The sequence below is a fragment of the Vreelandella aquamarina genome, assembly GCF_044805175.1.
Taxonomy (GTDB): domain Bacteria; phylum Pseudomonadota; class Gammaproteobacteria; order Pseudomonadales; family Halomonadaceae; genus Vreelandella; species Vreelandella aquamarina_B.
Genome location: NZ_CP085232.1, coordinates 2123483 through 2181153, shown reverse-complemented (window position 1 = coordinate 2181153; position 57671 = coordinate 2123483). Strand labels below are relative to the sequence as shown.

The following is a 57671-nucleotide window of genomic DNA, read 5'->3' as shown; positions in this document are numbered from 1 at the left end:
ATGCGAGATGAAGCCGAGATCAAGGGCCACCGGCGCACCTATGTGGGCGCGATGCCTGGCAAGCTTGTCCAGGCTTTCAAAGAGGTCGAGGTGGAAAATCCGGTCATTATGCTGGATGAAATCGATAAGCTTGGCCAATCCTTCCAGGGCGACCCTGCCTCGGCACTGCTGGAAGTACTCGACCCCGAGCAGAACGTTGACTTCCTGGATCACTACCTCGATGTGCGAATGGACCTTTCCAAGGTGCTCTTCGTCTGTACCGCCAATACGCTAGACAGCATCCCCGGCCCGCTGCTGGACCGCATGGAGCAGATTCGCCTGTCGGGCTATATCGCTGAAGAGAAAGTGCAGATTGCCAAGCATCACCTGTGGCCCAAGCTGCTCAAGCGCGACAACCTGCCGAAAAAGCGGATTAACCTGACCGATGCTGCCCTCAAGCAGGTCATTGAAGGCTATGCGCGGGAAGCGGGCGTGCGCCAGCTGGAAAAGCAGCTCCATCGTATCGTTCGCAAGGCGGCTGTGAAGCTGCTGGAAGAAGAGGTTGAAACCGTTAAGATCTCGGTTAAGAACCTGGAGGAGTTCCTGGGCGCGCCGCTCTTCCGCAAAGAGAAAGTGCTGAAAGGCGAAGGGGTGGTGACAGGGCTCGCCTGGACCTCCATGGGCGGCGCGACCCTGCCTATCGAAGCAGGTAAAGTGCACTCTCTGGATCGCGGTTTCAAGCTGACCGGCAAGCTGGGCGATGTCATGAAAGAGTCGGCCAATATTGCCTATAGCTACACCCTTGGCCATTTGGCTGAGTACGGGGCCGATGCCGACTTCTTTGACTCTGCCTTTGTGCACCTGCATGTACCAGAGGGGGCAACACCCAAGGATGGCCCTTCGGCAGGCGTGACGATGACCACCGCGCTGCTGTCGCTGGCGAAGCACCAAGCAATTAACCGCCCGCTTGCCATGACCGGTGAGTTAACCCTCACGGGCCAAGTGCTACCGGTAGGGGGCATTCGGGAAAAAATCATTGCCGCACGGCGCAGCGATATTTTCGAAGTGATCCTGCCCGAAGCTAACCGCCGTGACTATGAAGAGCTGCCCGAGTACCTGAAAGAGGGGATGACGGTTCATTTTGCTAACCGCTATCGAGATGTTGCTAATGTAGTGTTTGTTTAACTCTCCTCACTCTCTAGCCGTATTCCAGCGTCGCCTTAAAAAGCGGCGCTTTTTTATAGCTATTCATGGGTGAAATATACTGGCTAACCTGGATAATGGCGAAAAATCAAAATATTAAAAAAATACTACCCTGGGGAGTCCATTATGCGTAACAACCAGCCTGTTACCCAACGCGAATATGTGCTTGATGACGAGGCCGTTCTTATTTCACGGACGGACCTGAAAGGCAATATTACCTACATCAATGCAACCTTTGAGGAGGTAAGCGGTTTCTCAAGGGATGAGCTGATTGGTGCTCCCCATAACCTGATTCGCCACCCGGATATGCCGGAAGCTGCTTATGCAGACTTTTGGAAAACTATCCAAGCGGGTAAAACCTGGCAAGGTACGGTCAAAAACCGGCGTAAAAATGGCGACCACTACTGGGTGTATGCCACAGTGGCACCGCTGCGCGACGGTGATCGTATCGTGGGTTACACCTCGCTGCGCCGTAAGGCAGGAGCGAAACGCGCTGCGTTGGCTGAGCAGGTCTATGCCGAGATTCGTCAGAAAGGGAAATCCCGCCGCTACGCGCTTCATCAAGGCGCGTTGAAGCGCCGAGGCCTTGGTGGCTTTGTTGCACGTTTTCAGTTCACCAGCCTGAAGGCTAAGTTGACCGGTATGGTAGTGGCCGCTTTGCTGCTACTGGGATTAGCAGGCAGTTTGGGTGTATATGGCCTAATGGTGTCGGGGGAGCGCCTCGATACGCTTAATCGATCAGGGCTTGAGTCGGTTGCGGAGCTGCAGCGTTTAGAGCGTCAGTTAGGGAAATCTGTTGAGTTACTAGAGCCTGCCGTGCGCAACCCAAGGCGGGTTGATAAGGAGACTTTATCGGCCTCCTTAGAGAGTGGCAGCCAGTCCATACACGATTTATGGAACTCATATCGTGCCACCAGTCAAGCAGCCCCCGATGCGCTACAAACGTTCAATGAGACGTTAACGCGTTGGGATGAGGGTGTCACTGCCGCTGCCACGGCGGTTCAGCAGGCGCAAGGGTTCGCTGCGTTTGAAGCGTTTAACGATGTGGTAAAGCCCACTACCGAGCAGCTGCGTGAACTGAGTAGCCAATTGGTGAGTGAAGAGCGGGCTGGTGCCCATGCGCTAGTCGCTAAAGCCCAGCAGGGACGTCAATACATGTTGATTGCCCAACTGGTGCTCATGCTGATTGGTCTGCTCATTATGGTCGGGCTGAGCGTAGTGATCTTTAAATCCGTTCTGCGTGGCTTGGAGGGTGCACGGCATATGACCTTCCAAATCGCCGCAGGCAACTTAGCTGCTCGGGAACGCCGTCAAAGCAACGACGAGCTAGGCGAGCTGCTCTACTCGTTAGACACCATGCGCTTTAGTTTATCCAGTATCGTCAGTGATGTGGAAAATCGTGTTTCCGTGGTAACACCTGCTATTCAGCGCATTGCCGCTGAAAATGAAGAGTTGGCCTCACGTACTGAACAGCAGGCTTCCTCGCTGCAGCAAACCGCCTCCAGCATGGAGGAGATGACCTCCACCGTGCAGCAAAATACTGATAATGCTCGCCAAGCTACCGAGCTTGCCCAGCAAAATGCTGCTAGCACCCGGGATACCCGCCAGCAAATGGAGCAGCTGGTTGAGCGTATGCAGCGCATCGCTAAAAGTGCTGAGAAGATGACCGAAATGATCGGCGTGATCGATAGCATTGCTTTTCAAACCAATATCCTGGCGCTTAATGCATCAGTTGAAGCGGCCAGGGCCGGTGAGCACGGCCGTGGTTTTGCCGTAGTGGCTAGCGAAGTACGCACGTTGGCAAGCCGAAGTGCCAATGCTGCGCAAGAAATTCGTAAAATGATCGACAGCACCACGCAAGAGGTGAGTGGTGGCCACAGCGCTGTCGAACAGGCCGAACGTGCCATTGAGAAGGTAGTGAAACAGGTGAATCGGGTGAGCGAGCTGATGGAGTCGATTAGCACTGCCTCAAGCGAGCAGAGCAGTGGTATTGGCCAGATTAACGCAGCCATTGCCGAGATGGATGGCGTTACTCAGCAAAACGCCTCCAAAGTGCAGTCTATCGCCGCGTCAGCAGACAACCTTGCCCTGGAAGCCTTTGAACTGGCTAACGTGGTTGATGCTTTCCGCTTGGAGGGAGCGCAAGCAGAGAGCATTAGTGCTGCCCGTGAGAAGCTTAGCAACGTTCAAAAGGCGGCCAAGCAAGCAGCGCCTCGCCTGTCGAGCAGCAAACCTTCTAAGCAGCAGGCCAGTAGGCAGAGCACCAGCACGAGTGCTGATGAGTGGGATGAGTTTTAACCCTTGCGTTTAATTAACGCTTAGCTCAACCAAAATACGGACCCAGAGTTGACGGTTTGAATATGCCACCCACGCGGTGGCATATTTTTTGCCTATTTTTAATTTAAGTTGTAAAACGTACCAAGTTGGCTTAGTAAAAGGGATGGCGCTAGGCTTCAGGCAAAACATGCCTTTCTTAGAAAAACATGTCTTTTAAAAAAAGATATATAAACAATAAGGGTTCTACATGAGCACATTCAGCCAAGCAGCGTTTGAGCTTGCAGACGATCAAGTGTTGATTTCACGCTCTGATCGCCAGGGGAAGATCACCTACGTCAACCAGACCTTTATAGAGGTGAGCGGCTTCTCCCAGGCGGAGCTAATAGGCGAAGCCCATAGCATCTTTCGCGATCCGGAAATGCCATCCTTGGTGTTCAAAAATATGTGGGACACCATTGAAAAAGGTAAAACTTGGCAAGGGATAGTCAAAAATCGCTGTAAAAATGGCGATACCTACTGGGTGCATATCACTGTAGCACCGCTGCTGGATAGTGAACGTGTAGTTGGCTATACCGCCATTCGCCGTAGAGCACCTCAAAAAGCGATTGATCGTGCGGTAAAGGGGTATAGCGCGATGCAGCAGGGGCGTGGCCGAGGTTTCAAGCTCTATGATGGTGCATTACGTCGCACGGGGCTGCGTGGCTGGGTGCAACGCTTTAGCTTTAGCAGTATGCAGGCTAAGTTAATTGGTATGGTGATTGCCTCTATCCTGCTGTTAGCTACAGCCGGAGCGGCAGGTGTTTATGGATTAACCAGCTCAGCCGAGCGGCTGCGTACGCTCAATCAAACTGGGCTGGAAGGTGTGGCCGACCTACAACAAATTGAGCAGAGCACAGCGCAGCTATTGCAAGCGCTAGAACCAGCGGTACGTAATCCGCGCCGGGCTGATTTAGATCTGTTAGAAGAGCAGTTAGCTTCGCTCCAAGTCGACATTGGCCAAGCATGGCAAACCTTTACTGCTCAGCGCAGTGAGGTTACGGGTGTTCAGCAAGGCCTAGCGGCACATCTTGATACGTTCTTAGGCAGTGCCAATAACACCTTTACGGCAATACGCAATGGCAGTGGGTTTGCCGCCTTTGAAGCCTTTAATGATGTTGTAAAGCCAACCTCCGACAGCATTAGTGCCACGATTAATCTACTGGTGGATAATGAGCGCGCTGCAGCACAAGCGCTCATGGCCAATGCCGAACGCCAGCAGCGCTGGCTGCTATGGGGGCAATTGGGCGTTCTGCTATTTGGTATTGTCTTGATGGTTTGGTTAAGTGTGGCCGTGCTGAACTCACTGCTTAAATCGCTCAATGAAGCTCGACGCGTCACCTTTCAGATTGCGGCAGGCAACCTCGCTAAACGCGTTACCCTCAAGCGGGATGATGAGTTGGGGGAGTTGCTGGCATCCCTAGAAACCATGCGTGCCAGCTTATCCGGGCTGATTACGGAGGTGGGCAATAAAGTTGAAGTGGTCACGCCTGCCTCTGAGCATATTAAGCAGCAGAATGAGGAGTTAGCTTCCCGTACTGAACAGCAGGCCTCCTCACTGCAGCAAACCGCCTCCAGCATGGATCAAATGACCGCGACGGTTCATCAAAATACTGAAAATGCCCGCCAGGCCAATCAGCTTGCCATGCAGAATGCCACCACCAGCCGTGAAACCGGCGAACGAATGCAAGCTCTGGTAGAGCGTATGGAGCGTATTGCCGAAAGCGCCGATAAGATGAACGACATCATCACGGTGATTGACGGCATCGCCTTCCAAACCAATATTCTGGCGCTGAATGCCTCGGTGGAGGCGGCTAGAGCGGGTGAACAGGGCCGCGGTTTTGCTGTGGTAGCCAATGAAGTGCGCAATTTGGCTGGCCGCAGTGCCGACGCGGCTGGAGAAATTCGCCGCCTGATCGATACCTCATCCCAAGAAATTGCGGGTGGTGCAGCCGCAGTGAAAGAGGCTGAGCAGGTGATTGAGAAGGTGGTCAATCAAGTAATGCGTGTTAGCGACATCATGGAAGAGATCAGCACTGCTTCTGGTGAGCAGAGCAGTGGTATCGCACAGATTAATACGGCGGTTTCTGAAATGGACCACGTAACCCAGCAAAATGCCAGTAAGATGCAGTCTATCTCCAGTGCTGCTCAGCGTTTAACCAGCGAAGCATTGGGGTTGGCCAATGTCATTGCTGCGTTCCGGTTGGAAGGTGCGGAAGAGGAGAGTAGTGAGACAGCCCGTCAGCGTTTGCGGCAAGATGACTGGTCGACCCCGAACCTAGCTCAGAAAAGCCTTTCACAACCAAACGAGCAGCGCTTGGCACTGAAGCGCCCGGGAACGGCTGTTGCTGAAGAAGAGTGGGAAACTTTCTGATAGCCGCTGGGCGGCCTTATCGTTCCCTTTGGTTGCCTTCTACATCTAGTCTCTGCGGTGCGCTCATGCCACAATCTAAGGCCGCTGGATTCAACTGCCTGCCGCCAAATAGGCGGCAGGCCACGATAAAGATGTAGAGGACACCATGCCCGAGTACCGTTCCCGTACCACCACCGCCGGCCGTAATATGGCCGGTGCCCGTGCCCTTTGGCGTGCCACCGGTATGAAAGATGACGACTTTCATAAGCCGATTATTGCGGTCGCCAACTCCTTTACCCAGTTTGTGCCGGGCCATGTCCACCTGAAAGACATGGGCCAGCTGGTGGCGCGTGAAATTGAAAAAGCGGGCGGCGTGGCGAAAGAGTTCAACACCATTGCGGTGGACGACGGCATCGCCATGGGCCACGACGGTATGCTCTACTCGCTGCCGAGCCGCGATATCATTGCCGACAGCGTTGAGTATATGTGTAATGCCCACTGCGCCGACGCGCTGGTGTGTATCTCCAACTGCGACAAAATCACCCCTGGAATGTTGATGGCTGCGATGCGCCTCAATATTCCGGTGATCTTTGTGTCGGGCGGCCCGATGGAAGCCGGTAAAACCAAGCTGCTGGACCACGGTCTGGATTTGGTGGATGCCATGGTCATGGCTGCCGACGACAGCGTTGATGATGAAACCCTCGCCGAGGTGGAACGCAGCGCCTGCCCCACCTGCGGTAGCTGTTCCGGCATGTTCACCGCTAACTCCATGAACTGCCTTACCGAAGCGCTGGGCCTGGCGCTGCCGGGTAACGGCACTGTGCTAGCCACCCATGCGGATCGCCGCCGTCTGTTTGAAACCGCCGGTCATCGTATCGTTGAGCTGGCCAAGCGCTACTACGAAGGTGAAGAGGCGCATCTGCTGCCCCGCGCGATTGGTAGCAAAGCCGCCTTCAGGAACGCCATGACGCTGGATATCGCCATGGGCGGCTCTACCAACACCATCCTCCACCTGCTGGCAGCCGCCCAGGAAGCGGAAGTCGACTTCACCATGGCGGATATCGACCGTCTCTCCCGTGAAGTGCCGCAGCTGTGTAAAGTGGCTCCCAATACCCAGAAGTACCACATTGAAGATGTACACCGCGCCGGTGGCATTATGGCGATCCTGGGCGAGCTGGATCGGGCGGGCGTGCTGGATACTTCCGTACCGACCGTCTACGGTGACAGCCTGAAAGCCGCGCTGGATGAGTGGGATATCATGCGCTCGCCAAGCCCCGAGGTGGTCGAGTTCTTTAAAGCTGGCCCTGGCGGTGTACCGACGCAAACCGCTTTCTCCCAAAGTGCCCGCTGGCCGAGCCTGGATGGCGACCGCGCCACCGGCTGTATCCGCGACCTGGAGCATGCGTTCTCCCGCGAGGGTGGTTTGGCCGTGCTGTACGGCAACATCGCACTCGATGGCTGCGTGGTGAAAACCGCCGGGGTGGATGACTCTATTTTGGTGTTTGAAGGCAAAGCCCACGTGGTGGAGTCCCAGGACCAGGCCGTCGCCGACGTGCTGGATGGCAAGGTCAAAGAGGGGGATGTTGTCGTCATCCGCTACGAAGGCCCCAAAGGTGGCCCGGGGATGCAAGAAATGCTGTACCCCACCTCCTACCTGAAATCGAAAGGGCTGGGCAAAGCCTGCGCGCTGCTGACCGATGGGCGTTTCTCCGGTGGCACGTCGGGCCTGTCGATTGGCCACGTCTCGCCAGAGGCCGCCGCAGGTGGCGCGATTGGTTTGGTAGAGCAGGGCGATACCATCCTGATCGATATTCCCAATCGTTCCATCAACGTCAAGCTCAGCGACGCCGAGCTGGCCAAGCGTCGTGAAGCGATGGAAGCCAAGGGTAAAGACGCCTGGAAGCCGGTCGAGCAGCGCCCGCGCAAGGTCACTCCCGCGCTCAAAGCCTATGCGCTGTTAGCCACCTCTGCCGATAAAGGCGCGGTGCGCGACCTCTCCAAGCTGGATTAATCACTTCGTCCAACAGCCCGTCTTGTGCGGGCTGTTTTTTTGCCAACCGTGAACCGTCAAAATGACTAAGGATTGTAATGAAGGCGATCATCAACGTTGGCCTCGTTGGCTATGGATTTGCGAGTAAGACCTTCCACGCACCGCTGATCCAAGCGACGGAAGGGTTGGATTTAGTGGCCGTTTCCTCAAGTGATGCCGCTAAGGTAAAGGCCGACCTTCCCAACGTGGAGGTGGAAAGCCAGGCGCTGGCGCTGTGTAAACGGCAGGATATTGACTTAGTGGTGATTCCCACGCCGAACGACACACACTTCCCCCTAGCCAAAGCGGCGCTTGCCGCAGGCAAACATGTGGTAGTGGATAAACCCTTTACCGTCACGCTCTCCGAGGCGAAGCAGCTAAAAGCCCTGGCGGTGGATAAAGAACGGCTGATTTCGGTGTTTCATAACCGCCGCTGGGATAGCGACTTCCTGACGATTCAAGCGCTCCTAAAGGATGGCACGCTGGGTCGGATGACGGGATTTGAGTCGCGCTTTGATCGCTTTCGCCCTGAAGTGCGCGACCGCTGGCGGGAAAAAGCCACCCCGGGCGGCGGAATTTGGTACGACCTGGGGCCGCACCTGCTGGATCAGGCCTGCGAGTTGTTCGGTATGCCCAACGCCATTTTGCTGGAACTCGGCGTGTGGCGCGACGGAGCCAAAGCTGACGATGACTTCCTCGCGCTGCTGGAGTATGACGGCTGCCGCGTCAGCCTAAGCGCCGGTACGCTGGTGGCGGAACCCACGCCGCGCTACCGCATCCACGGCACCAAGGGTAGTTACATTAAGTACGGCTTAGACCCGCAGGAAGATCGCTTAAAAGCTGGAGAGACCCCGGCACCCGCCTGGGGAGAAGATACCCCCGGCACGCTGACACTGCGTGACGGAGAAGGCGAAGACGCACCGCTAGTTCGTCACGAACACCCCACACTGCCGGGTGACTATCTCGCCTATTACCAGGGCGTGGCTGCTGCCATTCGCGATAAAGCACCGCTGCCGGTAGGCATCGATGACGCCCTGCGCTGTATGGCATTACTGGAAGCTGGCCTGGATAGCCACCGCCAGCGCCGTTGGATCGTGCTAAAACATCACCTATAGCAATGGCACCCTCCAGGCGGGCGCTAATGGCTGATGTGGGAGGCCAACTTCATTGGGCGACGACTTTCTGAGCCGGCTGGAGGCTTGAATCGTCGCGGGCTGAAGCGACCTCCCACAATATTGTCAGTGGTGTGTGCTAGAGCAAATCCATCTCGCTGCTGCGCTTCTCTTCGCGCAGTTTATCTCGCGCAATATAGAGCGCAGCGATGGCGCGGGCTTCGTGGAAGTCTTCCCGCAGCAGTAGGGAGGGCAGTTCCTCAATGGCATGGGTCTCTACGATCAGCGGTTCGGGTTCGTCGCCGGGTAGGCGCTTGGGGTAGAGGTCGGTGGCCATTAGCACCTGCATACGGTGGCGCATGTAGTTGGGCGCTAGCGACAGCTCCACCAACGGCTCAATACGGTGCGCGCCGAAGCCGCACTCCTCCATCAACTCGCGGTTGGCAGCGGTAATGATGTCTTCGCCTGGGTCCACCAATCCTTTTGGCAGGGTTAGCACATAATCCTCGAATCCAGCGGCATACTCGCGGATGAGCAGTACATGCTCCGGGTCCGGCATGGCGATAATCATCACCGCGCCCCGGTCGGCGCCGGTGAGCCGTTCAAATTGTCGCTCCTCCCCGTTGGAGAAGCGTAAATCCAGCGACTCGATCTGGAACAAACGGCTTTGGGCAACGCGCTGGCGCCCTAAAATTTGCGGCTTGCGCGGGTAGCCGTTCGGTGTATCGCCTGTTGTTGTGTCGTCGCGTGACATCCTGCCTCCGTGGCTGCAAAAAACGGGTTGCGCTACAATAGCACGCTTACTCTTTAAGACTGGAGCGGCAATGATTGATTGGCGAGAGATCGATACCGTCCTGCTCGATATGGACGGCACGCTGCTGGACCTTCACTTCGACAGCCACTTTTGGCTTGAGCACCTGCCACGGCGCTATGTAGAGCTGCATCAACTCGACCAGGCCAGCCAAGATGCGCTAAAAGCGCGCATTATGGGCGAGCAGGGCACGCTGAACTGGTACAGCCTTGCCTACTGGAGCCGCGAGCTCAATGTGGATATTGTCGCGCTCAAGCGCGAAGTGCAGCACTTGATTGGCCTACGCAGCGATGCTTTAGACTTTCTGACCTGGCTGAAGCAGGCCCACCCCCGCGTGGTGCTCGCCACCAACGCCGACCGTGCCAGCCTGGCGCTGAAGCTACCGCTCACGGGGTTGGAAAACTATCTGGATGCCATCATCTCATCAGAAGACGTGGGCGCCGCGAAAGAGGAGCAAGCCTTCTGGTTCGCGCTCCAGGAGCGCGAACCGTTCGACCCAGCCCGCACGCTGTTTATCGATGATAACGCCCGCGTGCTGGAAAGCGCCCGGGAGTTCGGTATTAAGTACCTGTTAGGTATTAAGCAGCCGGACAGCCAACGCCCCGAGAAAGAGCTACAGGAGTTTATTGCCCTTGACCGGTTCGCCCAACTGCTGCCAGAGGATTTGCCAGGGCAGCGCTCGCATATCTGAGTTCACACATTAGGAGAGCGTGAATGAGTGACAGCGTTCGCTTGGATAAGTGGCTATGGGCGGCGCGGTTTTTTAAAACCCGTGCCCTAGCCAAAAAAGCCATTGAGGGCGGCAAGGTTCACTACGATGGCGCCCGTGTAAAAACCAGCAAAAACGTTGAGTTAGGCGCGCTTATCCGCGTACCCCAAGGCTGGGACATTTACGAGGTGGAAGTGATGGCGCTATCCGACCAGCGCCGTGGTGCGCCGGAAGCGCGTAAACTCTATGCAGAAACCGAAGAGAGTGCCCAGCGCCGCGCCAAGGAAGCCGAAGCGCGCCGATTAACCAATGAAGTGATGCAGCACCCGCTCAAGCGTCCTGATAAAAAGCAGCGGCGTGATATTCAGCGATTCCAGCGTCAGCAGGGAGAGTAAGCGCTCGCTTACCCCGCTGCATACCGCTCCTACCCCTTCTCCTACGGTCTTTTTATGTCTGATCAAATCCAACGTTTTCTGTTTGACCAAACCAACGTGCGTGGCGAGATTGTCACGCTAAGCACCGCGTACCAGGAAGTGCTCGACCGCCACGCCTACCCGCCCGCCGTAAATGTGCTGCTGGGCGAGCTGTTGGCGGCGGTGGCGCTATTAACCGACACCGTAAAGCTGGATGGTACGCTAAGCATTGAGGTGCGCGGCCAAGGGGCGCTGGCTCTGTTAATGGCGGAGTCCAACCCCGGTGGCGAGCTGCGGGCCATTGCGCGCATTGCCGAAGACGCCGCGCTGCCCAGCGAACACGCCAGCTTCCGCGAGCTGGTGGGCGAAGGCCAGATTGTGATTACCCTGGACCCCAAAGAAGGGCACCGCTATCAGGGTATTGTGGCGCTGGATCACGATACTCTGGGCGGTTGCCTGGAAGCCTACTTCGGCCAATCCGAACAGCTGCCCACGCGGCTGTGGCTGGCTGCAAACGGCGAGCGGGCAGGGGGGCTGCTGCTCCAGCGCCTGCCGGATGCCTCGCAAAACCAGGATGTGGATGCCTGGGAGCGCAGCGTCCATTTGGCTGATACCATCAAGCAAGAAGAGTTGCTTGGCCTAGAGCAGCGCGAGGTGCTGTATCGCCTCTACCACGAGGAGACAGTGCGGGTTTTTGACCCTAAGGCACTGCGCTTCGGCTGCACCTGCTCCCGGGAGCGGATGAGCCACGCACTTTACACTCTCGGCCAGGAAGAGCTGCGGGATATTCTGCGCGAACAGGGCGCGATTGATACCCAATGCCACTTTTGCCACACGAAATATCACTACACCGCAGCGGATATTGAAATTTTGTTGGAAGACCCAGGCGCACCGCCGCCGGTGATTCACTAATTATGTAGTCAGCGCTGAGCGCCAGCCCTGGTTGGCGGCGTTGCCGCCAGGCTAGAGCACATCGTCTTCTAAGCCGAAAGGCTAAACAGATGTTTGAAAAATATACTGCGCTGCAACACAAAATGTAGTGTTAGTGTAGTAGTTTAACTACAAGATATTTGGTAAAAGCCCCCGTTTCCCGGGGGCTTTCTTTTTGCCATAATGCGCCACACTTCAGCGCGCCTAGCCTGCTGTGACCACAATGCCGGCAGCTAGGATGATTTCTCAAGGCGTCGGCGACGCCCGGTAAATTAGAGACCCAGGAATCGACATGACCACGACTCAAGCTGCCCCTCAAGCCCACGTTAATCTCAGCAGTGCCGAACTGATCGAGCGCGCCGTGGCCCGTGGTGAAGGCCGCCTGTCAGCCAATGGTGCCCTGGTGGTAAACACTGGCCTGCGTACCGGACGTTCACCAAAAGATCGTTATATTGTCGATGAGCCCTCTACCCGCGACAGCATTGACTGGGGCAGCGTAAACCGCCCCTTCGACGCTGAAAAATTCTCCGCCCTGTGGGCGCGGGTGGAAGAACACCTGGGGAGCCGTGAGCATTTCGTCGCCGAGCTGCACGTGGGCAGCGACGCAACGCACTATCTGCCAGTCCGCGTGACGACTGAAACCGCTTGGCAGAACCTGTTTGGCCGCACCATGTTTGTACGCCCCCAGGCCTACAACCAGGCGGCGAAAGAGGAGTGGACGATTCTTAACGCCGCAGGCTTTGAGTGCGACCCAAACCGCGACGGCACCAACTCCGATGGCTGCGTCATTATCAACTTCGCTGAGCGCAAAGTGCTGATTGCCGGCATGCGCTACGCGGGCGAAATGAAGAAAGCGATGTTCTCGGTGCAGAACTTCCTGCTGCCTGCTTCCGATGTGCTGCCGATGCACTGCTCGGCGAACGTGGGTGAAGATGGCGAAACCTGCCTGTTCTTCGGCCTTTCCGGCACCGGTAAAACCACGCTTTCTGCCGACCAGTCTCGCTTCTTGATCGGTGATGACGAGCACGCCTGGGGCGATGGCATTGTCTTCAACATGGAAGGCGGCTGCTACGCCAAGTGCATCGACCTCTCCGAGAAGAACGAACCGGTGATCTGGAACGCCATCAAGTTCGGCACCGTGCTGGAAAACGTCGTGCTCGACGACCGTCGCGAGCCGGATTACGCCGACGACAGCCTGACCCAGAACTCCCGTGCTGCCTACCCGCTGGAACACGTAGAAAAGCGCGTTCCCGAAAACCTGGCAGGCGAGCCGAATGCCATCGTCTTCCTGACCTGCGACATGTCTGGTGTATTGCCGCCGGTCTCCGTGCTCTCTAAAGAAGCGGCGGCCTACCACTTCTTGTCGGGCTACACCGCGAAAGTGGGTTCCACCGAGATGGGCTCCTCCGAAGGCTTGGCGGCGACGTTCTCCACCTGCTTCGGCGCACCGTTCTTCCCGCGTCCGGCCCGTGAGTACGCGGACCTGCTGATCAAGCGCGTCGAGAAGAAAGACGCCCAGGTTTACCTGGTCAACACCGGCTGGACCGGCGGTGCCTACGGCGAAGGCGGCTCGCGCTTCTCTATCCCGACCACCCGCGCCATCATCAGCGCCATTCAGTCTGGTATTCTGCGTGAAGTGGAAACCAAGCACATCGATGGCCTGAACCTGGATGTGCCGGTCGCCGTGCCGGGCGTTGATTCCAGCCTGCTCGACCCCCGCGAAACCTGGGCCGACCGCGACGCCTACAACCGCCATCTAAAAGAGCTGGCCACTAAGTTCGTAGACAACTTCAAGAAGTTTGAAGGCGTGAACGAAGCCATCATCCAAGCAGGCCCGCAGCTCACCTAAGGTTTAAAAGGTATCTAAAAAGGTACTTACAAGCGTCGCTGGGAAGAGCCAGCTAGAAAGGGGCAGTGCCACGGCACTGCCCCAGACTGCTGACAAAGCCCTGGCCCTTCGGCCAGGGTTTTGCTTTGATAAGCGTATCGTTTTTAGTGGTGGCCGATATGCTCAAAGACCCTTCCCCCCAACAGCACGAACTGGAGATGGTCACGCTCGAAGAACTCGTACCCTCCAACCATTTGTTGCGTCAGATTGAGGCCGCCCTCGACTTTAGCTTTATCCGCGAGCGCGTCCGTCATCTTTACTGCGCGGATAATGGTCGGCCTGCGCTGGATCCCGTGCTGCTCTTCAAGGCCTTGTTGATCGGCTATCTGTTTGGCATTCGTAGCGAGCGCCAGTTGATGCGCGAGATCCAGGTGAACGTCGCCTACCGCTGGTTCCTCGGCTTGCGCTTGACCGACAAGGTGCCCGATGCCTCAACCATCAGCCAGAACCGACGCCGCCGCTTCTCCGATAGTACGATCCACCAAGAGATCTTCGATACCATTGTCGAGCAAGCCATTGCACAAGGCTTGGTGGGCGGCGAAGTGCTCTACACCGACAGCACGCATCTCAAGGCCAATGCCAACAAGCATCGTTTTGAGCGCCAAGAGGTCGAGACGACGGCACGGGACTATCTGGACGCCCTGGACGTGGCGGTTGAGGAGGACCGCGCTCAACACGGAAAAAAGCCCTGACGCCGCGTGCTGAGGCACCGGCCACTGTCGAAAAGAAAATCAGTCTCACCGACCCGGATAGCGGCTATATGGTGCGCGATGGCAAACCGACCGGCTTCTTCTATCTGGATCACCGCACGGTGGACGGCAAGCACGCCATTATTACCGATACCCATGTTACCCCGGCCAGTGTGCACGATAGCGTGCCTTACTTGGCGCGACTGGACCATCAGTGCCAGCGCTTCGGGCTGGCCCCGGTCGGTGTCGGCCTCGACGCGGGTTACTTTACGGCGGCTATCTGTCATGGACTGGAGGAGCGCGGGCTTTATGGTGTCATCGGCTACCGCCGTCCCAGTAAGCCAAAAGGGTATCTCCCCAAACGTGCCTTTACCTATGACGCGGCGACCAACACCTATCAGTGCCCAGAGGGCCAATCGCTGATCTATGCCACCACGGATCGACATGGCTACCGCCACTATCGCAGTGATCCTAAGATCTGCCGCGGCTGTCCTCGGCTGGCGACCTGTACCCGCAACGCCAAGCAGATAAAAACGGTCACGCGGCACGTCTGGCAGGACGACAAGGATCGGGTGGATGCCCGACGACTGACGGAGCCGGGCAAGAAGCTCTATCAACGACGTAAGGAGACGGTGGAGCGCAGCTTCGCCGACGCCAAGCAGTTGCACGGGCACCGCTATGCGCGAATGCGAGGCCTAGCACGCGTCAAAGAGCAGTGTCTGCTGGCCGCGGCCTGTCAGAACCTCAAGAAAATTGCGCAGGCGCGTTGGCGCCGGCTTTTTGGCACGTTTTTACGTCACCTGAGGGCTGATAGGGCTCTTCAGAGGGCGTTATACCCGACGATGGGCAGAAGCCGTGCGATGAGGGTGGTGAGTCAGGCCGCGAGTGTACGCCTGCTCTAAACGCAACGAACCCACCAAAATAGGTGGGTTCGTCAGCAGTCTGGGGCAGTGCCACGGCACTGCCCCTTTTTTATTCGCAAAACCGCGTAAACCCTCGCCTGATTGAGGGTGGGGATATAAGTAACAACAGCGCTGCGCTCTGACTTATCCTTGCGTTAATCGTTTAATTACCATTGATTAGAAATTGTAGATGCACCATAAATGAGCAATAAAACATAGACTTTAGTCTCTATGCAGGCGTTTTTTTGCCATACCAAACCTGCATAGGGTATGCAGGAATTCGTTCCCACAGTTAAATGTTGCTATGCGCTGGCCAGCATAACGATAGTTTTACACGGAACGGTACACTTCCATGCCTTATGTTCACGACACGCTTACGCGACTTGCTAAGAGTAGCCCTGCCCAAACTGAATTCTATCAAGCGACGGAAGAAGTGCTTGAGTGCCTGCGACCGCTGTTTGAACGCACACCACACTATCACCAACACAGTATTATTGAACGGATCGTTGAGCCTGAGCGGCAAATTATGTTTCGTGTCAGCTGGCTGGATGACGCTGGCCGCGTCCAGGTGAATAAAGGGTATCGTGTGCAGTTCAACTCCGCACTGGGGCCTTATAAAGGAGGACTGCGCTTTCACCCCAGCGTGACCGCAGGCACCATCAAGTTCCTAGGTTTTGAGCAGATATTCAAAAATGCCCTCACCGGCTTACCTATTGGTGGTGGTAAAGGTGGCTCTGATTTTGATCCAAAAGGTAAGTCGGACAACGAAATCATGCGCTTTTGCCAATCCTTTATGACGGAGCTGTACCGTCATATAGGTCCAAATAGCGACGTGCCTGCTGGGGACATCGGAGTTGGTGCACGCGAAATTGGCTACCTATTTGGCCAGTACAAGCGGTTAACCGGTCGTTATGAAGGGGTCCTGACCGGAAAAGGTTTGTCTTGGGGTGGTTCTTTGGGCCGTAAAGAGGCGACGGGTTATGGCGCGGTGTATTTTGCCCAAAACATGCTGGCAGCTCGTGGTGAAACGCTAGAAGGCAAAACCTGCCTTGTGTCTGGCGCAGGTAATGTCGCGATTTATACCATTGAGAAACTCTATGAAATGGGCGCGCGGCCCATTACCTGCTGTGATTCTCGCGGTACGATCCATGACCCTAGCGGGATTGATCTTGAGCTTTTAAAGCGCTTAAAAGAGGTCGAACGGGTATCGCTAGAGGCGTACTTACGTGAGCGCCCGGAAGCACTATATGTGCCTGCGCATGATTATCCGAGCGATGGTCATGCCGTCTGGCGTATTCAGGGAGATGTCGCCTTTCCCTGTGCCACCCAGAACGAGTTAACGGAGTGCGACGCCAAGGTGCTGATTGAAAATGGCGTTCGCTGCATAAGCGAAGGGGCTAATATGCCCTCCACCAAAGCGGCAGTAGAGCGCTTTCTTGCCGCTAAATTAGCCTATGGTCCAGGTAAAGCGGCTAATGCAGGTGGCGTGGCCACCAGTCAGTTAGAAATGGCGCAAAATAGCAGTATGGAGCAATGGCCGTTAGCAAAAGTGGATGAAAAGCTACAGCGCATTATGGCGGATATTTATCGGCAGTGTGCTGAGACAGCAAAGGAATTTGGGGAACCAGAGAACTTAGTGCTAGGCGCTAATATTGCCGGTTTCCGCAAAGTGGCGGATGCCATGATTGAGCAGGGTGTCACCTAAGGCTTTAGATCAACGAGTTTGCGTGTAGCAGCAATACGCAGTCCTTTCCCACCCCGGGGAAGGGCTTTTTTGCATTGGTTGGCATGTTCTTAAGGAGAGTGACCATGGGGCAGCGGCCTCCCATCATCATTAATCGGCTGGATGCTGAACGTCTGCAGCGACTGATTGACTACGCGTCTGAAAAAGATCAAGTGGTGGCAGAACTGCTGGAAGAAGAGTTGTCCCGTAGTGAGGTATTAGACCCACAGGACATACCTGACAATGTGGTAAGCATGAATAGCCAAATCCGCTTCACGGACCTGACGCGTGGCTGTCAGATGGTCAGGACGCTGGTCTACCCTCACGCTTTAGCAAGCGTGGCTGACGGAATTTCTGTCATGGCACCCATTGGAGCGGCGTTAATCGGTTTAAAAGTAGGGGATGAGATTGAGTGGCCGTTGCCTAATAACGCTAATGTAAGACTGCGCATAGACGCTATTTTTTGGCAGCCGGAACGAGAAAAGCAGTTTCACCGCTAGTGTGATAGGTGAGCTTGGCAGAGGTAGAGGTGGGGGGTAAAGATAGGGGGAGAGGGCAATCCATGCCAGCCTAGGTGGTTTGTGGTACCTTGTCGGCACCTCGAATGCTGCATGAGTTAGTTGCACGTTATGGATGTCAAACAACGCATTATTGCACGCCTAGCCGATGAGCTAAGCGTCCGGCCTGAACAGGTCGCCGCAACGGTAGAGCTTCTGGATGGGGGCGCTACCGTTCCTTTTATTGCCCGCTACCGTAAAGAAGTGACCGGCGCGCTAGACGATACCCAGCTCCGCCAGCTTGACGAGCGCCTGCGCTACCTGCGCGAGCTGGAAGAACGCCGCGAAGCGGTGCTGGCGGCCATTGATGAGCAGGGCAAGCTAGACCCCACCCTCAAGGCGACCATTCAAGCAGCGGAAACCAAGCAGCGCCTGGAGGATTTATACCTCCCCTATAAGAAAAAGCGCCGCACCAAAGCCCAAATTGCCCGCGAGGCTGGGCTGGAGCCGTTGGCCGATGCGTTGCTCGCTAATCCAACCCTAGACCCCGAAAGCGAAGCCGCCCACTACCTGCGCCCCGCCGAAGGTGAGACTCCCGCCATTGAAGATGCCAAGGCCGCGCTGGATGGCGCCAAGCAGATTCTGATGGAGCGCTTTGCGGAAGACCCCGAGCTGATTGGCCAGCTGCGCGAGCGGCTATGGCAGGAGGGCGAACTCAGCGCCCGCGTGTTGGATGGCAAACAGCAGGAGGGCGCGAAGTTCTCCGATTACTTCGAGCACGACGAAAAGCTTGCCAAAGTGCCTTCACACCGGGCGCTGGCCATGTTCCGTGGCCGCAACGAAGGCATTTTAAGCCTAGCGATCCGCTTGCCGGGTGAAGACGAAGCGCCGGTGCATCCTGCTCAGGTGGCGATTGCCAAACAGGTAGGTATTCGCGACGAAGGGCGGCCTGCGGATAAGTGGTTAAACGAAGTGGTGCGCTGGACCTGGCGTGTGAAGCTCTACACCGCGCTGGAAACCGAACTGCTGGGCCGCCTGCGTGAGCAGGCCGAGCAGACCGCCATTGATGTGTTTGCCGCCAACCTCAAAGACCTGCTGTTGGCAGCGCCAGCGGGGCAGAAAGTGACCCTGGCGCTCGACCCCGGCCTACGTACCGGCTGCAAGGTGGCGGTCATCGACGCTACCGGCCAGTTCCTGGACCAGGCGACCATCTACCCCCACGCGCCGCAAAACCGCTGGGACGAGGCGCTCAACGTGCTCGCCAAGCTGGTGAAACAGTACGGTGTGGAGCTGATCGCCGTGGGTAACGGCACCGCCAGCCGGGAAACCGACAAGCTGGCGGGCGAGCTGCTGAAAGCACTGGCACCTGCGCACCGCCTGAGCAAGGTGATGGTATCGGAAGCCGGGGCATCAGTTTACTCTGCCTCCGAATACGCCGCCCGCGAGCTGCCGAACCTGGATGTGACCATTCGCGGTGCTGTCTCGATTGCCCGCCGCCTACAGGACCCGCTGGCCGAACTGGTGAAGATCGAACCGAAATCCATCGGCGTGGGCCAGTACCAGCACGACGTTTCCCAGGTGCAGCTCTCCCGTAGCCTGGAAGCCGTGATTGAAGACTGCGTTAACGCGGTGGGTGTGGATCTCAACACGGCCTCCAGCGCGCTGCTTTCGCGGGTAGCGGGGCTAAGCGCCGCGATTGCCGAAAATATCGTGGCCCAGCGTAACGTGCAGGGGGCGTTCAAAAGCCGCAAAGAGCTGCTGGAAGTGAGCCGCCTTGGCCCGAAAACCTTCGAGCAGTGCGCGGGCTTTTTACGCATCAGCCATGCCGAGAACCCGCTGGACGCCAGCGCCGTTCACCCCGAAGCGTATACGTTGGTGGAACGCATCGCTAAGCAGAGCGGCCGTGATGTGAAAGGCCTGATTGGCGACAGCGCCACCTTGAAAGCGCTTAAACCTGCCGATTTTGCTGACGAGCGTTTTGGTGTGCCCACGGTCAGCGACATCCTCAAAGAGCTGGATAAGCCCGGCCGCGACCCGCGCCCCGAGTTTAAGGCCGCCGAATTCCGCGAAGGTGTTGAAACCCTTCAAGACCTCAAGCTAGGCATGGTGCTGGAAGGCACCGTCACTAACGTAACCCACTTCGGGGCGTTTGTGGATATCGGCGTTCACCAGGATGGCTTAGTGCATATCTCGGCGCTCTCTGACCGCTTTATTGACGACCCGCGCAGCGTGGTGAAGGCGGGGGATATCGTGACGGTCAAAGTGATAAGCGTGGATATTCCGCGTAAACGAGTGGGACTCTCCATGCGTCTGGATGACGAGCCGGAACAGCCCGATACCCAGGGAAGTAGCGCCTCGCCAGCACCGCGTAAACCCGCCCGCAGCCAACGCCAAGGCGGCCCGCGCCAGGGCAGCCAACAGAGCGAGGCCCCCGCCGCCATGGGCGCGCTGGGCGCAGCACTGCTCAAGGCTAAGCGGGGCAAATAGTCGCGTGTCTTGAATATTTAACGGTAGCCGCCATATCCTGCCTTCTATTCTCGATGAGCAAGCAGGGTAAAGGTTATGGCGATGCCAGCTGATTTCAACAAGGCCTGCTTCACGCAGGCCTTACTAACAAGGAGTGTTCACCTTGTCTGAACCACTCACTGTGCCATCTTCGCTCACCGCCCAGGTAGAGCGGCTGCTACCGAGCGCGCGGCTAGGGCGCTTAGGGCGTTTGCGTCGCGGGTTGGAGAAAGAGGGGTTGCGGGTTGATGCCAACGGCCATATTGCACAAACGGCCCATCCACAGGCGCTGGGGTCGAAGCTGACCCATCCGCATATCACCACCGATTACTCCGAAGCGCTGCTGGAGTACATCACGCCAGTATACTCCGAGCCAAAAGAGGCGCTGGCCTTTTTATCCGATCTGCATACCTTTACCTACCACCACTTGCAGAATGAGTGGATCTGGCCGGGCAGTATGCCCTCGCGGCTTTCAGGCAACGACAGTATCCCCATTGCGGATTATGGCAGCTCCAACGTCGGCACCATGAAGCATGTCTACCGCAAAGGGCTAGACGTGCGCTATGGCCGTATTATGCAAGCCATTGCCGGTGTGCATTACAACGTGTCGCTGCCGGAGGATATGTGGCACGCCCTGCGGGAAATGGAAAAAGCCACCAATATCCCCTTTAACGACTACCGCTCAACCCGCTACTTCGGGATGATCCGCCACTTCCGCCGCCATAGCTGGCTGCTGCTCTACCTGTTCGGCGCTTCGCCAGCGGTGGATAAGAGCTTCCTGCCGGAAGGCCAGGTGCCAGATAAGCTGCAGCCGCTTAGCGACGATACCTACTACGCGCCTTACGCCACCACGCTACGCATGTCGGATCTGGGCTACCAGAACAAGGTGCAGTCGCAGCTGAAAATCTGCTTCAACTCGCTGTCGAACTACGTTAATACCCTGCGCCACGCGATTTCGACCCCCTGGCCCGACTACGAAGCGCTAGGTGTGAAAAACGGCGACGAGTGGCAGCAGCTCAACGCCAATATCCTGCAGATCGAAAATGAGTACTACAGCGATATCCGGCCTAAGCGGGTGGCTAAGCACAATGAAACGCCCAGCCAGGCGCTGGAGGCCCGCGGCGTCGAGTACATTGAAGTGCGCTGCCTGGACCTCAATCCTTTCGACCCGCTCGGCGTCACGGAGTCCCAGATGCGCTTTGTGGATACCTTCCTGATGTGGTGTCTGCTCAGCGATAGCCCGTGGATTTCGGATGAAGAGTGCGACCGGCTGGACGATAACCGCCGCTTAGTCGTAGAGCGCGGCCGCGACCCGGAACTGCGCCTAACCCGCAACGGTGAATCGGTCACGCTGGCTGCCTGGGGCGAGCAGATTTTTGCTGAAATGGCCGAGGTTGCACGTCTATTGGATGCTGTCGAGGAGGGCGAGCCCCACGCGGCAGCGCTCGAGGCCCTGGCGCCACGCTTGAAGGATCCGTCTCTGACTCCCTCGGGGCAGATGCTGGCACGCTTGCAAGAGGGCAATGGCTCGCTCAGCGATACGTTGCTGAGCATGGCGCAAGCCCAGGCGGACAAGCTGAAAGCCACGCCGATGCTACGCTCCCGCGAAGCGCTGCTGGCGCAACTGATCGACACCTCGCACCAGCAGCAGCGGGATATCGAGGCGGCCGATCAGGAGAGCTTTAGCGAGTTCCTGGAGAGCTATTTCACTAAGGCGCGTGAGTCTCGGGCGCTGTCTGCTATTAAACCCGAGGATGGCCAATGACATCATCCACTATTCGCCCAATTGCCTTGGCTGGTGTCGCATTCTGCGTACTGATGATGGCGGTGGCGCTAAGCCTTGAGCATATCGTCGGCTTAGAACCCTGCCCGCTGTGTATTTTTCAGCGGGTAGCCGTGATTGCCGCGGGCCTGGTGCTGGCCGTGGCGGCGATCCATAACCCTAAAGGGGGCGTAGGCAGGGGCCTTTATGGCCTGCTCGGGCTGGCCGCCGTGGGGGCTGGCGCTTTTGTTGCCGGCCGCCATGTCTGGCTGCAGAGCCTGCCCGCCGATAAGGTCCCCAGCTGCGGTCCGGGGCTGGATTACATGATGGATATCCTGCCCATGCAAGAAGTGGTGGCCATGGTGCTCACTGGCTCTGGGGAGTGCGCCGAAATCGACTTTATGCTGTTGGGGCTGTCGCTTCCCGCCTGGACGCTGGTCGGTTTTGTAGTGCTCGCACTGGTGCCGCTGCGTATTTTATGGCTAGCCATTAAGCGCTAGGATGGGCAATGGGCAGCCGGTAGTCGACCAGCTGCCTAATACCGGCGTTGACTATTGACAGCGCACTATGCAGTATCAAGGAAACCATGCCCGCCAAGATTGACAGAGGTAGAGGGAAAAGCGAGTCTAGCCCTGTCTAAAGCGGCTATCTGCAAGGAGAAAGCCCCATGCTCGACGATTGCAAAAATGCCCTGGAGCGCTGGGGAGGCGTACATAGCTTAATTGACCGCTGGCTAGATGAGCGCCGTGCGCTGCTAGTGAGCTTTATTGAGCTGAAAGAGGCCTGCGACGCGGAGCTGGAAGCCGTGAGCAAGGCGCGCATTGATACTTTCAGCGAGCTGCTGATGGACTATATCAGTGCCGGGCACTTTGAAATTTACCCGCAGCTTGCCGAAGAAGCGAAAGCCTTCGATGACGAAAACGCACTGCACATTGCCGCACAGCTGCTTGAGCGTCTGGAGATGTCCACCGCCATGGTGCTTGAATTCGACGAAGACTTCGCCTCCCCGGTGCGCTGCCAGCAAAACCTGGCACGCTTACCCGCCTGGATCGACCGCCTCGCCAAAGGGCTCACCGAACGCTTCGCTCTGGAAGACCAACTCATCGCTCGGCTGCACGCCGCCCACAGCCCCAAGCAGATGAAGTCCCCCGCTTAACTTGTTGCCAAGGCAGCGCCTAGCGCTGCCTTGCTGTTCACCATTCACTTCTCACGCCGTAAGCGACCGCCAATCACCAGCATACAGGGGGTGAGCAGTAGCGTGAGGGCGGTGGCGAAAGTCAGGCCACCGGCAATGGCGCTGGACATCTGGGTCCACCACTGGGCGGAAGGGGCGTTGAATCCTAGCGCTGGGGCGAAGAGGTTCACGTTTATCCCTAGCACCATCGGCATCAGCCCCAGCACCGTGGTAATCGCGGTCAGCAGTACCGGCCGCAGGCGTAGGCAGCCTGCCTCTAACGCCGCTTGGGCGGGGGGCATGCCGTCCCCGCGAAGCTCATTGTAGGTGTCGATCAAGACGATATTGTTGTTTACCACAATCCCCGCTAGGGCGATCACGCCCATCCCCACCATCACGATACCGAACGCTTGGCCGGTGATAAGTAGCCCCATCAATACCCCTGCCGTTGAGAACACAATAGCCGAGAGCACCAGCACGGCTTGATAGTAGCTATTGAACTGGGTCACCAGAATCAACGCCATCAAGCCGATGGCGATCAAAAAGGCGTTCACCAGGAACTGCATTGACTCCTGCTGATCCTCCTGCTCCCCGGCCACGTTGACCATTAGCGTCTCGGGCAGCTGGCCCTGGCCCGCTTTGAACAGCGCCCGCAGCCGCTCATCGGCTAAGTAGCCCGGGGCTAGGTCCGCTTCAATAGTAATGGCGCGGCGGCCATCAATCCGGTTAAGCGCGCCCACTTTCGGCGCGGGGGTAATCTCCACAAAATGGGAGATGGGCACCTGGCCCCGTGGCGTGTTAATGGTTAAACGCTCAAGCTGGTTCAGCGTGCGCCAGTTCTCCGGTAAGCGAACACGAATATCCACTTCATCGCTAACGGTAGGCGGACGATAGCTCGCTACCTGAAGCCCCGTGGTGAGCAGCTGCACCGCGCTACCCACCGTGGTGACGTCGGTTCCCATCCGTGCGGCGGCTTCCCGGTCCACCTTCACTTGCCACTCAACCCCCGGCAGGCTGCGGTTATCCTGAATATCGGTAAAACCGCCCAGTTCGCGCATCAGCGCCGTGATCCGGTCCACGCCAGCGTCGGCAATGTCGGGGTCGTTGGCGCTGACTTCCAGCACAATCGGCTTGCCGCCGCCAGGTCCCATCTCCTGCTCCTGAAACTCTAATACAATGCCGGGAATATCCCGGGTGCGCTCGGCCATATCCGCCAAAATGGTGCGGGCGAGACGGCGTTGGTACCAGTCGATAAACTGGAACTGCAGCATACCGATGACATCGCTGCCCATTTGTTGGTCAGGCACGGCAAAGGAGCGGGCATAGAGGGCTTCGACTTCCCCCATGCCGCCCAAGCGCTGCTCGACCCGCTGCAGGATTGCATCAGCCTCTTCGGCAGAGAAGTCGCCACGGGCGCGTACCAGCACCTGGGCGCTATCCGGCTCTACGTTGGGGAAGAAGTCGACGCCGTGGTTAAACCTCGCATAGCCCGTATAGAGCAGCGCAATCAGCAGCACGGCAAACAGCAGTACCCAGCCGGGATGCTGTAGCAGGCGACCCAGCACACGGCGGTAGCCACGGCCTAAGGCAGTGCTTTCATCCACCGGCCCGGTGCCGCTGGCGTGGGAGGTGCGCGTGAATAGGCGGCCCAGCGTCGGTAGAAACACCAGGGCCATCGCCAGGGAGGCCAGCAGGCATAACACCACCGTGGCGGGTAGGTACTTCATAAACTGGCCCACTACGCCGGGCCAGAACAGTAGGGGGATAAAGACCACTACGGTCGTCGCAGTGGAGGCGATAACCGGCCAGCTCATCCGCGAAGCGGCATTCAGCCACGCCTGATAAGGGGCTTGCCCCTCGTGCAAGTGGCGGTCTGCCAGCTCGCTGACCACAATGGCGCCGTCTACCAACATACCCGCCACCAGGATAAGGGCAAACAGCACCACAATGTTGAGCGTAAAACCGAATGCCCACACCAGCAGAATGCCGGTGAGAAATGCCCCTGGAATGGTAAGCCCTACCAACAGCGCCATTCGCCAGCCCATCACCGCCACCACCACAATCAGTACCAGCACTACGGCGGTTAATACGTTATTCAGCAGCTCCGAGAGCATGTTCTGAACGGTGACTGATTCATCCAAAATGGTGGTGATCCGCAGTTGCTCGGGCAGCAGGTCTTCCGCCTGGGTGAACTGCTCGCGCACCGCCTCAATGGTGGCGATGATATTGGCTCCGGCGCGTTTAGAGATTTCTAGCACCACGGCGGGTTGGCCATCTATACGGGCGAATCCCTCAGCCTCTTTGTAGGTGGGGTGAATCCAGGCGACATCGCCAAAGGTGACCACTCGGTCCTTATCCACCTTCACTGGCATGTTCATCACGTCGTTTAATGATTCGATAATGCCAGGGACTTTGAGTGCTAACCGCCCCGCACCGGTGTCCAAGCTACCGGCGGCTACCAGTCGGTTATTGCGCGATATCAGGTTAAAAAGGGTATCGAAGTCAACGCCGTAGCTCTCTAGCACTAGCGGGTCCACCACAATCTCCAGTAAATCCTCCCGCTCGCCAGCGATCTCCACCTCCAATACATCGGCGATGCCTTCGATTTCCTCTTTCAGCCGCCGAGCGATCGTCATTCGTTCTCGGGTATCCAGCTCGCCAGAGAGGCCGATACTCAATACCGGAAACTCAGAAACATTCACCTCCATCACGCGAGGCTCTTCGGCCTCGTCTGGCAGGCTGCTACGGGCGATATCTACCCGCTCGCGCACGTCGGAAAGCGCCGTATCAGGGTCGAAGCCGGGATCGAACTCCAGTGTGACCGAAGCGTGGCCTTCGCTGGATTGGGCAGTGAATTTACGCAGCCCCTCGATGCCACGCAGCTCCTGCTCCATGGGGCGAACTAGCAGTCGCTCACCATCTTCGGGGCTAACGCCCTCCAGGGCGAGAGAGACGTAGATAATCGGAATGGTAACGTCAGGGTTAGCTTCCTTGGGGATGGCCTGCCATGCCGCTGTGCCCGCCAGCAGTAGCCCAATCAATAGCAGCAATGTGGTACGGGTGTGGGTGAGGGCTGCATTAATTAACTGGCGCATGTCCACCTTCCTGGGCAGGCACGGGGGTTACCGCTTCACCGACACTGACCAAGCCAGCGCCTAGGGTAATCAGCGTGACTGGATCGGGTAGGCCGCTGACATAGGCGCGTTCGGTATCGGCGCTAACCAGCTCTACGGCGGTTTGCACCACGCGGTTCTCCCCGTCCAGGTGTTTGATTGCTAACTCCCCCTGTTCATTCAGGCTAAAGAGCGCGGGGGAGAGGGTATGTACCTGGCGGGGCGGCAGGGTAACGGTGAACTCAGCACTGCCGCCTGCCAGGCGCTGTCGCTTGGGGTTGTCCAACGACACTTCGAGATAGAACGACCGCGTGGCTTCCTCCGCCCGGCTGCTGATATAGCTCACCTCGCCGGTCAGCGATTCGCCGTTAAGTAGCCGTGCGGTAACCGGCAACCCAACGCTTAACGCCCCCACCTGCTGCTGCGACACCCAGGCGGTGCCGGTTAGGCGGCGGTCGTCAATTAGGCGAGCCCACTCCTCGCCGGGTTGGAGCAGGTCGCCAAGCTCTACTTGCACCCGGTCGATGGTGCCATCAAAAGGCGCTGTGGGGCGGGTGTCCCGCAGCTGCTTCTCTAGCTGCGCCACTTGCGCGGCGCTGGCGCTGAGCGCGCTCTGCAGGCGCAGCAGCTCCGGCTGGGAAATCAGTTCGCGGCGGCGCAGGTTTTGGGCACCGGCGTACTCTGCTTCGGCTAGGGCTAGCTCATCCCGCGCTTGCTGCAACCGTTCGGGCAAGGCGTTGTTATCAAGGATAAGCAGCGTCTCCCCCTGGCGAACGCTTTCCCCTTGGGCAATCGGCTTTTCCGCCACATAGCCTGCCACGTTGGCGCGCAGCACCGTCTCACGCTCGGCGGTCAGCTGCCCCTGGAGCACTTGCTGAGGAATATAGGGCGTACTCTGCTGCGTAATAACCTCCACCCGGGGGAGCGCTTCTTGCCCATTGGCGGCGGTATCCGGGGGCGTGGATTGAAAACGCTGAAAATCGCCAATGGCTAGCCATACCACTAGTGCCAGCACCAGCAGGCTGGCCAGTGCGTAGGAGGGGGGGATTCGTCGCATGGGAAGTCACTGTTCCAAAAGGTCTATTCTCGAAGGGCACAACGATAGGTAGCACGGTAATAAAGCGCCCTCAGCCCGTCACACCATAGCGCAACTGGCCGCTTCCAGCGAGTACCAAGCCAGCTCGTGAATGGGTAGTAGTCTCATGTCTGATTGAGTTTTTAAACATCTGGGCATAACATCACTGCGCTAATCTTTACCAGGCGAACCTCCAATAGGCGAACCATCAAGGAGCAATGATGAAAGATCCAGTACGTATTGCGATTACCGGCGGTGCCGGCCAGATCAGCTACTCCCTCATTTTCCGCATTGCCGCTGGCGACATGCTAGGGCCGGATCAGCCTGTCATTCTCCAGCTTCTCGAAATCCCGCAAGCGATGGACGCGCTGAATGGCGTGGTCATGGAAGTGAATGACTGTGCCTTCCCGCTGGTGCAGGATATCGTTGCTACCGACGATCCGAACGTTGCATTCAAAGATGCTGATTTCGCCCTGCTGGTAGGTGCACGTCCGCGTGGCCCGGGTATGGAGCGTAAAGACCTGCTGGAAGCTAACGCCGCGATCTTCTCTGTACAGGGTAAAGCGCTGAACGACCACGCTAGCCGTGACGTAAAAGTGCTGGTCGTCGGCAACCCGGCCAACACCAACGCGCTGATTGCTTCCTGCAACGCGCCTGATCTGGACGCTGGCCAGTTCACCGCCATGACGCGTTTGGACCATAACCGCGCGCTGACGCAGCTGGCACAGAAAACCGGCAAGCACGTCACCGACGTGGAAAACATGATCATCTGGGGCAACCACAGCGCCACTCAGTACCCGGATCTGGCCCAGTGCAAAGTAGATGGCAAGCCTGCTTTCGATCTGGTTGAGCGCGACTGGTACGAAAACGACTTCATCCCGACCGTACAGCAGCGCGGTGCCGCGATCATCAAGGCGCGTGGTGCTTCTTCCGCTGCTTCTGCCGCTTCTTCTGCTATCGACCACATGCGCGACTGGGCGCTGGGTTGCGACGGTATCGTTAGCATGGCGATTCCTTCCGACGGTAGCTACGGCATCGCCGAAGGCATCATCTACTCCTACCCGGTTCGCTGCCAGGGTGGCAAATACGAAATCGTACAAGGTTTCGAGCTGGACGAGTTCAGCAAAGAGAAGATGCAAGCCACCGAGAAAGAACTGCGTGAAGAGCGGGCTGCTGTTGAGCACCTGCTTGGCTAAGCACGCCTGCTAGCGCTCTTAAAGGAGCGTTTAGTAAAGCAAAACCCCGCAAGCTTGCTTGCGGGGTTTTTTGTTTCATCTCACCACTCACCCTAGTCCCGTAGGCTCATAATCCGCCAGTTGCGCTCTTCGGCTATTTGGCGCAGGGTGTCGTCGGGGTCAACAGCGACTGGGTGGTCGACTTCTTCAAGCAGCGGCAGGTCGTTGTGGGAGTCACTGTAAAACCAAGCGCCATCTAGGGTGACTTCTTGGTTTTCAAGCCATGCTTGCAGGCGAGTGACTTTGCCCTCGCGGTAGCTGGGCACGCCGTCTACGCGGCCGGTATAGCGGCCATCAATCATTTCTGGGTCAACGGCAATTAAGTGATCAACGCCCAGGCGCTCGGCAATTGGGCCAGTAATAAAGCGGTTAGTAGCGGTGATGATGAGCAGCGTATCGCCTTTGGTGCGGTGGCGGGCCAGTAACTCTTCGGCTTTAGGCAAAATATGTGGCTCGATTTTGCTCGCCATAAATTGCTGATGCCACGCAGCCAGCTGCTCCGGCGTGTTTTCGGCCAGCGGTTTCAGTGCCATTTCCAGAAACGCCGCCATATCTAGGGTGCCCGCATTATAGTCGGCCATAAAGCGTTCATTGGCTTCACGATAGGCAACCGGATCAACCGCACCTTGTTCGAGTAAGAACTCCCCCCAGGCATGATCGCTGTCGATGGATAGCAGCGTATTATCCAAATCGAAAATGGCCAGACTCACGGCGCTCCCCTTATGGTTAATGTTGGACGTTGGTCGTCGGACACAAAGCGGCGGATTATCGCAGAGTCACCAGGGTTTCACCACTTGCCATGATATTGTGTTGATACGGTTGTCTCCCTTGTGGAAAAATGGGCATAACTGAAAATTTATGAAGGTGATGTCCGTGATCGACGCTGACGGCTTTCGCCCCAATGTTGGCATTATTATTGCCAACAGCCAGGGGCAGCTGCTTTGGGCGCGTCGTGTAGGGCAAAACGCGTGGCAGTTTCCCCAGGGAGGCATCAAAGCAAGCGAGACTCCACAACAAGCGCTTTTTCGTGAACTCCACGAAGAAATCGGCCTAACCGCCGACGATGTTGATATTGTCGCCTGCACCCGGGGCTGGCTGCGCTACCGTCTGCCACGACGCATGATTCGTACCCACTCAAGGCCGGTGTGTATCGGCCAAAAGCAGAAGTGGTTTTTACTGAAAATCCGTTGCCAGGAAAACCGTATTTGTATGACGGCCACGCCCAAGCCGGAATTCGACGGTTGGCGGTGGGTGAGCTACTGGTACCCGCTAGGGCAAGTAGTACCTTTTAAACGAGAGGTCTATCGGCGCGCGCTACGAGAGCTTTCTCCCCGCGTACAGCGCTTGGCACAAGATGGCGAAGGGTAACGCGCGTGTCACGACTTGGCACAGGCAGCAGTAGCCGCCGGACACTCCCTCAGCGAGGCAAATAATAGTGAATAGAAAAACGTCCATGCTTGAGGTGCTGCGACGCGTTATTCAAGAAGTGAATGGCGCAAGAAACCTCGACGCCGCGCTGTCTACCATGGTACGCCGCATACGCAAAGCGATGCAGACCGACGTCTGCTCCTTTTATCTTTACGATAAAGAGCTGGAGTCGCTGGTATTGATGGAAACCATAGGCCTACGCACCCAGGCCGTTGGTCGCGTGGTGCTACCGCTGGGCGAAGGCCTGGTGGGGCTAGTGGCCAAGCGCAGCGAACCGCTCAACCTAGAGGATGCCCAGTCGCACCCCCACTTCCGCTACTTTGAAGCGACTGGAGAAGAGCGTTATTCAAGCTTTCTTGGGGTGCCGATCATTCACCAGCGCCACATGCTGGGGGTGCTGGTGGTTCAGCAGGCGGAAAAACGCCGCTACGACGACGAAGATGAAGCCTTCCTGGTAACCATGGCTGCCCAGCTCGCAGGTGTACTGGCCCACGCGCTGGCAACCGGTAACCTCACGCGCCCAGCGCTACCCGGCGGCCAGGCCATGTTTAAGGGGGTGGCGGCATCGCCCGGCATGGCCATGGGCGAAGCTGTGGTAATTACTCCACCCGCCGATCTCAACAGCGTGCCCGACCTGATCCCCAGTGACCAGGAGTACGAAATTGCCCGGCTAAAGGAAGCCATTGGTAAAACCCGCGATGAGATCCGTGCTGCCGCCGAACGCTTGGTGAATCGGATCTCTTCCCAGGAGCTAGCGCTGTTTGACGTGTACCAGCAGATGCTGGGCGAAGCAGCGCTCTCTGAAGAAGTAGAGAAGCGTATCCGCGAAGGCCAATGGGCGCCGGGAGCGCTGGCCGATGTTGTGCGTCGCCATGTTCAATATCTGGAGCGGGTCGATGATGATTACCTGCGCGAGCGGGCGGCGGATATCCGCGACCTTGGCCGCCGCGTGCTGGCGCACCTGCAGGAGGATACGCCCTCCACACCGGAAACATATCCAGATAACGCTATTCTGGTGGGTGATGAAATCAGCGTCGCCATGCTGGGGGAGGTGCCGCGGGACAAGCTGAAAGGTTTGGTGTCGGTGCGTGGCTCCAGCACATCCCACGTCGCGATTGTCGCACGTGCAATGGGCATACCCACCGTCTTAGGGATGGTAGACCTACCGCTGCCACGCTTAAACGGAGCGCCCGTGGTGCTAGATGGCCACCGTGGGCGGCTATTTGTGCGCCCTGCCGCCGAACTGCAAACTCGCTATGCCAGCCTGATTGCCGAAGAAAAAGTGCTCAGTGAAGTCTTGGAGCACGAGCAGGACCTGCCCAGCGAAACCCCTGACGGCCATCAAATGCCGCTGATGGTGAATACCGGCTTGGCAGTGGACGCATCAACGCTGCTAAAAAGCCGCATTGGCGGGGTAGGACTCTACCGTACCGAAGTGCCATTCATGATTACCGAGCGCTTCCCCGGCGAGAAAGAGCAGATGCGTATGTACCGCGAGCAGTTGGAGGGGTTTGCGCCGCTGCCAGTGGTCATGCGTACCTTGGATATCGGCGGTGATAAAGATTTGCCCTACTTCCCCATTGAAGAAGCCAACCCATTTCTGGGCTGGCGGGGGATGCGCGTGACGCTAGACCATCCCGAAGTGCTCATGGTGCAGCTGCGCGCTATGCTCAAGGCCTCCCACGACTTGGGTAACCTCAATGTGCTCTTCCCCATGATCACCAATGTGGAAGAGGTAGATGAGGCAATACGGTTGCTTGATCGCGCCATCGTAGAACTGGGTGAAGAGGGAGTGGCGGTTGAGCGGCCCAAGGTGGGAGTGATGATTGAGGTACCCGCCACGATTTACCAGATGGATGCGCTGGCTAAGCGGGTCGACTTCTTCTCCGTGGGCAGTAACGATCTTACCCAGTACCTGCTGGCGGTAGACCGCAACAACCCGAGGGTGTCTAGCCTGTACGATGCATTGCATCCTGCGCTGCTCGGTGCCCTGCAAGAGCTTGCTCATGACGCCAAGCGGCTAAATAAACCCATTTCGCTGTGCGGTGAGCTGGCGGGCGACCCGGCAGGGGCCCTGCTATTAATGGCCATGGGCTTTACCAGCCTCTCTATGAATGCACCCAGCCTGCCCAAAGTGCGGGCGGCTATCCGGCGGGTCACCATGGAGGATGCCCAAATGCTGCTAAAAGAGATCATGCGGCTGGACACCCCCGCGCTTGTCCACGAGCATCTTAATAAACGGTTGGATCAGTGGCAGCTAACTCACCTATTGCCGCCAAGGGATTAATACGCTGCTAACGGTGACAAAGCGCCGTTAGCGTCGTTTCGCCGGTAAAGCGCCCGAAGGGTCCAAAACGCTGCTCCGTGATAGTGGCATCGCCCCGGTGAGTGAGTGTCACCCAGGTGGTGGCGCGGGTGCCATACTGCTCGCCAACAATAAAAGCTGCCGAGAGCTGGCGCTCAAGAGCCATGCCAACTCCTGTGTCAGGAAGTAATTGGTCGGCCGCTAGCGCGGGGTTGTGCAACGCCTGCCGGGTAGCTAGCCGCCAACGGTTGATGTCGCTACCCTCCAAAGCGCAGCGAACGGCCTGAAGCTTAGGCCAGGGCGTATTCAGGCTGGCATTAGATAGCCCATGCACTCCAGGTGGCACGCTGGTAAGCGAGACGCCATCGCTTCCACGGTGTAGGTGCCAACACTGGCGAGGGGTGGCGACTAATAAGTTAAAGCCTGCATAGCGCTCGGCTTGGTGGCTCGCCAGCATATTTAGCCATGCGGCGGGGTCGTCACTGGCGAGCACTCCCGCTACTAACTCGCCACGGCTAGGCGCATTAGGGGGAGTAGCTAACGAGGTATCGCGCACGTTGGTCAGGGCTGCCACCACGCCATGCCGGTTTGCCGCCAGCCACGTGCCACCTGCTTCTAGGTCGCGTCCACCCAGCAGCGCCTGGTTACGCCACACAGCTAAAGGCGCAGTGGGGCGTGCGTGGAACTCATCACGGTTACCCGCTAAACGTAGCGGTATTTGGCTATCGGGTGTCCAGCTAAACGTCAGTAAACACATAAAAAGCTCGTCGTAGTCACTATTTGGGGTCTTCATAAACGGCGTGGCATGACACGCTTAGGGCGGCGGCGTACACTTAATTTGGAAGTTTGTGATGATGTGGGCCACCTATATGGGGCATAACGCTCCTTGCCAACAGGGAAATCGCGAATGATGCAACGCTATCAGCGAGAGCATATCTGGAATGCCATTATCTGGCCGGTACTTTGGCCTTTGTTACTGGTTCAGGCCGCGCTTATCCTGCTGTGTGTGTTGGTAGGGGCGGTTATCTGGTTAATGTCGCCCAGCCAAGCGTCCTGGGCAACTACGCTATGGTTAATGCTGGCGCTTTTGCTGGGCAGCTGCATGAATGTTGGCGCTTTTCTGATGTTGATTAAAGCGCGGGCAAAGCACAAAGATGCTCTTTTTATGCAGGGGCTTAGCGAGCTTGAACTCCATCTTAATGCACTGCAGAGGGAAATTGCTCCCCATGCTCCCGTGATACTCATGGCAGAGAGTAGCAACGAGCGCCCCTTTAAGCGGCTTATCCGTGCGAATGACCTATTCGCAGACATGATCCGTACGTTGGATAAAACTGGCCGTATTGCGGCAGCGGATGAGCGTAAAAAAACGGATCAAGCGTTACTGGACGATTTGCACCACCAGCAGAAGCAGCTCAAACATTTAATGGCAGGCAGGGAGCGTGCAAGGGAAGAGTCTCGGCTCAAATCGGGCTATTTAACACTGCTGCAGCGGGAGGCCGATAGCCTGTTTGAGTATCTTAGCAGCATATTAACGGAAGAGACGTCGGACTCCTGCCGCCAGCATGTTACTTATGTGCGTGAGCGTCTTGCTGATATTCGTTCTTTGTTGGCTAACTTTGCACAGCAACACGCTCCTGAGGCTAACACTCCCGATAGGCCTACCGATAGACCTACAGCCAGTGAGCATCAGCCGTGCGTATTAGTGGTGGATGATGGGCCGGTGAACCTGATGTTGGCACGGCAAATGTTAGAGTCTCAAGGCCTTAGGGTGGAGGGAGTTAGTAGCGGCGAGCAGGCGCTAGAACGTCAGCAATCCACCTTTTATGACTTAGTCTTCATGGATATTTTTATGCCTACTCTCGATGGGTTTGAGACGACTCGCCGCTGGCGGAAGTTCGAACAGTCGAACCAAAATCAACAGCGCAGTGTGTTGATTGCATTGACTGCTAATGTCGATAACGCAGACAGAGCGACCTGCGAAGCTGCCGGCTTGGATGACCTTCTGGCTAAACCCTATCAACCAGATACCTTAAACAGCATGATCAATAAATGGTTGCCTAACGCCCTGGAGACGCCGAACCCATGACCTTTGCAGCCATTTTGGCCAGTTACTTAGCGCTAGGAGCGGTCGCAGGCACGATGGCTGGGCTGTTTGGGGTGGGTGGTGGAATTATTATTGTGCCCGTGCTGGTGTTTGCCTTTGGGCTGCAGGGTATTCCTCCAGACATTACGATGCACTTAGCGGTAGGTACCTCGTTAGCCACCATCGTGGTTACGGGAGCTTCATCGGCGCTTGGGCATTTTCGCAGGGGCAGCATCCATCGCCCCTGGCTGCTGGCGCTACTGCCCGGACTCATGCTAGGCGCCATGGCGGGTGTCTTTATTGCCGATAACCTCTCCGGCACCGTGCTAGGTACGCTGTTCGGCATATTTGTGCTGCTGCTGGCAGGCAAGATGGCGATGGGGCTGACACCCAAGCCCGGTACGATGGCTCCCGGGAAAACCGCGATGACCATTGCCGGAGGTGTGGTCGGCGCTATTTCTGCGCTGTTCGGCATCGGCGGCGGCACCATGACTGTGCCTTGGCTCTCCCGCTGTGGTGCCACTATGACCCAGGCCGTGGGAACTTCAGCAGCGTGCGGCTTACCAATAGCCGCCGTAGGCGCCATCACCTTCATTGTGGTGGGGTGGGGCAACCCGCTACTACCGCCGTTGGCAACCGGATTTGTGATGTGGCCTGCCTTTATCGGGATTGTGGCCACCAGCGTGCTGTTTGCTCGGTTGGGTGTCCGTTTGGCGCATGTGCTACCTGCTCGTGTGCTGCGTTTTAGCTTCGCTACTCTACTCGCCGTAGTAGGGATTCGCTTCATACTGGCGTAATCGCCTCCTGGCAAGCTGTGATATTTCCTTTTCTTAGAGAAAGCAGATGATTAACTACCCAACGATAGATCCTGTCGCGATTTCCCTTGGCCCGCTACAAGTACATTGGTACGGCCTAATGTATGTGGTTGGTTTCGTGGCGGCCTGGTGGCTTGGCTGCAAGCGCGCACCGCGTATCGGCTTAACCAAAGATGATATTGGCGATCTGCTCTTCTACTGCGCCATTGGGGTAGTGGCCGGTGGCCGTCTGGGTTACGCGCTGTTTTACGGGCTGGAGCAGTGGATGGCTGACCCGCTTTGGGTCTTCCGCGTATGGGATGGCGGTATGAGTTTCCACGGCGGCCTATTGGGCGTGCTCTTGGCCGCCTGGCTATTTGCCCGACGCAAACAGCTAGCGTTCTTCGCTTTAACCGACTTTATCGCCCCGCTGGTACCGATTGGCCTAGGTGCTGGGCGAATCGGCAATTTTATTAATCATGAACTGCCGGGGCGCATTACCTCGTTGCCCTGGGGCATGCCATTCCCAGGCATGGGGCCAGAGCCGCGCCACCCGTCTGCACTCTATGAAGCCCTGTTGGAAGGCGTCGTGCTGTTTGCGATTCTTTGGTGGGTATCCGCCAAGCCGCGCGCCCGTGGCTTTGTCTCGGGGCTGTTCCTGCTAGGGTACGGCGTCTTCCGCTTTATAGTTGAGTTTGTGCGAATGCCGGATGCCCACATCGGCTTTATCGCCTTTGGCTGGGTCACCATGGGAATGCTGCTTACACTCCCAATGATCGCTCTTGGCCTGATCTTCATCGCGTGGTCACGCAATAAGCCCATCGACGCCAAGATTTAAAAAAGTTAAGTATTTCCATCGTTGTGTGAGTAGCTAGCTGGTTTGCTGGCTGCTCACTACGTCTCTGTATAGAATACATTCTTAAAATGACTGTTAACTTGGAATTTCTGTGACTGCAACAACGCCTACGCCTGCAATGAATTCAACGTTACCTGCGCTTGAACAGCCCTACCTGGACCTGATGCGTACCGTGCTGGAACAAGGCGTTGACCGCAGCGACCGCACCGGCACCGGCACGCGCTCGGTGTTTGGCCATCAAATGCGCTTTGATCTCTCACGCGGCTTCCCGCTGCTGACGACCAAAAAGTTGCACTTGCGCTCTATCATTCACGAGCTGCTGTGGTTTCTAAAAGGGGATACCAATATTGGCTATCTTCAAGAGAATGGGGTGCGCATTTGGGACGAGTGGGCCGATGAAAACGGTAACTTAGGCCCGGTATACGGCTACCAGTGGCGCAGTTGGCCAAGCCCTAAGGGTGGCAGCGTGGACCAAATTGCCAATGTGCTAGAGCAAATTCGTACTAACCCGCAGTCGCGGCGTTTAATTGTTTCAGCCTGGAACCCGGGCCAAGTGGATGAAATGAAGCTGCCGCCGTGCCACTGTCTGTTCCAGTTTTACGTTGCCAATGGACGGCTCTCCTGCCAGCTCTACCAGCGCAGCGCCGATATCTTCCTCGGTGTGCCGTTCAATATTGCCAGCTACGCACTGCTGCTGAGCATGGTGGCCCAGGTAACCGGCCTGCAGCCCGGAGAGTTTGTGCACACTCTTGGCGATGCGCATCTATACAGCAACCATTTGGAGCAGGCGCGGGAACAGCTCACCCGCACGCCGATGGCACCGCCTAAACTTGTGCTTAATCCCAAGGTCACGAGCCTGTTTGACTTCACCTTCGACGATATCCACATCGAAGATTACGCGTCGCACCCACACATCAAAGCAAAGGTAGCCGTATGAGTCAGCCAGCCAACACTTATGAATCGCTTGTCCCGGTCGCCATGATTGCTGCCATGGCCAAAAACCGCGTGATTGGCGTGGATGGCAAGCTGCCATGGTACCTGCCTGAAGATTTAAAGTTTTTTAAACGCATGACTCAAGCAAAACCGCTGGTGATGGGGCGCAAAACGTACGCCTCCATTGGCAAGCCATTGCCAAACCGGCTCAATATTGTGGTCACCCGGGATACCAACTTTGCGGCAGCAGGGGTGCGTGTTTGCCATGAGCTGCCGGCTGCCCTTGAGCTGGCCGACCAGCAGGCTACCATCGAGGCGGCAGAAGAAATCATGGTCATGGGAGGGGGGGAGATCTACCGTCAAGCGTTACCGTTTGCCCAGCGGTTATATATCACCGAAGTAGATATAGAAGTGGAAGGTGACGCCCAGTTCCCAGAGTTTTCGCTGGATGAGTGGCGAGAAGTGCAGCGTGTACCCGGCCAGCCAGCGGAAGGGCAGCCGCGCTATGACTTTGTGGTTTACGAGCGCTACAACGACTGATCAGGTCAAGGAGGGGGTTATGGCCGCCAGCGTACTGCATCTGTTAGAAACATTAGAAGCACGGCTTGAGCAAAAAAATGCTGAAATTACCGCACTGCGCGAAGAGAACGAGCGGTTAAGGCAGCAGCTGGCAGCCGTAGCCGCGCTAAGTGCCTCATCCACGTCAGACGTTGCAAGGGCAAGCGTTGCGAAGACGGACGTAGCAATGGCTCAAGAAGCGCCTGCTGATATATCTGCGCAAACACCTTCCCAAGCGCCTGTCCAGCCATCTACCCAGGCGCCTTCTCCGCAGGCACTGCTAAAGCAGTGGTATCAGCGCTACCCTAATGCTTTTTTTAAAGGCCATACCAAGCCGCTGAAGGTGGGTATTCACCAAGATTTAGCGGAGCGCGAACCTTGGTCGGGTAAATTAATTCGTCGTGCGCTGGCAAATTACGTCAACCTTCCCCGCTATATAAAATCAATGCGCGAAGGTGCCGAGCGGGTCGACCTGGATGGCAATCCGGCGGGCAAAGTCGATAAAGAAGCGGCGCAACATGCAAGCGAACGGCGTAAAGAAGCGCCGGAGAAAAAAGCAGCTGAGAACGCCACTCCCCATGCGCAAAAAAGCCCTACTAAAGCGGTATCGCCTGCTAAAAAAACGCTGCAGAGGGCAGATGAACAGCGCCCAAAAGCGGTAGTAGAAGAAAAAGATGAACAGAGAAAGCCGCTTAGCTTCGAAGAGAAGTTGAAAGGGCTACAGCAGAAATTTGAGCGCCACTGAGACCGAAAATGCTAGCTTGGGTTCCATAAAAATGCACAAAACGTAAAAAAACACTGTTTTATTCTATTGCGTTCACTGGAATCCCGGTATAGAGTTTGACCTGCGAGCATTGGACTATAACAAGGCGTTGTTGAGGACATGTCGCATACCACCGGGAAAAACCGGCGGATGAGAAAAGAGCATGGCCCGCAAGCCACATGCTGGCTTCTTTGAAGGCCAGTAATAACGATCGAAACAGTAAGCTAGTTAAGGAACCTACATCATGAAAAAGACACTTTTAGCGACTGCTATTGTTGGCGCCCTGGGTGCCTCCGCTGCCGCTCAAGCAGCTACCGTATATGACCAAGACGGCACCAAGCTTGACATCTATGGCCGTATCGCCATGGGGATTGAGGGCGGCGGTCCTGACGATAATGGAGCCATTGACAATGGTGCAGAGTTTATAGACGTTTACTCTCGCCTTGGTCTGCGCATGAGCCAGGAAGTAACTTCTGATCTGACCGCTTTCGGTCGTTTGGAGTGGCGTTTCCGTGGTGATGATCGTACTGATCTGAGCAATCCTTCAGACTCTGGCTTTAACGAAATTCGCCAGAGCTACATCGGTCTACAAAGCAAGCAGCTTGGTACTCTTCAAGCTGGTAACTTTGACGCCTTCTACAATCAGTTTGTTTCTCTGCCGTTTGATGTTTACATCAATCAAGGTCTAGAGTTTGCTAACCATACTAAGCAGTCGCGCGGTGACTCTATTGGTTACTACACTCCTGATCTGAACGGTTTCACTGCCGCGCTGCAAGCAAAACACTACAGTGTTCGTGGTGATGCCGAGCCAGCAGGTGATTCCACAGTAGCCGCTCAGGGTGCTGTTCGCTATGCTCAAGGTCCAGTTACCGTTGGTCTAGGTTTCGTTGACGATGTAGTTGAGGGTGGCGGCAACGACGAAATGCTGTACGGTCTGATTGGTTCATACGCCATTAATGACCAGTTCTCTGTTCGTTTAGGTTACGAAACTCGTGACAATAACGAAGCTGTAGGTAACGGCAGCAACGGTTACGATAAAGTTGGTCTTGGTGGTACTTTCTCTACTGGTCCTTGGGCATTCTCCGCTGATATCTACGATATCGATGAAGATGGTGCTCTTGGCGTAGATCGTACTTCCTGGGCGCTGGGTTCTTATTACAAAGTTTCCAGCAACTTTGATGTATTCGTCGAGCTTTACCAAGCTGATCAGCAGTCTGTAAGTGTTGACTTCGGTGGCGGTGAAATCATCGATGTACAGCGCTCTGACGATGATGACATCTACTACCTGACAGGTGCGCGTTACCACTTCTAAGCCTGGTTGATACCAAGCTTACGAGTGTAACCCCTGTAATAGCATCGAACCGGCTCCTTTTAGGGGCCGGTTTTTTTATGACGTTTTCTACTAGCTCTCTGCTGATTCCTGCTCGCATTTCGCGTTGCTATGTCAGTAGACTCCCAATAATAGGCAGGGCAGTAAATTAATAGGGTGAAAAGGAGAAATTGGGATGGATGCCATCGTTCATGCTTTTTTTGAACAAACGCCGGATGCTAATGTTGCTCAGGAGCGAGTCGCCTTTGGTACTTCTGGCCACCGTGGCCGTGCTACCGAGCGCACGTTTAACGCCTCGCATATTATGGCGATTACTCAAGCAGTCGTGGATTTTCGCAATGAAGAGGGGTATCAAGGCCCGGTATTTCTTGGGTACGATACCCATGCGTTATCGCGTCCCGCTTGGGAGTGCGCGCTGCGGGTGCTGGCGGCTAATAAAGTGCCGGTGCTGGTTGAAAAAAATCATGGCTACACGGCCACCCCTTTGGTGAGCCATGCGATATTGCAACATAATGCCCAGTCAACTCAGGCTGCAGCCAAAGCGGACGGGCTAATTATTACCCCTTCCCATAACCCGCCGGAAGATGGTGGTATTAAATACAACCCTTACCATGGTGGCCCAGCCGATACTGACGTTACCAAGTGGATCGAGCTGCGTGCGAACGCTTACCTACTTCGTCATTTGAGCGATGTTTCTCTGGTGCCTTTAGAGGAGGCGTTAGCCCACGCTCAGGAGTATGACTTCACTGCTCACTATGTAGCGCAATTGGGTAACGTAGTGGATATGGCGGCTATTCAACGCGCCAATTTAACCCTGGGGGCTGACCCTATGGGTGGTGCGGCACTGCCAGTTTGGCAGGCAGTGGCCAAGTACTATGGTTTGAACCTTGAAGTGGTGAATAGCACCATAGATGCTAGCTTTAGCTTTATGCCACCCGACCACGATGGCAAGATTCGTATGGATTGCTCCAGTGCGGATGCCATGGCTAACGTGTTAAAGATCAAAGACCGCTTTGATATCGCCTTCGGCAACGACCCAGATGCAGACCGCCATGGCATTGTGGATGCCAACGGTTTGATGAATCCTAATCATTTTTTGTCTGTGTGTGTGGACTATTTACTTAACCACCGCCCAGAGTGGAGTGCTTCTCTAAAAATCGGCAAAACTCTGGTGTCCTCGTCAATGATCGATCGCGTAGTCGCCTCTTATCAGCGCGAACTGTACGAGGTGCCGGTAGGCTTCAAGTGGTTTGTAGATGGCCTGTATGAAGGGTGGCTAGCTTTTGGAGGAGAAGAGAGTGCCGGTGCCAGCTTATTAACCCATGATGGTAAGGCATGGTCTACTGATAAGGATGGCATTGCGCTGTGCCTGTTGGCAGCTGAAATGATGGCGGTGACGGGAAAAACGCCCAGCGAGTATTATCAAACGCTTACCGAGCGTTTTGGTGAGCCTTGCTACAAACGTGTCGATACTGCTTGTACACCAGAGGAAAAAGCGGCATTTAAAAATCTCACCGCAGAGAGCGTAGTCGATACGTTGCTGGCGGGCGACCCTATCACTGCCGTATTGGTAGAAGCTCCGGGTAATCATGCAGCGATTGGTGGATTAAAAGTCACCACCGAGAACGGCTGGTTTGCTGCCCGCCCAAGCGGGACAGAGTCGCTTTATAAAGTGTATGCCGAAAGCTTTAAAAGCCCGCACCATCTAGATGAGTTAATAGAAAGTGCCACCCAGTTGCTTTCAGGCATATTGAAAAATTAGTCACCGCAGTTGTACATGTCAGGATTTGCTGGCCTATTTATTGGAATGAACATTGCATGAAATTTAGTGTGCACTTCCCGGCATTTTTCCTGATTTTGGAATGCAAAGCTCAGTAAAAGGACGTTAATGATGGCCCAAGTACGCAAAGCAATTATCCCTGTTGCTGGTTTTGGTACTCGTCTATTGCCGATCAGCAAAGCCATCCCGAAAGAGATGGTGCCTGTCGTTGATCGGCCACTCATTCAGCATGTTGTGGAGGAGGCGCTAGCAGCCGGTATCAATGAGATTATTTTGGTCACGCGGGCGGGTAAGTCGGCTATTGAAGACCACTTTGATGCTCACTTCGAGCTAGAACACTCGTTAGCCAGCAAAGGCAAAAATGCGCTGCTGGAAACCCTGTCGGCTATTTCGCCTAAAAAGCTAAAAGTCACCAGCGTTCGACAGCCTAATGCAAAAGGTCTAGGGCATGCGATTTACTGTGCTTCGCACCTGCTTGATAAAGATGAGCCTTTTGCGGTTATTTTACCGGACGTATTGGTGAAGCCTCAGGTAAGTAGTAACACGTGTGATTTAGGCAGTATGGTAGAGCGTTGGGAAGTGACTGACGCAGCGCAAATTATGGTGGAAGCAGTGCCCCAGGAAGAGGTGTATCGTTACGGTATTGTGGATTGCGACGAGCCAGCCGCAGGAGAGAGTGCCAATATGCGAGGGGTAGTCGAAAAGCCAAAGCCAGAAGAGGCCCCGTCACGCCTATCAGTGATTGGCCGCTATGTATTGCCGTATCGCATTATGGAATTGTTACGCGACCAGCCCCCGGGCGCGGGTAATGAAATTCAACTGACGGATGCCATTGACCGCCTGATGCAAGAGGGCAAAACCGTGCAGGCATTTCGGATGCATGGACGCACCTTTGACTGCGGGCATATTGAAGGTTGGCTACAGGCTAATACGACGTTAGCTAGAGAAGCAGGTTACGATGTCTAAGTACATGTTATGTCAGTCGAGGTGGGGTAGCAGGCCGCTTTCGCGGCCTCATTGCTTGCTCTGGAGATGCCTGCATGGATGAATTGTTGAAGCAGGTGTTAGCGATTGCTAATGAGGCAGGCGATGCCATCATGAAAATTTATGGCAACGAATATCGTGTTGACATCAAGGAGGATCACAGCCCGGTAACCGAAGCAGACTACGCTGCGCATCATGTTATTCTTACAGGGCTGCAAGCACTACAAGAGAAGCTCCCTGTGTTGTCTGAGGAGGATACCGGCCAGTTTGTCGGAGTAAGTGATAGTCAGCGATATTGGCTAGTGGACCCTTTAGATGGTACTAAAGAATTCATCAAGAAAAACGACGAGTTCACTGTCAATATTGCACTGATAGAGGATGGTTCGCCCATACTGGGTGTCGTCTGCGTACCTGCGCTGAGTGTTGCCTATGTTGCGGCCAAAGGTAAAGGCGCCTATAAAATAGATCGCCATGGTCATCGCCAGCCATTGAGCATAGCGGGTTCTACAAAGCACCCAGAAGTTTGGCGAGTGGTCAGTAGCCGCTCACATAAAAGCCCCGAGCTATACGATTGGCTTAGCCAGCTTGGTAAGTACGAGATCAGCTTGGTAGGTAGCTCATTGAAGTTCTGCTTAATTGCAGAAGGGAGCGCTGATGTATACCCCCGATTCGGGCCAACATGCCTATGGGACACCGCCGCAGCACAAGTGATTATTGAGGAGGCTGGAGGTAGTGTACAAGCCATGGGTGGGGGGCCTCTCCGTTATGGAAACCCAGTCGAGATCATTAATCCCTCTTTTGTTGTTTGGGGAGCCGCAAAAATAGACATACATCGTATGCTGTCCTAAATCGCAAATAGCTGTCTATATGCGCTGAATCAATAAAAAGTTTTAAGTTGAATTATGTCAACGCGCACTCAGCTCATCTTTTTGGTAATTTATGCGTCGTATGGAGATTGAGGCCTAATACCTTTGGCTCAATTGAAGGGAAGATAACGAAATAGGAATTTTCGGTGCGCTTACCCCCTCTGATAAACAAGCTTATTGCATTTCGTTCTTTAAAAGGCCAGTTGCTGCTGGGACTTTTTTGTGCCTTGGCAATTTTGGCAGGCGCAGTGCTGGGCATTGCTTGGCAGGTGGGTAAAATCATGGTGCATGAAACAACTATGTCTCATCTGCGCTATGAGGCAAGTCTACTAGCGGAAGAAATTACCGAGCAGGTTGAACGGCGGATTAACGCTCTTGAGCGCTTTAATAGTGCTATCGGCTTGTCCGATGACGCCGCTTGGCTGAGCTATGAGTTGCAAAAAAGTGATGCGCTGCTCTCATGGTTTGATGGCTTGATAGTTAGTGACGAAAATGGGGTAGTCGTAGCTGACTGGCCCCGCGTTGAAGGGCGAGTGGGTCTCGAAACCGCCGAGCGTGAATATTTTAAAATGGTGCGTGGTATCCGTCATCCCTACGTGAGTGAACCTTTTGTTGGCCGTGCCAGTAATGTACCACTGGTGTTAATTACAGTGCCTAGGCTGGATGCGGAAGGTAGGTTTGCCGGCTTTGTTGGAGGTGTGGTCAGTTTAAACAGCGGTGGGCTATTCAAGCGTCTAGGGGCAACTAGGTTAGGCGATAAGGGGTTTGCGGCGGTAGCAACTGCCTCGGGCAAAATCTTATATCACCCTAATAGTAATCTTGTTAATGGAGAAATTGCCGATCTACCGCTCAACCCATTGGCACAGAAAGCTTTGGATGGTTGGCGTGGTGAGGGGGTTGGCGTACTAGCCAACGGCCAAGTCAGCCTGCAGGCTTATGATCAAGTGTGGCCTGCTGACTGGGTGGTGGGGCTGTTTTTACCAACGAGCCAGGCTTATTTGCCCTTGTCTGGGTTTATTTACAAGCTTGTAGGAATTTGGTTTTTACTGGCGCTGATGATGATGCCTCTATTGTGGTGGCTATTGGCGCGTATTTTAAAACCCTTAGAGCATCTTGAGGCGCAAATTGGTGAAGTGGGCGTTGGGCAGAGATGCCAACTGGAACTTGCCACCAATATGCAAGAGCTACAGCAGGTAGCTGAAACATTCAATCGAGTAGAGAGTGAGCGCCAGCAGCTAGTGGGGCATTTGCAGGAGCGCGAAGCATTTTTGGACTCTGTGCTTAGCGCAACTCCACAAGGCATGTTCGTCGCTAACTTTGGCGGCAATATTACTTATATGAACCCTGCGCTCTTGGAGATATTAGCAATTGAAGCGGACACGCCGACGGAAGCATGGATGGAGCAAATCCACCCTGATGACCGCGATGGTGCAAGGGATATGTGGTTATATAGCTTGAAAACGGGCAATGATTTTGTTCGCCAACTGCGTTTTATTCGTAGCGACAAAGAGACTCTTTGGCTGGATATTCATGCGCGAGTCGTCATGCTATCGAAAGGCGGGCATTCGCTGGGGCTAGTAGGAGTGGTTAAAGATATTACCGAGCGCCGTCAGCAGGAAGCGTTGCAGCGTTGGGAGGCGGAGCATGATCCGCTCACTGGGCTGCTGAACCGGCGCGGTTTTGACCGCCGTCTTGAAGAAGCGTTTGCTGACTTCCAGAAAACCAGCACACCTTCTGCTTTGCTGCTATTTGACCTTGACCACTTTAAACCGATTAATGATGAAGGTGGCCATGCGTTAGGCGATGAAATGCTGCGCCGTATTGCCCAGGTAGTGGCTTGGGAGGTACGCCGCAGCGATCATGTGGCTCGCCAGGGGGGAGATGAGTTTGGTGTGCTATTACCTAGTTGCACATTAACCCAGGCTCAGCGCATTGCAGAATCACTGCGCCAAGCGGTAAGCGAAGTATCTGTTACTCACGAAGGTAAAGAGTATACCGTCACCTTAAGTATCGGTGTCACAGCCTTTGATGAGAGTGATGACACTGTTGAAACAGCGCTTTCCCGTGCAGATGCCGCAAGCTATGAAGCAAAAGGGCAAGGGCGAGATGGCGTTGTGGTTAAGCAGCTTAGCGAACTTGATCCAATGTCGTTATTTGATTAGTGCGTTTTAGATGTATCTAAACGCCATGTTTTTAGCCAAGAGGATAGCTGCTCTGGAGGCATCGGGCGTGCAATGCCGAAGCCTTGGGCCAAATGGCAGCCAAGAGATAAAAGAGCCTGGGCATGCTCCATTGTCTCTACTCCTTCAGCTAGTACCGGGCGTGAAAACTTTTTAGCTAAAAACACAATGCTTTCAACAATAGCGCGGTCGTCTTTGCTTGCCAGCATATCGCGTACGAAATCTCGATCGACTTTGATGAGTTGGACGGGCAAACGACGAAAATAGGCCAGCGATGAATAGCCCGTGCCGAAGTCATCGAGTGCGACATCGATGCCTAGCCTCTGGCAGCTTTCAAGTACATGAAGCGCGGCCTGCATATCATCAAGTGTGGCAGACTCAAGAATCTCAAGGGCAAGCAGCTGAGGTGGGACATCTGAATAGTGGTCTAGTAGCTGCTCTAAACGTGGCACAAAACCCTGATGCAACAGATGCTGTGGGCTTATATTTACACTGACTTGTAACTCGATACCTAGCGCTAACCAAGCTTGAAGCTGCTTCAATGCTGCTTCAATTACCCACTCGCCTAAGTGAAACTCTAGCTCGCAACCTTCCAGTAGGGGCAAAAACTCAGCAGGTGAGCGTAATCCTAGTGTTGGGTGTTGCCAACGAATTAACGCTTCAGCTCCCACGACAGCTTGTGAGTTGAGATCGACTTGTGGCTGGTAATAGAGCTGAAATTCGTTGTTGGTTAAACCATGCTGGATAGCATTGCGTTCCTGTTGTCGTAAGCGTGCTAAGTGCTCTTCATCGGTATTATAGCGAACGCACTGGGCGCCACCTTGGCTTTTGGCTTGATAAAGAGCTTGGTAAGCGTGTCGAAAGAGAGCATCTGGGTCGGCGTTATCCTCTGGGTAGTATGTCATCCCTATACAGCTAGTCAGTTTCAGCGTTTGGCCGTGCACGTGAAGTGGCTGTTGGATAGCACGATGGAGTGCTGCTTCATCTAAACACTGAGTGGGCGCCACGATAACAAACTCATCTCCGCTTAGCCTTCCCACTACGCCACGCTCGTTTAGAGGGCTGACCAATGCTTCAAGCCGCTCGGCGATACGCTTTAATATGTCGTTGCCAGCAGGGTAACCAAATAAATCATTAAGCCGTTTAAAGTCATCAATATTTAAAACAAATACTGAAAGAGGTTTATGCTGCTGGATGAGCGCTTCGAGCTGTGTGCGGGCTAAGCGCTGGTTGGCGAGTCCGGTGAGCTCATCAATATTAGCCGCTTTGTAAAGTGCTTCTTCGTGGCGCTTGGTTTCTGTGATATCTGACTGGATAGCAATAAAGCCTCCACCATTCCGCTCATTGGTGGGGAGTGGGTTGCAGCTAACATGTACCCAGTAGGGCGTGCCATCTTTACGATAGTTCAGCAGTTCTTCTTCAAAACGCTGGCGGTAACGAAGCGCATGGGCAATACGCAGCACAGTTGCGCGGTCGGTAGCTTTGCCTTGTAGAAGGTGGCCAGGTTTTTTACCTACCGACTCTTCGAACGTATAACCACTTAATCGCGTAAATCCATCGTTTACCCACTCAACTTTCCCGCTAGCATCGGTAATAACCACACCATTGCTGGTGTTTTTTGCAACCATAGAGAGGCGAGTAATTGCTTGTTGCGCTGCTCGCTGTTGGCGCAGTAACTGGGTTTCTACTCGCTTGCGTGGCGTAACATCCAGCATAGTGCCTATCAGTCGCACTACCTTGTTCTTGACCACTAATGGGTTGGCGGTAATGCGTACCCAGCGCTGTTCACCAGCGGTAGTGGTGAGTTCGAACGTATCTTTAAATGCTTTTTTATGCTCTATTGCCTTTTCGATGGCGCTCATTAAGCGTTTGCGATCTGCAGGTGTGTAAGCCTGCATTCGTTGCTCAAATGTGTGCGTTTCGCGATCATCGGCATCGTATAGTTCGCTGACGACCTTGTTCCAATGGAGAGCGCGACTAGGAACATCCATTTCCCATAAGCCAATCGCCGCGTTACCGATTGCGTGATAAGCCCTTAGCGTTAAGTAGTAATCGAACTGAAGAACAGTGCTTCTAGCAAGCTGATACAGCAGGGCACGCTGATCATCCGTTAGCTGGCGAGGCTGCCTATCCATTACGCAAAGCGTACCGATCACATTGCCATTGTCGGCAACGAGCGGCATGCCAGCATAAAACACAATACAGGGTGAGGATGTAACAAGTGGCGAATGCTTAAAGAGAGGGTCTTTGCGCGCATCGGCTACTTCATAAAGATGTTGCTGTTTTACAGCCATAGCGCAGAAGGCATTGTCATTGGATATGACGCTAGCGAACTCTCCAACGCTGCTTTTGACCCATACCTGTTGATCGTCAACCAATGTGATCATTGCGATGGGTGTGTCGCAGTAAGCAGCGGCGAGGCGTGTGATGCGGTCAAAATTTTTATCAGCCGAGAGATCGCCTAAGGTATATCGCTTCAGGGTAAGAAGGCGCTGTTCTTCTTGCTCAGGGCTGCCTGACAATACCATAAGTAGCCTATAAATCATGTTGCTTGTTTGTGCTTACTTTCTCTTATGTAGAAGTAGCTGTCTAGTGAGTCGACAAATCTCTGTCAACGGTAGAGTATAAGGGGATGCTTATTCGACTGAGAGAGCTTTTGTGGAACTCCTTGAGCTGTTTACCCGCACGCTAGATGTCACTCTGCCTGTATTTGCCATGGTGTTTATGGGCGTTGCCCTTAAGCGCTTAGGATGGGTAGATAGCCATTTTATATCGACCGCCTCAGCGTTAGTTTTTAAGGCGACCCTGCCCACGTTGATTTTTCTGAGCTTGATCAAAGCAGATCTAAATGTCGCACTGGACGTGCCGCTGCTGCTGTTTTTTGCAGTCGCCACATTAGGCCAGTTTTTACTTAGCTGGGCGTGGGCGTGTTTTCGTGTGCCTAGGTCAGATCGAGGTATCTATGTACAAGGCGCGTTTCGCGGCAACTGTGGCGTCGTTGGGCTAGCTCTAGCAGCAGGTATGTACGGTAATTATGGCTTGTCAGCTGGCAGCCTGCTGCTGGGTGTGGTGATTGTGATGTATAACGCGCTATCTGTGGTGGCGCTGGCTGCCTATCAGCCCGGCCAGTCTACCAACTGGCGAAGTTTGCTAAGCCATATTATCAAAAATCCACTGATTCTCTCCGTATTTGCTGCGTTGCCCTTTACTGCGTTTTCGGTATCGTTGCCTAGTTGGGTGATGACATCCGGCAACTACTTTGCCTCTCTCACGCTGCCGTTAGCTCTTATCTGTATCGGTGCGACGCTCTCTGTGAGCAGCATACGCGAAGGTAGCCAGGTAGCCCTGAGTGCTAGCAGTATGAAAATGGTGGTTCTGCCGATGCTTTCTACAGTAGCGGCTTGGCTCATGGGCTTTTCTGGCAGCCAGCTTGGGCTGCTGTTTCTATTCTTTGCAAGCCCCACGGCCGCAGCAAGCTTTGTTATGGTTAAGGCTATCAACGGAAATATAGCGCTGGCGGCGAATATCATCGCGATCACTACTTTAATGGCGAGCGTGACGGTGACGCTTGGTGTCTTTGTACTGCGGTTGGTAGGGTGGATTTGAAGCTCTGCGGTTGGCCATTGCACAGCAACACGCTATACTACGCGCCCCATAAGTCCCTGTAGCTCAGTAGGATAGAGCAGCCGCCTCCTAAGCGGCAGGTCGCAGGTTCGACTCCTGCCAGGGACGCCAGTTAAAACAATAGGTTAATTAAGTTTTCGTTGCTGCTTTCCCGTCATATTTCCATTTTGTCCCCTAGTGCGCCCCCTAGTTTTGTAAGCATTAGACTGCCGTATCAGTTACATATCGGTACGGCAACTTCTCGCTATTTGCCGCTTACTCGCTCCAGCTAGACAAACGAAAACAGCGCCATCATAGGCGCCGTGGATGATTGGGGTTCTTACACTGTCAACGGATAGTGTCTATCTCAAATGCCACGATCTGCCGCTGTTCGCTAGAAAACTCCACCCCGATCAGATGGATAGACTTACCCGTGGACAGGTATTTATCAGCGTAACCTTTTGCCTTGATCTGTTCCAGCGCCTTACCCTCAGGCAGCTGCTCTACCACCTTAAATTCAAATAAGTAGAGGTGGCCTCCGAAGTCGACAGTCATATCCACACGGCCGTGGTGGCTGGCGTCCTCCACGGTAACGGCAAGCCCCAAGGCCGCAAAGTGGCTGTAGAAGATACTGGCATAGTGGCCCTCATACTTCGCGATAGGGTTGTTACGGTACCAATCGTGGGGTAGCCCGGCGTAAAGTGCTCTGAGGTGGGCTTCTAGGCCGACGAGGTCGTGGTGTTGCAAGTGCTTAAAGAGCGTGCGGCGCTCACGCGGTGCATTTTCGACACCCAGCGACGGCAGTAGCGCATGGTTCAGGCTGGTTTCTACCTCTCGGTTAGGAAAGCCTAGGGTATACTGACGATAGCCCAGCATGGGTTCCTCGACCTGCTTGAGGGTTAAATAACCGGTCTGGAAGAGCAGAGCGTCGGTGCTGATGTCGTCTACGTCGAACTGGTTAAGCAGCTCGTATTCCGTTTCCCACTGATCCAACTGCGGAGTGAAGACTCCCCGCTGCTTGAGAATGTCAATCAGGAAGGTGGGTGTGGCGCTTTCAAACCAATAAGCTCCAAACGCCCGGTTCTGTAAGAGCAGCAACACGTCGAAAGGATTGTAGACAGAGGTCACTTCACAGTTCCCCCAGCGATAGCCGTTGTACCACTCTCGGATCGCCTCACGATCCAGGTCGTATAGCTCTGGGGCAAATACTGTGTCGATATCCTTATCAGTGTATCCGCAGATCGTGGCGTACTCCGGCAGCAGCGTGATATCACGCAGGTTATTCAGCCCTGAGAACAGACTGACCTTGCTGAACTTGGAGACCCCGGTGATCATCACCAGATGCAGGTGAGGATCGGCGTCTTTGATCACGCTGTAGAGGTTCTTCAGGCCTTCACGCAGCTCATGGGCGCGCTCTGATTCCAGAATATTATCGAGGATTGGCTTGTCGTACTCATCAATCAGTAGTACGACGGGCCGGCCTGTTGTCTGGTGGGCAAGCTCCAACAGGTCTGAGAACTCACCAGGAATATCGGTTTCGGGGGCCGTGGTCAGGGTGAAGCGCTCACGCTCTTTGCGCAGCTGGTGGCGAATCCGCGTGTCCAACTCTTCACGGTTGCGCATCACTCCACTGCCAAAGCTTAAGCGGATGATCGGATGGGTAGTCTGCCAGTCCCAGCGGTCATGGAGGTACAGTCCCTCGAACAGATCCTGACGGCCTTCAAACAGGCAGCGCAGCGTATCCAATAGCAAACTCTTGCCAAAGCGCCGAGGACGCGACAAGAAGTAGAATTTGCTCTGTTGGATCAGGCGTTCAATTATCGGCGTCTTGTCGACGTAGTAGTAGCCGCCCTCGCGGATCGCCGAGAAGGTCTGAATACCTATCGGTAGCCTGAGATGTGGATCAGTCGACATACTGGCCTCCGGCGTGCGAAAAATTCCTGCAGACAATAGTTTATCAATTCGCACGGAAAACCTCGTATTTTTAGCACGAGGATGGATAATGCGGTGTCCGCTTACCTGAAAAGTTTAGCAAAATCCCGCGCCCGATTGAGATTCAGCGGGTAACCGGGGCGGTTCACTTATGCTGGTTAGCCAGCTGAAGTACCAATGTCATGGTGGTGCCCTCGCCAAGCTGGCTCTTGACGTGAATCCGCCCCTGTTGGCGCTGTATTAAGGTGTTTACAATTGCCAGCCCCAGCCCGGTACCCTTTCCGCCCCGGCACGTGGTGAAAAATGGGGTGAAAATTTTATGCAGATGCTCAGGGGCAATACCCTGGCCGGTATCGCTGACCTGCAGGCGACCTGTTACGCCTTGCTGCCAGCTGGAAAGGGTGATTAAGCCGCCGTCTGGCATTGCTCTGACGGCGTTCTGGCACAGGTTGTCCATCACTCGTGTCATCTGCGATGGGTGTATTAATACTGTGACGTTGGCGTCGCTATTCACCTCACAGTGGACATTTTTAGGCAGACGTTTTTTCAAGTCGTGAGCATAGCTTGCCAGCCAGTCAGTCAGATTGACTGCCTGGCACTCCAGCGGCTGCTCGGTAACATAGAGCAGCATTTCTTCAATTAGATCTACACCACGCTGGCCGGCTAGTTGAATCTGTTGAAGATTGTCGAGCAGCGCTGGCTGGGCGAGCAGGCCTTCGTTGAGTAGTTCGGTCTGGCCATTAATGACCTGTAGGATATTGTTGAAGTCATGCGCAATCCCGGCAGTCATTTGGCCCAGTGTGCGCATTTTTTCCTGGTGGTGAGCCTCCTGGCGGCGCTGGGTAAGCTCTGCTTCCTGGTGCTTCAGTAGGGTAATATCCATCACTGTCCCAACGATTTTCATCGTTTCACCTGCCACCCTCATCGGCTGACCCCTGACATCTACCCAGGTAGGAGGGCTGCCTGGCACCTGTTTTTCTAGGGGCAGCTGGATATGGAACGCGCGTTGGGTTTCGATACTGTGGCTAAGCTGTTTCCTTAGCTGCTGCTGGGCTTGCGGCGTGTATTGCTTCAGCCAAGCATCAAAGCTGACCTGACCCTTAACGCCGAGGATGTCATTAACTATCGCGTTGCACCAAATATGGCCTGATTCAATGTCCCACTCGTAAAGGCCGATATTGGTATTATCAATCGCCTGATGCAGGCACTGTTCATAGCGTCGCATCAGGTACCCCATTATTTGGTGAGCCAGGGTAAGCAGGTGTTGCAGCTGTGCACGAGAAAAATGGCGTACCTTGTGATCAATAATGCACAGGCTGCCGATCCGGTAGCCTTCCGGGGTGATCAGCGGTGTGCCCGCGTAGTAGCGAATATATGGCTCCCCTGTGACTAGGGGGTTGTCTGAAAAGCGCGGGTCATGCCAGGCGTCCGGCACCTCAAAAATATCGTCTTTTGCGGTGATGGCATGGCCACAGAATGAAATATCACGCCGTGTTTCACCCAGCTCGGTACCAGGGTGGCTCTTGAAGCGCTGCAACTCTTTATCAATAAAGGTCACTAGGACAATCGGCACCTGAAAAAACGCCTTCGCCAGCGCTGCAATTGCCTCGATCTCAGGGTCTTGTTCCATGTCGCGGAGCGTATAGCGCCACATGGCCGATAGACGCTGCTCTTCATTGTTAGGCAAGGGAGGTGCTTGCATTATGAAACCTTTTCTTGGGTGCACGTGGAATAGTGCGCACTGGTTACAGCCGGTCGTCCTACCTATAGACGTTATACTTAGCACTATTCTTATTGGTCGCTCAACACCTTTACCCATCAACCGGCTGACATCGGCGGCTGATGGGGCTTACCTGGCGTTGCAAACTAAGCTGTTGTTGTGCTCTCAAGTTACCTGTTCCAGCCAGGTGATTATTTCATGGCTGACCAGCTCAGGGTGTGTCATGTGAATACAATGGCCTTCGGTTGGCAGCACGCGAAGCGTGCTCTTGGGCATATGTGCCTGCATATAATGGCCAATAGTTTCGTGGGCGATGGCATCGATCTGGCTTTGTAGCAGCAGAGCAGGGTGCTGGTTCTTGGGCAGCAGGTCGCGGTAGTCAGAAAAGAACGTGGCCTTTGCAAAGGTTCTAGCCACTAGCGGAACTGTTGCACAAAAACTGTCGGAAAGTTCTCCCAACATTGAGCCTGAGTTAGCATTGCCCATTACCAGCGGGGCGAGATAGGAGGCCCAGCCCATATGGTCACGCTCTATCAGCTGAACCAGCTCTTCTAGGTCTACGCTTTCAAAACCACCATAGTAATCAGGCGGCAGGTTCAAAAAACAGGGTGATGGGCAAACCATTATATGGCTGACAAAGCGTTCCGGGTCATTATTGGCGGCTAGCATGCCAATGCTGCAGCTGACTGAATGTCCAATAAAGTGAACTTGGTTCAGGTCAAGAGTGGTACAGATCTCGTTAATATCCGCGGCGTAACCTTCTAGCGTGCTGTAGCGGGCTTCATCGTAGGCAGACAGCTGCGATTGGCCAGAGCCGACATAATCAAACAAGACAAGCGTGTAGCGGCTTTGCAATGCAGGCGTTAGGCGATACCACATGGTTTGGTTGCAGCCAAAGCCATGGGCCATCAGTAAGGTTGTATCTCCTGATCCAAAAGTTTTTATGTTATTGCGGGCAATTATTTTCTCTTTCGTTAGTGTCATCTGGCTGTGTTCTCTATTCTGTGTTGGATTATTAGGGGCAGCTAATGTTTAGTGGTCCCCAGGTAATGGCAGAATAAGGGGCAAACTGGGTAAGTGAACGCCAAGCGCGTGGTTATCATATCAAGCTGATTTCAGCTCAGTTCACCAATCAGCCTTATATGAAAATCAACTAATGCGAAAAGCAGCAAAATACATGCGTTGATGCCAAAGCGATGTCTTAATTTGGATGATTGTATTATTACTGCGGCTGAACGTATTGAGCAACATGTAATAACAGATCCTACTGCTGAATGGGCCACCGAGTTAAGGTCACCAGGGGGAAACCCCGTCGTGTCTATCTCGCATACTCACTTATATACTCACTCACTTCCTCATGTAGCAGCTTTCACAAAGATGGCTGTTGGGGAGCGGCCAACCCACATACCCGTTACAGTAATGAGACGATCAAGCGTTTTAAGAAGCGGTATTGTTCAATAAAAGTGATAGATAGGCGGCATGTTTAAAGCAAGTTGAACTATGCGTTGATTCCTTCATGGTTGCGCCTGCTTCTTAAACGTGTATAAAAGCGCAATCTTGTAAGGTCGCCCGCTGCCTAAAAAGGAGGTATGGCGTTTTCTCGACATAAAGACGCTGCCGTGTTTCAACACCGTCGTCGAAGGACTATAACAGCAGATGAACCAGAGTAATCGTCGTCTTGCCATCCAGGCATGGCTATTAATCCTGCTCACTAGCAGTTTCTTGATGGGGCTGAGCATTTTTCTGCTGGACCTGGTTGCTTATGTTCCTCTGCCGCCGCAGTGGCGCCTTAGCCCGGATGGCACCCTGGCAGTGCTGTTGGTGAGTTTTGGCCTGTTGGCTCTCCTGAGCCAGCAGTCAAAGTGGCGACGCTTAGCAGCGGGTGGTCTCATGATTGTGCTAGGAGGTTACAGCCTTGGGCATCACCTCTTTGTTCCGTCGGTCGACGTTGATCTGTCATGGCTTAATGGCAGGCCTCGCTTAGCCCCTATGCCCGCACTCCTGGTGCTCATTATGGGTGGGTGTTGCTTATTGCCACAAACCTCTCTTTATACTCAACGCTGCTACCGTGTGATTGGTTGGGTGGCGAGTGGGGTGGGGGTAGCTACCCTCGCGTACCCTTTGATCATTCAAACTTCTTCTACGTCAGTGGCAGGTCTAACGTCTACGGGCAGTATTTTTTGCCTGATATTCGGCGTGGGCTTATTAATCATCGTGCGTCAACGCTTTCGTCCGGTGCTGTTACTGCCGCGCTCCGCCATTATCGCTGGTGTGCTAGGCGTTACGGCGAGCTTGTTAATTTGGTTGGCCAGCAGTTGGGTGCAATACCATGCCCGCGTTACTAATGCCGATAATTTAGTGAGTAATATTGCTGATGGCTTGTTGCAGCGTGTTGAAACGGACACCCGCTTAATTGAACGCCTTGCCGCGCGGTGGCTGGCATTGGGAGATGACCCAAACCCTAATGTTCAGCAAGTAGAAATGCGCACTTTAATGAATGATGAACAAAGCCTGCAGGCCATCGCCTACCTGGGGCCCCAGTCTCAGACACGTTGGCGGGTGGGGCGCGAACCTGAAGATCTGTTGTGGTTAATGGATCAGCTAGTGAACCCAGTTGCACTTGGTTGGCTTCGCCAACAAGGGGAGCTAAGCCGACAACTGAGTTGGTATTTTCCAGAACCTGAGCGCAGTAGCCTTGGCCTCTTAGCGGTCTCCCTGGATGGTGGGCAGAATACCATGCTGGCCGCTATTGATTTTGCTGCCATCATCCGCAAACAGCGCCATCTGGATACGGGCGGTTTCACAGTCACCTACACATCACACAATAGAACGTGGGGAACGCTATCGGCCCAAGATTGGCATGAAGGGATTACGCCTCGGGTATTTGCCTCCCGCGAAGTGACCCTTCCCGGAGGGCCGACCTTTACAATTTCAGCGCTCGATGGGCCGCTACCTATTGCCAGCTTGCCCGGTGCTTTGCCGGTCATATTCGGCCTTTTGGGGCTAGTGTTTTCCTATCAGTTGATTATCAGCCGCTCGCTGGTAGCGATTCGAGATCAACAAGCGGCTGCCCTGCAGCTTAGCGAGCAGCGCTTTAGCTCACTCTTTACCCAAAACCCAGATGCGGTCTTTGCGTTTGATAAAGCGGGTCACTACCGCAGTTTCAATCCGGTGACTGAATCGATGATTGGTTTCCGAGAAAGTGAGCTGCTGAACCGGCACTTCCGTTGCGTGATTTGTGAACCTGCCTGCTCACGAGCAGATATCGAACAGACGGAAATGGCTTTCCGTGCTGCTGCTCAAGGGCGGCCATACAGCTACACCATGTGCTATACCCGCGAGGGGGCTGCCCCCAAGTATTTGGATGTATTAATGCTCCCCATTATCGTCAATGGGGAGGTCGATGGGGTGTTTGGTATTGCAAAAGATAGCACCGCGCGGGTCGTCACCGAGGAAAGGCTCAACATCTTGGAGCGTAGCCTTGAAGCCAGCAATAACGGTGCCGTTATCCTCGATGTTCGTAAAGATGGCAACCCAGTTGTCTACGTTAACCCAGCTTTTACACAAATGACGGGTTATCTGGAGCAGGAAGTACTTGGTCAATCGCCTATTTTTCTAGTGGGTAGTAAGACAGAGTCCACTGATGTTGAGAAAATTAACACGGCCATCCAGAACGGAGACAGCCTATCGACCACGATGCGCGCCTTCCGGCGTGATGGTACCTCGTTTTGGAATCAGTTATTTCTGTCGCCTGTTCGTGATGGTGATCAGCACATCACCCACTTTGTGGGCATTATGAATGATATTTCAGAACGTAAAGAGCAGGAGAGTCAGCTAGCCTATCAGGCAACCCATGATGTACTGACAGGCCTGGGTAACCGTGCTTTGTTTAGTGACCATCTTGCCCATGATGTAGAGTTAGCCGCTCGTAGTGGGCAGACGTTAGCTGTGCTGTTTATTGACCTTGATGAATTCAAACCCATCAATGATACGCTCGGTCACAAGGTGGGAGATCAGTTATTGATCAGCGTGGCAGAGCGGCTGCAGCAGGGCCTACGGTCCAGTGATACGCTCGCCCGCCTTGGTGGAGATGAATTTGTGCTTCTGCTTCCTGACCTCAGCCATCCTAGTGAAGCAGAAGAAGTCGCCAGCCGGTTGCTGGAAGACCTGAATAAAGCCCATCGGGTCAGTGGGCATGAGCTGCATGTCTCGGCCAGCATTGGCATTGCGGTGAATCGCGGTGGGATAGATGAACCTGAGCGACTGCTGCAGCATGCCGATATGGCCATGTATAAAGCTAAACAGCAGGGGCGTAACACCTATGAGCTTTTTACCGAAGATCTCGATAGTAAGCTGAGCCAGCGTGTTAGCTTGCGGAGTGATCTTCAGGAAGCGATTGAGCAGGGGCATCTCAGCCTACACTACCAGCCTTTGCTAAATAGGGATGGCCATGTGGATGGGTTAGAAGCCCTGGTCCGTTGGCATCATCCGACCAAAGGCTTTATCTCTCCGGCAACCTTTATCCCCATGGCGGAGGAGACGGGCCAAATCATCCCGCTAAGCCGCTGGGTCATGCGTCGCGCTTGTCAAGATGCACAGCGGTTAGTATCGGAAGGGGTGCTCACCGGGCGTATGGCGGTCAACTTATCGCCCTTGCAGTTTCACCGCCCTAACTTTCTGAGCACGTTGCGCAACGTGCTAAAAGAAACAGGGCTAGCACCAGAACATCTAGAGCTGGAGCTTACCGAAGGGATATTAATGCATGATACTGACGGGGCGATCGATATTCTCAATGCTCTGAGTGGTATGGGGGTCAGTACCAGTATTGATGACTTCGGTACCGGCTTTTCGAGCTTACGGTATTTACGGGATCTACCGATTGATAAGATCAAGATCGACCGTAGTTTCGTACAGGATGCTGCTAAGAGTGATAAAAACGCCGCTATCTGCCAGGGGATTATTACATTAGCCCAGGAGCTAGATCTTCGAGTCGTCGCCGAGGGAATCGAGATACCCGAGCAGCATGACTACCTAATGTCGCTGGGCTGTGATGTGTTCCAAGGATATTTATTCGCTAGGCCGATGTCGTTGGATAGCCTCACTACTTGGCTTGCTCAGCAGGGTAGGTGATTATTTAGTAA

41 protein-coding genes and 1 tRNA gene (1 of these 42 cut by a window edge) are annotated in these 57671 nt (G+C 55.0%); 33 read left to right on the top strand and 9 right to left on the bottom strand.

The annotated features are described in order from the left end of the window. From lon to LG300_RS10190, 5 genes are all read left to right on the top strand, one after another. Window positions 1-1164, top strand: the 3' end of a protein-coding gene (lon, locus tag LG300_RS10210; protein ID WP_404375128.1) for an endopeptidase La. The gene continues 1296 nt to the left of window position 1, outside the view; 1164 of the gene's 2460 nt are visible here — the last part of the coding sequence; its start codon lies beyond the left edge, outside the window; its stop codon occupies window positions 1162-1164. Between the two features lie 144 nt (window positions 1165-1308). After that, on the top strand, window positions 1309-3480 hold the full coding sequence (locus tag LG300_RS10205) for a methyl-accepting chemotaxis protein (protein ID WP_404375126.1): 2172 nt from the start codon (window positions 1309-1311) through the stop codon (window positions 3478-3480). A 226-nt stretch (window positions 3481-3706) separates the two neighbouring features. Further along, window positions 3707-5869 (top strand): methyl-accepting chemotaxis protein, encoded by a 2163-nt coding sequence (locus LG300_RS10200; protein WP_404375124.1) that lies wholly within the window; start codon window positions 3707-3709, stop codon window positions 5867-5869. Between the two features lie 145 nt (window positions 5870-6014). Continuing rightward, window positions 6015-7859, top strand: coding sequence for a dihydroxy-acid dehydratase (gene ilvD, locus LG300_RS10195; protein ID WP_404375122.1), 1845 nt, complete (start codon window positions 6015-6017; stop codon window positions 7857-7859). Between the two features lie 77 nt (window positions 7860-7936). Beyond that, window positions 7937-8992 carry an oxidoreductase gene (locus LG300_RS10190; protein WP_404375119.1) on the top strand — a complete coding sequence of 352 codons (1056 nt, stop codon included), beginning with the start codon at window positions 7937-7939 and terminating at the stop codon, window positions 8990-8992. Between the two features lie 136 nt (window positions 8993-9128). Here LG300_RS10190 and nudE read toward each other — a convergent pair whose 3' ends face one another. After that, window positions 9129-9743, bottom strand: a complete 615-nt coding sequence (gene nudE, locus LG300_RS10185; RefSeq protein ID WP_404375116.1) for an ADP compounds hydrolase NudE — start codon at window positions 9741-9743, stop codon at window positions 9129-9131. 70 nt (window positions 9744-9813) lie between these two features. On the opposite strand from nudE, the gene yrfG reads away from it, so the two are divergent. From yrfG to rsd, 11 genes are all read left to right on the top strand, one after another. Further along, window positions 9814-10491 carry a GMP/IMP nucleotidase gene (gene yrfG / locus LG300_RS10180; RefSeq protein WP_404375114.1) on the top strand — a complete coding sequence of 226 codons (678 nt, stop codon included), beginning with the start codon at window positions 9814-9816 and terminating at the stop codon, window positions 10489-10491. Between the two features lie 23 nt (window positions 10492-10514). Continuing rightward, the gene (gene hslR, locus LG300_RS10175; RefSeq protein WP_404375111.1) at window positions 10515-10904 is read left to right on the top strand and encodes a ribosome-associated heat shock protein Hsp15; all 390 of its coding nucleotides are present in this window, start codon (window positions 10515-10517) and stop codon (window positions 10902-10904) included. Between the two features lie 54 nt (window positions 10905-10958). After that, a complete protein-coding gene (gene hslO, locus LG300_RS10170; protein ID WP_404375109.1) occupies window positions 10959-11834 on the top strand; it encodes an Hsp33 family molecular chaperone HslO in 876 nt (291 codons plus the stop codon). 310 nt (window positions 11835-12144) lie between these two features. Continuing rightward, a complete protein-coding gene (locus LG300_RS10165; protein WP_404375107.1) occupies window positions 12145-13701 on the top strand; it encodes a phosphoenolpyruvate carboxykinase in 1557 nt (518 codons plus the stop codon). Between the two features lie 158 nt (window positions 13702-13859). Next, window positions 13860-15331, top strand: a protein-coding gene (locus LG300_RS10160; protein WP_404375105.1) for an IS1182 family transposase whose coding sequence is annotated in 2 segments (ribosomal slippage) — window positions 13860-14430 and window positions 14430-15331 — 1473 coding nt in all. Because the reading frame shifts where the segments join, the coding sequence is not laid out codon by codon here. Window positions 15332-15683: 352 nt separating this feature from the next. Next, the gene (gdhA, locus tag LG300_RS10155) at window positions 15684-17036 is read left to right on the top strand and encodes an NADP-specific glutamate dehydrogenase (protein ID WP_404375104.1); all 1353 of its coding nucleotides are present in this window, start codon (window positions 15684-15686) and stop codon (window positions 17034-17036) included. Window positions 17037-17140: 104 nt separating this feature from the next. Continuing rightward, entirely contained in the window at window positions 17141-17554 is a 414-nt protein-coding gene (rnk, locus tag LG300_RS10150) for a nucleoside diphosphate kinase regulator (RefSeq protein WP_404375102.1), read from the top strand. A 129-nt stretch (window positions 17555-17683) separates the two neighbouring features. Then, the gene (locus tag LG300_RS10145) at window positions 17684-20038 is read left to right on the top strand and encodes a Tex family protein (protein WP_404375100.1); all 2355 of its coding nucleotides are present in this window, start codon (window positions 17684-17686) and stop codon (window positions 20036-20038) included. A 142-nt stretch (window positions 20039-20180) separates the two neighbouring features. Continuing rightward, window positions 20181-21821 carry a glutamate--cysteine ligase gene (gene gshA / locus LG300_RS10140; RefSeq protein ID WP_404375098.1) on the top strand — a complete coding sequence of 547 codons (1641 nt, stop codon included), beginning with the start codon at window positions 20181-20183 and terminating at the stop codon, window positions 21819-21821. Then, window positions 21818-22318: a disulfide bond formation protein B gene (locus tag LG300_RS10135; RefSeq protein ID WP_404375096.1), complete on the top strand. Its 501-nt coding sequence runs from the start codon at window positions 21818-21820 to the stop codon at window positions 22316-22318. Before gshA ends, LG300_RS10135 begins: the two co-directional genes overlap by 4 nt. 167 nt (window positions 22319-22485) lie before the next feature. Continuing rightward, on the top strand, window positions 22486-22974 hold the full coding sequence (rsd, locus tag LG300_RS10130) for a sigma D regulator (RefSeq protein ID WP_404375094.1): 489 nt from the start codon (window positions 22486-22488) through the stop codon (window positions 22972-22974). A gap of 44 nt (window positions 22975-23018) precedes the next feature. On the opposite strand, the gene LG300_RS10125 is transcribed toward rsd, so the two are convergent. Further along, window positions 23019-26087, bottom strand: coding sequence for an efflux RND transporter permease subunit (locus tag LG300_RS10125; RefSeq protein WP_404375092.1), 3069 nt, complete (start codon window positions 26085-26087; stop codon window positions 23019-23021). Further along, complete coding sequence (locus tag LG300_RS10120; protein ID WP_404375090.1) at window positions 26071-27162, bottom strand: efflux RND transporter periplasmic adaptor subunit; 1092 nt, start codon at window positions 27160-27162, stop codon at window positions 26071-26073. Before LG300_RS10120 ends, LG300_RS10125 begins: the two co-directional genes overlap by 17 nt. A 239-nt stretch (window positions 27163-27401) precedes the next feature. Here LG300_RS10120 and LG300_RS10115 point away from each other — a divergent pair, with 239 nt between their 5' ends. Continuing rightward, entirely contained in the window at window positions 27402-28376 is a 975-nt protein-coding gene (locus LG300_RS10115) for a malate dehydrogenase (protein ID WP_404375088.1), read from the top strand. A gap of 92 nt (window positions 28377-28468) precedes the next feature. On the opposite strand, the gene LG300_RS10110 is transcribed toward LG300_RS10115, so the two are convergent. After that, window positions 28469-29125 carry an HAD family hydrolase gene (locus LG300_RS10110; protein ID WP_404375086.1) on the bottom strand — a complete coding sequence of 219 codons (657 nt, stop codon included), beginning with the start codon at window positions 29123-29125 and terminating at the stop codon, window positions 28469-28471. A gap of 163 nt (window positions 29126-29288) precedes the next feature. Between LG300_RS10110 and LG300_RS10105 the strand changes: the two genes are divergently transcribed. Together LG300_RS10105 and ptsP are read left to right on the top strand one after the other, a co-directional pair. Continuing rightward, the gene (locus tag LG300_RS10105) at window positions 29289-29783 is read left to right on the top strand and encodes an RNA pyrophosphohydrolase (RefSeq protein WP_404375084.1); all 495 of its coding nucleotides are present in this window, start codon (window positions 29289-29291) and stop codon (window positions 29781-29783) included. Between the two features lie 85 nt (window positions 29784-29868). Further along, entirely contained in the window at window positions 29869-32130 is a 2262-nt protein-coding gene (ptsP, locus tag LG300_RS10100; RefSeq protein WP_404375082.1) for a phosphoenolpyruvate--protein phosphotransferase, read from the top strand. A 7-nt stretch (window positions 32131-32137) separates the two neighbouring features. Here the strand turns inward: ptsP and LG300_RS10095 are convergent, their stop codons facing one another. Then, window positions 32138-32905: an NRDE family protein gene (locus LG300_RS10095; protein WP_404375081.1), complete on the bottom strand. Its 768-nt coding sequence runs from the start codon at window positions 32903-32905 to the stop codon at window positions 32138-32140. Between the two features lie 150 nt (window positions 32906-33055). Between LG300_RS10095 and LG300_RS10090 the strand changes: the two genes are divergently transcribed. From LG300_RS10090 to LG300_RS10040, 11 genes are all read left to right on the top strand, one after another. Continuing rightward, window positions 33056-34234 carry a response regulator gene (locus LG300_RS10090; protein WP_404375079.1) on the top strand — a complete coding sequence of 393 codons (1179 nt, stop codon included), beginning with the start codon at window positions 33056-33058 and terminating at the stop codon, window positions 34232-34234. Further along, window positions 34231-35028 (top strand): sulfite exporter TauE/SafE family protein, encoded by a 798-nt coding sequence (locus tag LG300_RS10085; protein WP_404375077.1) that lies wholly within the window; start codon window positions 34231-34233, stop codon window positions 35026-35028. Before LG300_RS10090 ends, LG300_RS10085 begins: the two co-directional genes overlap by 4 nt. A 46-nt stretch (window positions 35029-35074) precedes the next feature. Beyond that, window positions 35075-35863 (top strand): prolipoprotein diacylglyceryl transferase, encoded by a 789-nt coding sequence (gene lgt, locus LG300_RS10080; protein ID WP_404375074.1) that lies wholly within the window; start codon window positions 35075-35077, stop codon window positions 35861-35863. 136 nt (window positions 35864-35999) lie between these two features. Then, on the top strand, window positions 36000-36818 hold the full coding sequence (locus LG300_RS10075) for a thymidylate synthase (protein WP_404378021.1): 819 nt from the start codon (window positions 36000-36002) through the stop codon (window positions 36816-36818). Further along, on the top strand, window positions 36815-37354 hold the full coding sequence (locus LG300_RS10070) for a dihydrofolate reductase (protein ID WP_404375072.1): 540 nt from the start codon (window positions 36815-36817) through the stop codon (window positions 37352-37354). The genes LG300_RS10075 and LG300_RS10070 overlap by 4 nt, the downstream gene beginning before the upstream one ends. Before the next feature lie 19 nt (window positions 37355-37373). Continuing rightward, complete coding sequence (locus LG300_RS10065) at window positions 37374-38117, top strand: ProQ/FINO family protein (protein WP_404375070.1); 744 nt, start codon at window positions 37374-37376, stop codon at window positions 38115-38117. A 262-nt stretch (window positions 38118-38379) separates the two neighbouring features. Beyond that, window positions 38380-39447, top strand: a complete 1068-nt coding sequence (locus LG300_RS10060) for a porin (protein ID WP_404375068.1) — start codon at window positions 38380-38382, stop codon at window positions 39445-39447. A gap of 193 nt (window positions 39448-39640) precedes the next feature. Then, window positions 39641-41227, top strand: coding sequence for a phosphoglucomutase (alpha-D-glucose-1,6-bisphosphate-dependent) (gene pgm, locus LG300_RS10055; protein ID WP_404375066.1), 1587 nt, complete (start codon window positions 39641-39643; stop codon window positions 41225-41227). A 129-nt stretch (window positions 41228-41356) separates the two neighbouring features. Then, window positions 41357-42211: a UTP--glucose-1-phosphate uridylyltransferase gene (locus LG300_RS10050; RefSeq protein ID WP_404375064.1), complete on the top strand. Its 855-nt coding sequence runs from the start codon at window positions 41357-41359 to the stop codon at window positions 42209-42211. Window positions 42212-42285: 74 nt separating this feature from the next. Continuing rightward, window positions 42286-43077, top strand: coding sequence for a 3'(2'),5'-bisphosphate nucleotidase CysQ (cysQ, locus tag LG300_RS10045; protein ID WP_404375062.1), 792 nt, complete (start codon window positions 42286-42288; stop codon window positions 43075-43077). Window positions 43078-43241: 164 nt separating this feature from the next. Beyond that, the gene (locus LG300_RS10040) at window positions 43242-45257 is read left to right on the top strand and encodes a diguanylate cyclase domain-containing protein (protein WP_404375060.1); all 2016 of its coding nucleotides are present in this window, start codon (window positions 43242-43244) and stop codon (window positions 45255-45257) included. Here the strand turns inward: LG300_RS10040 and LG300_RS10035 are convergent. Next, entirely contained in the window at window positions 45254-47662 is a 2409-nt protein-coding gene (locus LG300_RS10035; protein WP_404378020.1) for an EAL domain-containing protein, read from the bottom strand. The two genes, LG300_RS10040 and LG300_RS10035, sit on opposite strands and share 4 nt — an antisense overlap. Before the next feature lie 271 nt (window positions 47663-47933). On the opposite strand from LG300_RS10035, the gene LG300_RS10030 reads away from it, so the two are divergent. Both LG300_RS10030 and LG300_RS10025 read left to right on the top strand, forming a co-directional pair. Continuing rightward, window positions 47934-48881, top strand: coding sequence for an AEC family transporter (locus tag LG300_RS10030; protein WP_404375058.1), 948 nt, complete (start codon window positions 47934-47936; stop codon window positions 48879-48881). Window positions 48882-48933: 52 nt separating this feature from the next. Then, window positions 48934-49010 (top strand) — tRNA-Arg (locus LG300_RS10025). Between the two features lie 216 nt (window positions 49011-49226). On the opposite strand, the gene LG300_RS10020 is transcribed toward LG300_RS10025, so the two are convergent. The 3 genes from LG300_RS10020 to LG300_RS10010 form a co-directional block, all read right to left on the bottom strand. Continuing rightward, window positions 49227-50792 (bottom strand): ATP-binding protein, encoded by a 1566-nt coding sequence (locus LG300_RS10020; RefSeq protein WP_404375056.1) that lies wholly within the window; start codon window positions 50790-50792, stop codon window positions 49227-49229. Between the two features lie 163 nt (window positions 50793-50955). Next, the gene (locus LG300_RS10015) at window positions 50956-52512 is read right to left on the bottom strand and encodes an ATP-binding protein (protein ID WP_404375054.1); all 1557 of its coding nucleotides are present in this window, start codon (window positions 52510-52512) and stop codon (window positions 50956-50958) included. Window positions 52513-52695: 183 nt separating this feature from the next. Further along, a complete protein-coding gene (locus tag LG300_RS10010; RefSeq protein WP_404375052.1) occupies window positions 52696-53439 on the bottom strand; it encodes an alpha/beta fold hydrolase in 744 nt (247 codons plus the stop codon). A gap of 747 nt (window positions 53440-54186) precedes the next feature. Between LG300_RS10010 and LG300_RS10005 the strand changes: the two genes are divergently transcribed. Then, on the top strand, window positions 54187-57660 hold the full coding sequence (locus LG300_RS10005) for a putative bifunctional diguanylate cyclase/phosphodiesterase (protein ID WP_404375050.1): 3474 nt from the start codon (window positions 54187-54189) through the stop codon (window positions 57658-57660). The last annotated feature ends 11 nt before the right edge of the window (window positions 57661-57671 follow it).

Excerpts from the sequence above, each read along its gene's own strand:
- LG300_RS10205 (WP_404375126.1), top strand. The coding sequence starts at position 1,309 with ATGCGTAACAACCAGCCTGTTACCCAACGCGAATATGTGCTTGATGAC.
- LG300_RS10200 (WP_404375124.1), top strand. The coding sequence starts at position 3,707 with ATGAGCACATTCAGCCAAGCAGCGTTTGAGCTTGCAGACGATCAAGTG.
- ilvD (WP_404375122.1), top strand. The coding sequence starts at position 6,015 with ATGCCCGAGTACCGTTCCCGTACCACCACCGCCGGCCGTAATATGGCC.
- LG300_RS10190 (WP_404375119.1), top strand. The coding sequence starts at position 7,937 with ATGAAGGCGATCATCAACGTTGGCCTCGTTGGCTATGGATTTGCGAGT.
- nudE (WP_404375116.1), bottom strand. The coding sequence starts at position 9,743 with ATGTCACGCGACGACACAACAACAGGCGATACACCGAACGGCTACCCG.
- yrfG (WP_404375114.1), top strand. The coding sequence starts at position 9,814 with ATGATTGATTGGCGAGAGATCGATACCGTCCTGCTCGATATGGACGGC.
- hslR (WP_404375111.1), top strand. The coding sequence starts at position 10,515 with ATGAGTGACAGCGTTCGCTTGGATAAGTGGCTATGGGCGGCGCGGTTT.
- hslO (WP_404375109.1), top strand. The coding sequence starts at position 10,959 with ATGTCTGATCAAATCCAACGTTTTCTGTTTGACCAAACCAACGTGCGT.
- LG300_RS10165 (WP_404375107.1), top strand. The coding sequence starts at position 12,145 with ATGACCACGACTCAAGCTGCCCCTCAAGCCCACGTTAATCTCAGCAGT.
- gdhA (WP_404375104.1), top strand. The coding sequence starts at position 15,684 with ATGCCTTATGTTCACGACACGCTTACGCGACTTGCTAAGAGTAGCCCT.
- rnk (WP_404375102.1), top strand. The coding sequence starts at position 17,141 with ATGGGGCAGCGGCCTCCCATCATCATTAATCGGCTGGATGCTGAACGT.
- LG300_RS10145 (WP_404375100.1), top strand. The coding sequence starts at position 17,684 with ATGGATGTCAAACAACGCATTATTGCACGCCTAGCCGATGAGCTAAGC.
- LG300_RS10135 (WP_404375096.1), top strand. The coding sequence starts at position 21,818 with ATGACATCATCCACTATTCGCCCAATTGCCTTGGCTGGTGTCGCATTC.
- rsd (WP_404375094.1), top strand. The coding sequence starts at position 22,486 with ATGCTCGACGATTGCAAAAATGCCCTGGAGCGCTGGGGAGGCGTACAT.
- LG300_RS10125 (WP_404375092.1), bottom strand. The coding sequence starts at position 26,087 with ATGCGCCAGTTAATTAATGCAGCCCTCACCCACACCCGTACCACATTG.
- LG300_RS10120 (WP_404375090.1), bottom strand. The coding sequence starts at position 27,162 with ATGCGACGAATCCCCCCCTCCTACGCACTGGCCAGCCTGCTGGTGCTG.
- LG300_RS10115 (WP_404375088.1), top strand. The coding sequence starts at position 27,402 with ATGAAAGATCCAGTACGTATTGCGATTACCGGCGGTGCCGGCCAGATC.
- ptsP (WP_404375082.1), top strand. The coding sequence starts at position 29,869 with ATGCTTGAGGTGCTGCGACGCGTTATTCAAGAAGTGAATGGCGCAAGA.
- LG300_RS10095 (WP_404375081.1), bottom strand. The coding sequence starts at position 32,905 with ATGTGTTTACTGACGTTTAGCTGGACACCCGATAGCCAAATACCGCTA.
- LG300_RS10090 (WP_404375079.1), top strand. The coding sequence starts at position 33,056 with ATGATGCAACGCTATCAGCGAGAGCATATCTGGAATGCCATTATCTGG.
- LG300_RS10085 (WP_404375077.1), top strand. The coding sequence starts at position 34,231 with ATGACCTTTGCAGCCATTTTGGCCAGTTACTTAGCGCTAGGAGCGGTC.
- lgt (WP_404375074.1), top strand. The coding sequence starts at position 35,075 with ATGATTAACTACCCAACGATAGATCCTGTCGCGATTTCCCTTGGCCCG.
- LG300_RS10075 (WP_404378021.1), top strand. The coding sequence starts at position 36,000 with ATGAATTCAACGTTACCTGCGCTTGAACAGCCCTACCTGGACCTGATG.
- LG300_RS10070 (WP_404375072.1), top strand. The coding sequence starts at position 36,815 with ATGAGTCAGCCAGCCAACACTTATGAATCGCTTGTCCCGGTCGCCATG.
- LG300_RS10065 (WP_404375070.1), top strand. The coding sequence starts at position 37,374 with ATGGCCGCCAGCGTACTGCATCTGTTAGAAACATTAGAAGCACGGCTT.
- LG300_RS10060 (WP_404375068.1), top strand. The coding sequence starts at position 38,380 with ATGAAAAAGACACTTTTAGCGACTGCTATTGTTGGCGCCCTGGGTGCC.
- pgm (WP_404375066.1), top strand. The coding sequence starts at position 39,641 with ATGGATGCCATCGTTCATGCTTTTTTTGAACAAACGCCGGATGCTAAT.
- LG300_RS10050 (WP_404375064.1), top strand. The coding sequence starts at position 41,357 with ATGGCCCAAGTACGCAAAGCAATTATCCCTGTTGCTGGTTTTGGTACT.
- cysQ (WP_404375062.1), top strand. The coding sequence starts at position 42,286 with ATGGATGAATTGTTGAAGCAGGTGTTAGCGATTGCTAATGAGGCAGGC.
- LG300_RS10035 (WP_404378020.1), bottom strand. The coding sequence starts at position 47,662 with ATGATCACATTGGTTGACGATCAACAGGTATGGGTCAAAAGCAGCGTT.
- LG300_RS10020 (WP_404375056.1), bottom strand. The coding sequence starts at position 50,792 with ATGTCGACTGATCCACATCTCAGGCTACCGATAGGTATTCAGACCTTC.
- LG300_RS10015 (WP_404375054.1), bottom strand. The coding sequence starts at position 52,512 with ATGCAAGCACCTCCCTTGCCTAACAATGAAGAGCAGCGTCTATCGGCC.
- LG300_RS10010 (WP_404375052.1), bottom strand. The coding sequence starts at position 53,439 with ATGGCCCATGGCTTTGGCTGCAACCAAACCATGTGGTATCGCCTAACG.
- LG300_RS10005 (WP_404375050.1), top strand. The coding sequence starts at position 54,187 with ATGAACCAGAGTAATCGTCGTCTTGCCATCCAGGCATGGCTATTAATC.